Annotated in this window: 44 protein-coding genes and 1 pseudogene (1 of these 45 cut by a window edge); 23 read left to right on the plus strand and 22 right to left on the minus strand. The window is 43.0% G+C overall.

Annotated features, from left to right (window positions below; translation table 11 throughout):
* Window positions 1–48: 48 nt before the first annotated feature.
* From SYJ56_RS04900 to SYJ56_RS04975, 16 genes are all read right to left on the minus strand, one after another.
* Window positions 49–327 carry a hypothetical protein gene (locus SYJ56_RS04900; protein ID WP_323832518.1) on the minus strand — a complete coding sequence of 93 codons (279 nt, stop codon included), beginning with the start codon at window positions 325–327 and terminating at the stop codon, window positions 49–51.
* Between the two features lie 13 nt (window positions 328–340).
* Window positions 341–598: a DNA-binding protein gene (locus tag SYJ56_RS04905; RefSeq protein WP_323832519.1), complete on the minus strand. Its 258-nt coding sequence runs from the start codon at window positions 596–598 to the stop codon at window positions 341–343.
* Window positions 599–625: 27 nt separating this feature from the next.
* Window positions 626–934: a hypothetical protein gene (locus SYJ56_RS04910; protein ID WP_323832520.1), complete on the minus strand. Its 309-nt coding sequence runs from the start codon at window positions 932–934 to the stop codon at window positions 626–628.
* Between the two features lie 10 nt (window positions 935–944).
* Window positions 945–1,724 carry a hypothetical protein gene (locus SYJ56_RS04915; protein WP_323832521.1) on the minus strand — a complete coding sequence of 260 codons (780 nt, stop codon included), beginning with the start codon at window positions 1,722–1,724 and terminating at the stop codon, window positions 945–947.
* 62 nt (window positions 1,725–1,786) lie between these two features.
* Complete coding sequence (traN, locus tag SYJ56_RS04920; RefSeq protein ID WP_323832522.1) at window positions 1,787–2,638, minus strand: conjugative transposon protein TraN; 852 nt, start codon at window positions 2,636–2,638, stop codon at window positions 1,787–1,789.
* A 19-nt stretch (window positions 2,639–2,657) separates the two neighbouring features.
* Window positions 2,658–3,950: a conjugative transposon protein TraM gene (gene traM / locus SYJ56_RS04925; protein ID WP_323832523.1), complete on the minus strand. Its 1,293-nt coding sequence runs from the start codon at window positions 3,948–3,950 to the stop codon at window positions 2,658–2,660.
* Window positions 3,943–4,278 (minus strand): hypothetical protein, encoded by a 336-nt coding sequence (locus SYJ56_RS04930; RefSeq protein WP_323832524.1) that lies wholly within the window; start codon window positions 4,276–4,278, stop codon window positions 3,943–3,945. Before SYJ56_RS04930 ends, traM begins: the two co-directional genes overlap by 8 nt.
* Window positions 4,279–4,280: 2 nt before the next feature.
* Complete coding sequence (gene traK / locus SYJ56_RS04935; protein WP_323832525.1) at window positions 4,281–4,898, minus strand: conjugative transposon protein TraK; 618 nt, start codon at window positions 4,896–4,898, stop codon at window positions 4,281–4,283.
* Between the two features lie 11 nt (window positions 4,899–4,909).
* Window positions 4,910–6,130 (minus strand): conjugative transposon protein TraJ, encoded by a 1,221-nt coding sequence (gene traJ, locus SYJ56_RS04940; protein ID WP_323832526.1) that lies wholly within the window; start codon window positions 6,128–6,130, stop codon window positions 4,910–4,912.
* A 14-nt stretch (window positions 6,131–6,144) separates the two neighbouring features.
* The gene (locus SYJ56_RS04945) at window positions 6,145–6,783 is read right to left on the minus strand and encodes a TerB family tellurite resistance protein (protein ID WP_323832527.1); all 639 of its coding nucleotides are present in this window, start codon (window positions 6,781–6,783) and stop codon (window positions 6,145–6,147) included.
* A 7-nt stretch (window positions 6,784–6,790) separates the two neighbouring features.
* On the minus strand, window positions 6,791–7,438 hold the full coding sequence (locus SYJ56_RS04950) for a hypothetical protein (protein ID WP_323832528.1): 648 nt from the start codon (window positions 7,436–7,438) through the stop codon (window positions 6,791–6,793).
* A gap of 12 nt (window positions 7,439–7,450) precedes the next feature.
* Entirely contained in the window at window positions 7,451–8,155 is a 705-nt protein-coding gene (locus tag SYJ56_RS04955) for a conjugal transfer protein TraI (protein ID WP_323832529.1), read from the minus strand.
* An 11-nt stretch (window positions 8,156–8,166) separates the two neighbouring features.
* Entirely contained in the window at window positions 8,167–10,623 is a 2,457-nt protein-coding gene (locus SYJ56_RS04960) for a TraG family conjugative transposon ATPase (protein ID WP_323832530.1), read from the minus strand.
* 51 nt (window positions 10,624–10,674) lie between these two features.
* On the minus strand, window positions 10,675–11,001 hold the full coding sequence (locus SYJ56_RS04965; RefSeq protein ID WP_323832531.1) for a DUF4133 domain-containing protein: 327 nt from the start codon (window positions 10,999–11,001) through the stop codon (window positions 10,675–10,677).
* 30 nt (window positions 11,002–11,031) lie between these two features.
* The gene (locus SYJ56_RS04970; RefSeq protein WP_323832532.1) at window positions 11,032–11,358 is read right to left on the minus strand and encodes a DUF4134 domain-containing protein; all 327 of its coding nucleotides are present in this window, start codon (window positions 11,356–11,358) and stop codon (window positions 11,032–11,034) included.
* 38 nt (window positions 11,359–11,396) lie between these two features.
* Window positions 11,397–11,855 (minus strand): hypothetical protein, encoded by a 459-nt coding sequence (locus SYJ56_RS04975; RefSeq protein ID WP_323832533.1) that lies wholly within the window; start codon window positions 11,853–11,855, stop codon window positions 11,397–11,399.
* 324 nt (window positions 11,856–12,179) lie between these two features.
* On the opposite strand from SYJ56_RS04975, the gene SYJ56_RS26050 reads away from it, so the two are divergent.
* The 16 genes and pseudogenes from SYJ56_RS26050 to SYJ56_RS05055 all read left to right on the plus strand — a co-directional run bounded on the left by SYJ56_RS26050 (window position 12,180) and on the right by SYJ56_RS05055 (window position 28,088).
* Window positions 12,180–12,284: a hypothetical protein gene (locus SYJ56_RS26050; RefSeq protein WP_323832534.1), complete on the plus strand. Its 105-nt coding sequence runs from the start codon at window positions 12,180–12,182 to the stop codon at window positions 12,282–12,284.
* Between the two features lie 228 nt (window positions 12,285–12,512).
* Window positions 12,513–13,367, plus strand: coding sequence for a hypothetical protein (locus tag SYJ56_RS04985; protein ID WP_323832535.1), 855 nt, complete (start codon window positions 12,513–12,515; stop codon window positions 13,365–13,367).
* A 13-nt stretch (window positions 13,368–13,380) separates the two neighbouring features.
* A complete protein-coding gene (locus tag SYJ56_RS04990; RefSeq protein ID WP_323832536.1) occupies window positions 13,381–13,965 on the plus strand; it encodes a hypothetical protein in 585 nt (194 codons plus the stop codon).
* A gap of 2 nt (window positions 13,966–13,967) precedes the next feature.
* Window positions 13,968–14,135, plus strand: a complete 168-nt coding sequence (locus SYJ56_RS04995) for a hypothetical protein (RefSeq protein WP_323832537.1) — start codon at window positions 13,968–13,970, stop codon at window positions 14,133–14,135.
* Window positions 14,132–17,686, plus strand: a complete 3,555-nt coding sequence (locus tag SYJ56_RS05000; RefSeq protein ID WP_323832538.1) for a BACON domain-containing protein — start codon at window positions 14,132–14,134, stop codon at window positions 17,684–17,686. Before SYJ56_RS04995 ends, SYJ56_RS05000 begins: the two co-directional genes overlap by 4 nt.
* Before the next feature lie 13 nt (window positions 17,687–17,699).
* Complete coding sequence (locus SYJ56_RS05005; RefSeq protein ID WP_323832539.1) at window positions 17,700–18,164, plus strand: hypothetical protein; 465 nt, start codon at window positions 17,700–17,702, stop codon at window positions 18,162–18,164.
* A 172-nt stretch (window positions 18,165–18,336) separates the two neighbouring features.
* Window positions 18,337–22,491 (plus strand): DUF6443 domain-containing protein, encoded by a 4,155-nt coding sequence (locus SYJ56_RS05010; RefSeq protein ID WP_323832540.1) that lies wholly within the window; start codon window positions 18,337–18,339, stop codon window positions 22,489–22,491.
* Window positions 22,479–23,081, plus strand: coding sequence for a hypothetical protein (locus SYJ56_RS05015; protein ID WP_323832541.1), 603 nt, complete (start codon window positions 22,479–22,481; stop codon window positions 23,079–23,081). The genes SYJ56_RS05010 and SYJ56_RS05015 overlap by 13 nt, the downstream gene beginning before the upstream one ends.
* 11 nt (window positions 23,082–23,092) lie before the next feature.
* Window positions 23,093–23,578: pseudogene (locus SYJ56_RS05020) on the plus strand (RHS repeat-associated core domain-containing protein); the annotation flags it as partial.
* Entirely contained in the window at window positions 23,547–23,933 is a 387-nt protein-coding gene (locus SYJ56_RS05025; RefSeq protein WP_323832542.1) for a hypothetical protein, read from the plus strand. The pseudogene SYJ56_RS05020 and the gene SYJ56_RS05025, both read left to right, overlap by 32 nt.
* Before the next feature lies 1 nt (window position 23,934).
* Window positions 23,935–24,291, plus strand: coding sequence for a hypothetical protein (locus SYJ56_RS05030; RefSeq protein ID WP_323832543.1), 357 nt, complete (start codon window positions 23,935–23,937; stop codon window positions 24,289–24,291).
* 239 nt (window positions 24,292–24,530) lie between these two features.
* Entirely contained in the window at window positions 24,531–25,493 is a 963-nt protein-coding gene (locus SYJ56_RS05035) for a hypothetical protein (RefSeq protein ID WP_323832544.1), read from the plus strand.
* Window positions 25,483–25,941 carry a hypothetical protein gene (locus SYJ56_RS05040; protein WP_323832545.1) on the plus strand — a complete coding sequence of 153 codons (459 nt, stop codon included), beginning with the start codon at window positions 25,483–25,485 and terminating at the stop codon, window positions 25,939–25,941. The genes SYJ56_RS05035 and SYJ56_RS05040 overlap by 11 nt, the downstream gene beginning before the upstream one ends.
* Window positions 25,938–27,317 (plus strand): kinetochore Spc7 family protein, encoded by a 1,380-nt coding sequence (locus SYJ56_RS05045; RefSeq protein ID WP_323832546.1) that lies wholly within the window; start codon window positions 25,938–25,940, stop codon window positions 27,315–27,317. The genes SYJ56_RS05040 and SYJ56_RS05045 overlap by 4 nt, the downstream gene beginning before the upstream one ends.
* A gap of 142 nt (window positions 27,318–27,459) precedes the next feature.
* On the plus strand, window positions 27,460–27,741 hold the full coding sequence (locus SYJ56_RS05050) for a nucleotidyltransferase family protein (RefSeq protein WP_323832547.1): 282 nt from the start codon (window positions 27,460–27,462) through the stop codon (window positions 27,739–27,741).
* Window positions 27,738–28,088: a HepT-like ribonuclease domain-containing protein gene (locus SYJ56_RS05055; RefSeq protein WP_323832548.1), complete on the plus strand. Its 351-nt coding sequence runs from the start codon at window positions 27,738–27,740 to the stop codon at window positions 28,086–28,088. The genes SYJ56_RS05050 and SYJ56_RS05055 overlap by 4 nt, the downstream gene beginning before the upstream one ends.
* Before the next feature lie 296 nt (window positions 28,089–28,384).
* Here the strand turns inward: SYJ56_RS05055 and SYJ56_RS05060 are convergent, their stop codons facing one another.
* The 3 genes from SYJ56_RS05060 to SYJ56_RS05070 form a co-directional block, all read right to left on the minus strand.
* Window positions 28,385–28,897: a S41 family peptidase gene (locus tag SYJ56_RS05060; RefSeq protein ID WP_323832549.1), complete on the minus strand. Its 513-nt coding sequence runs from the start codon at window positions 28,895–28,897 to the stop codon at window positions 28,385–28,387.
* A 136-nt stretch (window positions 28,898–29,033) separates the two neighbouring features.
* The gene (locus SYJ56_RS05065) at window positions 29,034–29,972 is read right to left on the minus strand and encodes a hypothetical protein (protein ID WP_323832550.1); all 939 of its coding nucleotides are present in this window, start codon (window positions 29,970–29,972) and stop codon (window positions 29,034–29,036) included.
* A gap of 871 nt (window positions 29,973–30,843) precedes the next feature.
* Window positions 30,844–34,896, minus strand: coding sequence for a hybrid sensor histidine kinase/response regulator transcription factor (locus SYJ56_RS05070; protein ID WP_323832551.1), 4,053 nt, complete (start codon window positions 34,894–34,896; stop codon window positions 30,844–30,846).
* Window positions 34,897–35,160: 264 nt separating this feature from the next.
* Between SYJ56_RS05070 and SYJ56_RS05075 the strand changes: the two genes are divergently transcribed.
* The 7 genes from SYJ56_RS05075 to SYJ56_RS05105 all read left to right on the plus strand — a co-directional run bounded on the left by SYJ56_RS05075 (window position 35,161) and on the right by SYJ56_RS05105 (window position 47,947).
* Window positions 35,161–38,172 carry a SusC/RagA family TonB-linked outer membrane protein gene (locus SYJ56_RS05075; RefSeq protein ID WP_323832552.1) on the plus strand — a complete coding sequence of 1,004 codons (3,012 nt, stop codon included), beginning with the start codon at window positions 35,161–35,163 and terminating at the stop codon, window positions 38,170–38,172.
* An 18-nt stretch (window positions 38,173–38,190) separates the two neighbouring features.
* Window positions 38,191–39,744 carry a RagB/SusD family nutrient uptake outer membrane protein gene (locus SYJ56_RS05080; protein ID WP_323832553.1) on the plus strand — a complete coding sequence of 518 codons (1,554 nt, stop codon included), beginning with the start codon at window positions 38,191–38,193 and terminating at the stop codon, window positions 39,742–39,744.
* Between the two features lie 155 nt (window positions 39,745–39,899).
* Window positions 39,900–42,452, plus strand: coding sequence for a cellulase family glycosylhydrolase (locus SYJ56_RS05085; protein WP_323832554.1), 2,553 nt, complete (start codon window positions 39,900–39,902; stop codon window positions 42,450–42,452).
* Between the two features lie 49 nt (window positions 42,453–42,501).
* On the plus strand, window positions 42,502–43,827 hold the full coding sequence (locus SYJ56_RS05090) for a serine hydrolase domain-containing protein (protein ID WP_323832555.1): 1,326 nt from the start codon (window positions 42,502–42,504) through the stop codon (window positions 43,825–43,827).
* Between the two features lie 116 nt (window positions 43,828–43,943).
* The gene (locus tag SYJ56_RS05095) at window positions 43,944–44,882 is read left to right on the plus strand and encodes a poly(ethylene terephthalate) hydrolase family protein (protein ID WP_323832556.1); all 939 of its coding nucleotides are present in this window, start codon (window positions 43,944–43,946) and stop codon (window positions 44,880–44,882) included.
* Entirely contained in the window at window positions 44,852–46,891 is a 2,040-nt protein-coding gene (locus tag SYJ56_RS05100) for a glycoside hydrolase family 53 protein (RefSeq protein WP_323832557.1), read from the plus strand. Before SYJ56_RS05095 ends, SYJ56_RS05100 begins: the two co-directional genes overlap by 31 nt.
* A 54-nt stretch (window positions 46,892–46,945) precedes the next feature.
* Window positions 46,946–47,947 (plus strand): alpha/beta fold hydrolase, encoded by a 1,002-nt coding sequence (locus tag SYJ56_RS05105; protein WP_323832558.1) that lies wholly within the window; start codon window positions 46,946–46,948, stop codon window positions 47,945–47,947.
* Window positions 47,948–48,740: 793 nt separating this feature from the next.
* Here the strand turns inward: SYJ56_RS05105 and SYJ56_RS05110 are convergent.
* From SYJ56_RS05110 to SYJ56_RS05120, 3 genes are all read right to left on the minus strand, one after another.
* Window positions 48,741–51,647: a glycosyl hydrolase 115 family protein gene (locus SYJ56_RS05110; RefSeq protein WP_323832559.1), complete on the minus strand. Its 2,907-nt coding sequence runs from the start codon at window positions 51,645–51,647 to the stop codon at window positions 48,741–48,743.
* Between the two features lies 1 nt (window position 51,648).
* Window positions 51,649–52,389, minus strand: a complete 741-nt coding sequence (locus SYJ56_RS05115; protein ID WP_323832560.1) for a rhamnogalacturonan acetylesterase — start codon at window positions 52,387–52,389, stop codon at window positions 51,649–51,651.
* Between the two features lie 363 nt (window positions 52,390–52,752).
* A protein-coding gene (locus SYJ56_RS05120) for a LamG-like jellyroll fold domain-containing protein (RefSeq protein WP_323832561.1) crosses the window boundary here: on the minus strand, window positions 52,753–57,671 show its 3' portion. 1,528 nt of this gene lie beyond the right edge of the window; the window shows 4,919 of its 6,447 coding nt (coding positions 1,529–6,447); its start codon lies off the right edge, out of view; its stop codon occupies window positions 52,753–52,755.

Genomic DNA, 57,671 nt, shown 5'->3' on the forward strand with positions numbered 1-57,671 from the left:
ACGTTCAGCGATAAATCTGAAATAAAAAGTTTTTTGGGAGAAGTAAACTTAGATAAGCTTCGCCTCACTCCCCAACTTCGGATGATAGGATGGCCGATACTCTACAATCCCCCTGTCTTTTAATTCAGAAATACATTTATGGTAAGTGACAATACTTTTTACCCCTGAGAGTTTCATGATCTTTCTACGCGATATTTGAAAGGGATTACAGCGTTTCTGCTCTTTCCAAAGTTGGAGCATCGCTAAATAAACTGAAACACGGCTTGGTTGAAGATCTGGTTCTTTTACGATCCTTTCCACTAAGCATTCCATTCTGAGATCTGTCATAATCCTTGATTTTTTACTGCTTAAAAAGTGATTTCAGCTCTTCAGTTTTGTAGTAGTAAAGTCCAGAGATTTTCACAGGATGCACTACTCCGCGGATGCGTAAGTTCTGCAAGGCTGCATCGGAGATGCTCAGCATTTTTTTGACATCCCTACTCCTTAGCCATTCTTTACTTTCTGCCTTGGGTTCATCCTGCTTTTCCAGCAGTTCCTTTAGGTCGGCAAACAGCTGAATGCGTAGTGTATCCAGGTCTTCTTTGGTGATGGTTTCCATGGTTTTCTATTTTCAGGTTCTCTAGATTTAGTTTTTGTCATTGTCCTCTTTGGAGGATAAGCTGACCTTGCTTTGGCTCATCCGGTTGAAAGTAGGCAGGTAGTGGATGTAGCCGTATTCATGGAGCTGGCGGATGATCTTAAAATAAGTGGCAGTGCTGGATATTTTGGCTGATTTCATAAGCTCTTCCCGCCTGATGGGAAAGGGTTCTTTTCCATCAAATTCTTCCCTTACATGGAGCAACACGGAGAACATCCCGATATGGGACAGACTGATCCTTGGATCTTTATCAATCCTGGACATAAAGTTCTCCAGTGCTTTTTTTATCTGCTCCATTCTGGGGGAATCAACCGGCTATTCCTGCACTTTTCCTTTTTCTAGTTTTCTTCGAGGGTAAATTTTCCGACTCCTCAGTGACATCCTTTTTCTGGGATTTAGACTGGGATGTTGAGGCTTTTTCTTTCTGTGATTCTGAAGTCCTCATCTGGTTGGAGTCATACACATTGAGGTTCTTGAATTGGGGACTTGCTTCTATATAGCGTTTTTGGTCACCGCCATCCAGTTGGAATGTGACCGATTGGCGGTTTCCTTTTTTAAGTGAATCCTGCAGCCTGGATAGATCATCCGGATTATTCAGCTCTTTGATCGGATGTTTTTCCAGCGCTTTATTAAGGTCAAAGCCGTAATTCTCATGGAACTGCTTGAGTTTAAAGTTGCCCTGATTGTCGGTTTCCTTAAAGTCCAACTGCACCCAGGCATTGTACTTTTCCTGCTCTTTGTTGACCAGGTCTTTGTTGACAGCACGTCCGTCCAGAAGATTATAGCCTTCTTTCAGGGTGATGTTATTGTCCTTTCCGATGTAAAAGGTATGGTTGATGGCCGGTTCATCCTGCCCTGATTTGGTCAGACTCAGATCGTATTTATTGAAGAAGTACATATCTGTCATGGATGACTTTTTGAAATGCAGATCGGCATTGACCGTATCCCCTCCGAAATCTGCCTGATGTTTTAAGGTAAAATCCGTTTCTCCTTTTTGAATGTGCTCCTTTATCGGGGCTTCCAATACTTCTCCGAATCCGGTGTACTTGACCTTGTTTTTGAGGTAATCAAAATTTTGCTCGTTCATGATGTTCAGTGTTTATGGTTAAAATGAATATGGTTTTAACTTTGTGATCAGGAACCCATGGATTATTCCACAAGGAATGCCTGTATAATGTGTCGGTTCTTTACTTTGATTTTCAGATGTCTGCCTCCCTGCTGTTCCATCAGTTGAATTCCGAGATGTTTTTGATCGGGAATGGTGAATTTTGAAAGTGCGACGACCAGAGTCTGGGTAGATTGTGCGGGTATTTGACCGGTCTTGCCCAAGATCATGACTGGTATCTGTTCCAGTTCCTGTGAGGCGGTCCGCTTTCCCTGTTTATTGTCGCGGATAAAAAAGCGGAATTGATCAACATCATAGTTGATATTGGTCTGGTTCTCCAGTTTGATCTGAAAATACAGCAAGTCATCTTCGATGTAAATTCCCGTCAATGAAAGTCCTGTCATATATTTCCGTTGTCGGATCGGCTTTATCTTTCGGTTTTTGATGGCTACCTTTTTAGCAGTTTCCAGGATTGCTACCTCACTGGGAATGTCTTTTTCAAATTCAGCCAATCCACGATCAGACTCAGGTAAGATTTTTAAATTGAGCTGTCGGGGATCTTTCAAATACTTCACCGTAAAGGAGTAGAACTTTCCGTCTGCGGTTATTACTGTCAGGTTGCTGTCCGCCAGCTTGTTATTTTCTGCCTTTACCTGAAGGATGTTTTCAACGGTTCTGGCTTTCTGGACTAAAATATTTCTAGAACCCCTGTCCACACTTATGATGGCCTGTGGAAAAATCAGGTTGGTGGTCAGCTGATCGCTGATACTGATCGGGGAGGCAGAGATGCCTTCAGTTGTGAAGGAGGAGTTGGATTGGGCCACTCCGGTGATCGGATGCTGGAATGATAGCATCAAGATCAGAGCTGTTACTCCTGTCCATTTTATATGGCTCATGTTCATGGGATTGTGTGGTTTAATGGTTGAGGTTGTTGTTTTGATCGTTGAGCCATACCTGATAGCCTGCCTTGAGTGTGAACTGGACCTGCTTGATCTTTTTCCCTATGAGGCTTTTTGCTGTTTCGATTCCGGCACTTGCGGCCTGGGCTTCCAGAGAAGTGTCAAATGCATTGATCCCAAATCCCTGTATTGCCCGGTTTCCTGATTGTGCACCGACCTCCCTGTTGAGTGAACCCGGAATGTGAATCCCTTCCATTCCATCCGAATTGTGTACGGTTAAGTCCACAGGAATAAGCTGATCAATTACTCGGATATGCTGGATGGAAATACCCAACCTATCCCCGTTTAGCGAAGCAATTCCATACACCAACTGGTCTTTTGGGATAGATAATCCTTTGATCGTAGTTTCTTCGGTAAGGCGGAGTTTGATAGTGGCTCCTGAAGACAGGGTCTGGGTTTCATGGATCACCGCCCGGATGGATTGAGACCGGGAATTTTTTCTGGTTGGTGTATCCAAACCATAAAAGCCATTTGATGGTGAGTTATTGCTGACTTCAGTGGGACTTTCATTTGCTGACTCCAGACTTGAAATTGACTGCGAGCCATCACTTGGAACTACAGAAAAGGTTTGGGATTTCACTTCGTAGTTTTCTGACCGTAATCTTGCCTGCACCCGCTCTGGATGCTGTATGTCCAGGATCTTTTCAAGCAGCTCACCCATCTGTTGCATTTCAGGATCGGGTTGTGCATTGCCGGCCTGCATCTGTTGCATCATCTGATCCAATCTGTCTAGATCTGAGCTTAGTCCAGGATCTGCTGTATCTTGTTGTTCAGGAATCTTTTTTGCCAATGATTGATCAGGCTCCTCAGCAAGCGTACGGTTGAGTGCTTCCAGTTTATCAAGAAGCTTTTTTTCATTGGGATCCTGGAATTCCTGCAAGGATGTACCAGTGACAGGACCAATAACTGATTCCTCTATTTCAGATTGCTTTTCTTTTGTAGGGGTACTTTCAGGATTAAAAGCCATTCTGTAATAGGGATCATTTTTGACCTCCTGCAGGAATTTTGCGGAGTCTGACCGGGACTTTTGGTAATGCCCCAGTTTATCCAATTCTCTGGATTTGTTGTCTGCAATACCGGGTAGTTCCAGATTGATTCCGGTTTGCCGGGTTTGTGTTGGATTGTTTCCGGTGGTGCTCCCTCCGCCCATCGCCCAGAAAGTAAGGGTCAGAAATGGTAGGGTCAATAGCGGCAGTATCAACAGAAATTTCCTCTTTTGTTGTGTTTTCAGGCTGATTTCATTAGTCATGGCTGTTATTGATTTGTGGTGTTGAATAGTAATGGAAAAGACTATCGGTTGCGGTGCTTTCATTTTTCAAGTCAGGAAAGTAAGGAAGTTGGGAATCCGGGATTTCTGTGGGCAATGCGGTTACTACACCAGGTTCCCCAGATCTCAGCAAAGAGATACTTGGTACCGAGGAAATAATCAGAAACAGCCCAAGGATCAGGTATTTGGAGAATTTGCTTAGCTTCTCTGATTTTTGTTGGAGCAGTGACGCGAATTTGTGGGCTTTGGATTGCCCAAATTCACAGACAGACTGAAACGGATTTCGATAGCTTAGTTGTGTAGGTTTCATGATCAGCGGTTTTGGATGTTTATATCAGTGTTTTCCAAGGTTTTCCAACCCTCGATCAGGAAGCCATGGGGATTGTTTTCACTTCGGGAGACAGCCCGCAGAAAACCTTCCGTAATGAGTTTTCGGGTCACAATGGAACCTGTACGGATCAATCGCTGGGTACCGTAATAGCGGAAATAGATAGGGGATTGGTCTATGGCAACCTGTATGCTGTCCATGCTGATTTCCTGGCTGATATTGCCTGCAATGATGTTGGAGTAGTAATTGCTTTCAGTTAAGTTATCGTATTGCCGTTTTGCGGATGCATCTGCCAGATAAAGGGCTTTGCCGGTATTGGCTATTATTACTTTTTCATCAGGATCAAGGGTAAAGAAATACAGGTGAAAAACGGCAATATGATCCTTGGCCTCAACTTCCAAATTATCCCTGCGGTCTGTGGCGAAGGCTTCCAGTGCTTTTCCGTTGGCCAGGATATAGACTTTTTGCTGCAATGCGGCAGTCATTTGCTGGCTTTTGTAGAGGGTAAATCCTGAAAAGAATAGGCAGCCGATAATCACCACAAGGGTAAAGAGGCGGATTTGTCGGAAGGCAGTATCGATATTTTTTGGTTTTGTGAACATGGCTTTTAGAGTTATGAGTTGCCTTTGAGCTTATTGGATTGATAATCATCTCCGTCCTTAAAATAGCCGGAGGAAGTACCGAATGAAGCCATGGATTGTCTGATACCTGCTGCTTTATCGCCAAATGAATCAGCGGCCATATTGATTCCTTTTCCTGTTGCAATTGCTGCGGTTCTGCTCATTGAAACTGTGGTTAGTGCACCTTGGGTAAAAAAGCTCGTTGCTTTATGGGGAAGCGACCCACCTGAAGCGGCATGGACAATGTAGTTGGCCACTGATGGGACGGAGAAATAGCCGATGATACCGATGATTAAAAAGATCAGGTATCCTGTATCTGTGGCTGAAAAGAAGGTGTCTCCGGTGCTTTCGATCTGGCCGATATCCAGGACAAGCATTTTTTGCTGGATAGTGCTGATGATGGCCCCGAAGATATTGGCCACCGGAAGCCAGAGGTAGATGTTGATATAGCGGGCCAGCCAGACAGTAAGTGTATGCTGGAATCCATCATAGACGGATAGACTGAAAACCAAAGGGCCAAGAATGGATAAGACAATCAGCTGAAAGGTTCTCAGTGTATTGATGCAGAGAGCGGCTGCTTCAAAGAGCAGTTGTAAAACTTCAGCAAGGGCCTGCTTGATCCAGTGCTTGAAGTTGAAACTCCATTTTGCATTTGAAAAGAGTTCGTTATTCCATAAAGATTCTAAAAAACCTTCATCTGGTGCATGACTGTCTTCTGGCAAACCTTGAGTGTATTTCAACCATTTTTCATAATCCCCTTCGCGGTGGTTGCTTCGGTAAATTTGACCTTTAATCGTGCCTTTTATGACTTCTTCTTTATGCTTCATCAGATTTTCAATGGCTTGATTGGAATTGTTCATCATGGAAGCTGTCGCGCTGACAGTCGGGTTCATCACCCCATTGATCAGGGAAAGGACGGATGGGAATATCATGATACAAAAGCCGATTACGAATGGACGGAATAAGGGATAGAAATCTATGGGTTCAGCATTGGCAATGGACCTCCAGACTCTGGAGGCGATATACCATAGTGCACCAAAGGCAGCAATCCCCTGTGCCACACTGATTAATTGGCTGCATAGCGGCATCATCTCGGAATAAAGTTCTTCCAAAACTCCATGGAGTCCTCTATCATAACCCACTTGGGCATGGGTCGGCAACGGAAGGAGGAACGGGAGTAGAAGGATAGCGATGGATTTAAGAAGTGCTTTCATGGTGCTTGGTAGGCTTAGTTGTCCCTTTTTCGATAGAGGTTTCTGATCCCGTTCAATTCCTGGCTTGCCTTGGATCGGCTGATTGCCAGAACTTGGGTTTCCTGATTGAATGCGGAGAGGAAAATCAGCTTGTCCTGGATGTCCAGGTGGATGCGGTCTATGGCTTCCAGCCGTTCTTGATCGGACATTCTCAGTTTTCCAGCAGTCAATACCATAGTCAGTTCATCGAGTTGTTGTAGGCTCATTTCAAAGAGATTTCCATAGACCTGGGACAGGTAGGAGATTTCATTGACGGTAAAGTGTCCGGAGGATTTAAAGCCTGCAAATGCCCGTTTGTAATCCTTGACCAGCTTGATTTGGTAGCTGATGATTTCCGCAACTTTATGGTAATTTCTGACAGCAGGGCTTACCTGAAGCAGTTGATTGAGGAAGGATTCATGCAGGCTGAAGTTCCCCGAGGCAAGATTTTCTATTTGGGAATAGCCTGTTCTCAGTGTAGTGTACCCTTTTTCCAGATCAGTCAGGATCTGCTTGAGCTGGCTCAGCTTGATGACATTGAGCAAGAGTTGGGCAGCCTCGTCGGTCTGGGATTTCGCAGGATGGAATCCAAGAGACAGATAAAAAGGGAGAAGAAGAATGATGAATTGTTTCATGACAACTTTAATCTTGGTTTGAAAAAAAGATGTTTTTTCGCTTTTCGATTGCACGGGATTCCTTTTGCCTGAAAAGGCTTAGATCTTGGAAGGTCTGATAAAACCGGATGGTGTAGCTATAGACTTCTTGCATCCGATCATGGATTTGGGCGAGTTGAGAAATCCGTTCAGAATCATTCAGATTCAATTGATCCTTTTCAAGAAGGGTTTGCAGATCAAGCAGCATCTGGTCGAAGTCCTTATTTATGGATAGAATCACATGCCGTATGACTTTTTCTTCTGAAGCTGTAAACCGGTTTTCCATAAATAGTCTGCTTGGAATCCGTAGGGTTAGTTGCCTGGTTTGGGAATAAAGAGCGATGGTTTTTTCTGCTTCTGGATGGTTTTTGATCCAGTCATTAATTGAGGAAAATGAGCTGAAATAACTTTCGTGCTGGACGTAATCACCGTTTTGAATGGAATGTACCAGCCCCAATCCCTTGGATGCCACTTTATAGCCTTCTTTGAGCACTGTCGCATAGGCTTTAAAGGCGACAATCTGTTCTGCCAGATATTTTTTTTGGGTATCTTTTTGCTTCCACCATTCTTCAAATGTTTGGGAATGAGTTGGCAGGGACATACTGGCCAGATAGAAAATGAGAATCAATTTTTTCATGGAATTTCTGAGTTAGCGGTTTAGTCCGTAAAGGTTTTGGATGATGGAAATCTCATTGCTGCTTTTTGCCCGTTGCAGGCTCAACTGTCCGTTGCTTCGGTTGAAGGATTGCAGATCCCGGTAGTTTTGATCCACACGGTTTGCGGTTTCATTTAAGAGAGTCAACCGCTCTCCATCACTCATCTGCAGGGTAAAGGACTTAACCAACAGTGTGAGTTGGTCCAGGTTATCCACGGTAGTGGCCAGCAATCCGGAGTAAACTTTGGCCATATACTCTTTTTCTGCTGCTGTGAAATGGGTGTCTTGCTTTATGGCTGCCCAGACTTTTTTGTATTCGGAGACAATCAGAGTTTGCTTCTGGGTAATGTCACGTACCCGTTGAAAGCTGGAAATTGCCGACTTTACCTGTTGCAATTCATCGAAATACTGCTCATATAGTGCACGTTGCTTTTCGTTCCAGTTTGAGATCTCATCGAGTTTGAGCTTGGACATGGTATTTTCCAATACTTTTTGGGCATTTTGAAGCCAGATGACTTTGTTCTGTTGACGCTGGATTTTGAGATCCATGGCGACAATGACCTTTTTGACCCCGGCTTTGATGATTTCCAGAATGGCAAGTGGAACAGCTGCTTCAGTCCGTTGGGCAGGAAGTGTGAATGCCATACAAAGCAGGGTAAGCACGATAGTTCGGTTAATTTTTTTGAGTGGGTTTTTCATGACATCAGTAGTTAGGTTTGATCTGCGGTGAGGGCTGCAATTCCTTTCTGGATAGAGCCGAAGCGTTCCGCATATTCCATTACCTTGATTTTCTCCGTTTCTTCCGTGGTATAGGCTAGGTATTCTTCTTTGGACACCTCGGTCCGATAAACTTTGGATAGCGTGCCTCCCAGGCTGATAAATACTTCCTTGTATTTGCGCTTGGGATCATTGGCCTTATTCACTGAAAGCACCATGGCACGTTCTTTATCGGTCAGACCCAGAAGTTCCTGGATCTGGTCAAATTTGTTCTGGTATTTGGATTGGTCCAGCAGGATCTTACAGTCACTGTTGTTGATGATGGCCTGCTTGACGACAGGAGAACTGATGATGTCCTCTACTTCTTGAGTAACCACAATGGCTTCCCCGAAGAATTTGCGGACTGTCTTAAACAGGTACTTGATGTATTCTGCCATGCCTTCCTTGGCGATGGCTTTCCAGGCTTCCTCGATCAGAATCAGTTTGCGGATGCCTTTCAGCTTGCGCATTTTATTGATAAAGACTTCCATGATGATAATGGTCACCACGGGAAAGAGAATTGGATGGTCTTTGATGTTATCCAGTTCAAAGACGATGAAGCGTTCCTGAAGTAGATCCAGATTTTCGGTGGCATTCAGGAGGTAATCAAATTCACCACCTCTATAATAAGGACGGAGCACATAGAGGAAATTGCCGATGTCAAAATCCTTTTCTTTGACCCTGTCGCTCTCAAGCAATGGCAGAAAGTCGGTTTGCAGGTACTCATAAAAGCTGCTGAAGCTCGGAAACAGGGATTTATCACAATCCAGTTTTTCGTAGTATCCTTTTAAAGCATTGGAAAGCGCCACATACTCACTTCGCTTGAACGTCTCATTGTCTTTTTTCCAAAGGGCTAGCAGCAGTGTTTTAATGCTCTCCTTTTTTTCAGTGTCCAGCTGATCCCCTTCGGCAATGAAAAAGGGGTTGAATCGGATGGGGTTTTTCTCATCGTAGGTGAAATAATATCCATCAACCAAATCGCAGAGTCCTTTATAGGAATGGCCCACATCTACAAGCACCACATGAGTCCCTTGCTCGTAATAGCTGCGGATCATATGGTTGGTAAAAAAGGATTTTCCGCTCCCGCTGGGACCGAGAATGAATTTGTTCCGGTTGGTGCAGATGCCCCGTTTCACCGGTTCATCTGAAAGATCTACGTGAACTGGTTTTCCGGTGAGCCGGTCTCCAAGCCGGATTCCAAAAGGACTGAGTGAACTCCGGTAACCTGTTTCCAGATTGAGAAAACACGACGCCTGCTCCACAAAGGTGTCAAAGCTGTCGTTCATGGGAAAGTCGGCGCTGTTGCCGGGGATTCCTGCCCAGAATATCTGTGGGGCTCCGACGGTTTCCTCTTTACCGGTAGCTTCGAGTTGGGCGAACGCAGCTCCAACCTGCTTTTTGATTTCGGGGACTTGGGTAGAATCTTCTGTCCAAGTCAGGATATTGAAATGTGATTTTACAGGGAGGCGCTGCTCGCTGATGGCTTCATTTAAGAAGTCGTTGGTCGCATCTCTTGCTATTGCATTTTCCCTGCTGTAATTGGCAAGGGACTGGAGACGGAGACGTTTGGACTCCAGTTTTTTTAGGGTTTGCTGCGCGTCCTCGATAAAGATGTACTGATTATAAATGTGGTTGCAGGGTAAGAGTTGTCCCAGGGCAGAGGCAAAACCCACACTGAATTTGGTGGTATCGGTGCTGTATTTGTCATAGTTGATCCGGCTTCCGCATAACGCAGGGAGCTCATCTGCATTTGATAGGGTAAACAGACGGCATTGCTTATTGCCCACCGAAAGGCTGGGTTTAAAACTGATGTCTAGTAACCAGGTCGGTTCATTACTATCAGACAGGCTGCAATATTTTTCAATGATTCCTTTATGTGTTGGAGTGCTGAATAGTGATTCTTCTTTTAGCCTGTTTAGCTGCACAAATCCGCTGTCAGTTAGGATGCGTTCAAACTGTCCGCATGCATCCAGAAAGTTGGGTAGGGTATCAGCCAGGATAAGTTCTTCGGGAATAATATGGGAACGGTGCAGGGTGGAGGAAAGGCTGCTGGATGCCTTCCTGTTTTTGGGGGTTAAAGTCAGGAACAGGTAACAACTGTGGTCCAGAAAGGGACGCTCATGGAAGAATCGCTCGCTGCTTCTGCGCAGGAAAGTTTGATCCGATTGCATAAAGTCAGCTTGATGTTGGCTTTCAATGAACCAGTCTTGCTTATGCAGAATGCTCTGTTGGGGAAGAGTTTTAATTGCTTTGATCCACACCTGGTGGAAGGCTTCGTATTCTCTGTCACTCAGGGTGAAGATCTCCGGAAGTTCCGCCTGAAAGGCTACCGTGATATCCCCTTGCTTGGAAAGGATACAATCCTGCTCAATGCTTAGGATCGGGAAACATGTTTCAAGGGATCTTTCCATGGTATAGTTTAATTGTTGTTTGCTTTTGGTAATAGATTAGGTTACTAGAGTTTATTTTTTGGACTTGAGTTTTCGATAGACTCCCCGTGATTTGATTCGGATGTTAAGGGGTATCCGTCGGTGGGCCAGCTTTTTCATCATGCCATGCTCACCGTAGGTATGGCTGAGTTGATAGATTTTGACGACTAGGAATGTCCCAGAAATAGCGATGATAAAAAGACAGATAATTGGATTGATTCCCAGAATGTAAAGGATGGCAAAGGCTACAAGTAGTGCCAGCACACCGGCACCGAGGTACCAGATGTACTGGGCTTTTAATCCCTTGAATTCAATGGGTTTGTTGATGCCTTTGTTGATCCGATAGATGCTGATGGACATATGCTAATGAGCTTTGGGAAGGTTGGTTGACTAAACCCCGAAGAAGGATTGGATGACTGTGGCTACTACCACCAAGAATACACAGCTGCCAAACCATGCGGCTGCCACTTTTCCGGTATCGGGATCTCCGGCATTCCATTTTTGATAGACTTTGACAGCTCCAATCAATCCGAGAATGGCACCGATAGCATACATCAGACTGGTGCCGGCGGCAAAGTAACTTCTAACCTGTCGGTCTGCTTCGGCTATTCCTGCCAGTCCATCCTGGGCATTTGCTTTAAGAGTGGAGAGTCCAAGTAGGAGTGTAGAGAGGAGTGTTGTACGGCTGGCTGGATACTGATTTTGTTTGTTGTTCATGGTATAATCATTTAGTGGTTGTTTGAAAAATTTGATAGTTAAGAAGGATTGGGGTAAGGGGAATTTGCCGTCCAGGCTTCTTCGATTTCGGATTCACTGAAGTTGATCCTACAGCGTTTGGCTGCGTTTTCTACAATGAAATTGATAACGGCAACCCGGTAGGCGGGAGCCCGAAGCCCGGGGTGGCTGGACAGTAGTTGGATCAGCTGAATGAGCAGTGTTTCCTTACTTGTCATGTGTGCCGCCTTCCCAAGGATGCCGTTTAATTCCGCAACAGTTGCTTCCAGCTCTTCAAAATGATCAGTGGGATATCCGTCAGTCCTCTTTCTATCTTGCTCCCCTGCATGCTGACTGTTTTGACTGATCTGCTTTATCTTTCCGGAAAGCAGGCTGCGGAATTCTTGTGGATAGTATAATCCGATGATGGTTAAGTAATAGGCTGTCAAGCCTATTGCTAAAGTGCTGAAGTATGTGTTCCAGGTAATTGCTTCCAACATAGTGTGTCTGTTTTGGGTCTCGGCGGTTATTTTGTCCCGCTGACAGAAGCAAATTTGTAATGTGTAAATCCCTGTTTTTTACACCGTTGTGGTAGCTACCAAAAAAAGTTTTCGAAAAATATGTATGTAGGATCAGGTAGGGAAATAGGCTGAAATAATAAGGATCACGTCCATGTTTTAATGGAACATTTACATAAATAAACACTTTGCATAATGCGAATTATGTAAAGTTTTACATAAAGCCCACAACCATCCATCCGGTAATTTACCTCCTCCAGAACAGGGTATGCGATTGACCAACCGGATCAAGGATCAGGAAAGATTTTGGATATTCCGGTTCTCGATCACCTTATTATGACAGCTGAAGGATATTATTCCATTGCAGATGAAGTGGAGCTTTTGGCTTCCAAAATCCTTATCATATTATAATATGGTTAAGTTATATAGTGTGAAATGAATTAAAATTTAACACTGAAAAAAAATATTTTACTATGCAAAAAATATTTCGTCCTATATAAAATGAACTTCTTATACAGGTAATTTATAAAATAGTTCACAAGTATAAAATAGATCAGTATCAATACCCTGCATAGGGTATTTTTTATTTGAAAACTTTTGAGTTGTATTGGAGGAAACTCATAGATACTAACCATTTACATGATAAGAAATTCACTTTTGGCTATTGTCCTTTTCTTGGGGTCAATCAGCCTCTTTGGTCAAACAAATACCTTTCCAGCTTCGGGAAATGTTGGCATAGGTACTTTGAGCCCCGTACTTCCCTTGCATGTTAAAACTACCGGAGCTAACCGGGTGAGGTTTGAATTTGGGGGTAAAACAATCGATTTAGTAAGTTACGGTACAACATCAGAACCATATGGTAGTGCAGCAGGGGTTTTCATGAGTGGTCAAGATGGACTTATCATGACAGGTGCCGGGAATAATTTGAGATTTATCACAAATAATGGAGGATATGCCGAACGGATGCGCATTCTGGCAAATGGAAATATTGGCATTGGAACAAGTTCCCCATCCCATAAACTCCATGTTGTCGGTTCAGGAAGGTTTAACGGTAGTGCATCAAGTTACACAGAGATCAACTCCAATGCTAGTGGAGCTTACATGTGGCAATACAATGCTGCCGGTAATTTAAGCTGGGTTATCCGTGGATATGCTGCTACATACCAGGCAGAATTTAGACATGGAGGGATAAGCGTTAATGGCACAATCAAAACAAATGAAGTCAACGTGACAGCTACAGGTTGGGCGGACTATGTTTTTGATGATTCCTATTCTTTAAAGCCGCTGGAAGAAGTACAGAAATTTTATCAGACCAATGGCCATCTGGAAAATATCCCTACCGAGAAAGAGGTGCTGGAAAATGGGGTGAACCTTTCTGAAATGACAGTTAAACTACTTGAAAAAGTTGAGGAGTTGACAATTTATTTGGTGAAGCAAAACTCTAGAATTATTGACCTTCAAGCGGAATTGGAATCTTTAAAGTCTATACAGTAACATATAAATGATGATGAAAAATTTACTATTGCTTTTAATCCTGGTCATTTTCTCTACTTCAGGCTTCGCCCAGGTATACACCAATCCAAGCACTGGTGATGTAGGCATAGGTACCAGTTCGCCGCTGTCAAAGTTACATGTAAATGGTTCTAGCAGATGGATTGGAAATAATCAGGATGTGATCGAAATAAATAAAACAGGAAGTGGTCATTTTATAAGGCAATCAACTAATAATCTTTCATCTAATGCCTGGATTTTGAGAGGTTATTTGTTAGATGGCTCTCAGGCTGATTTTAATCTTGGTGGAATCAAGGTAAACGGCACTATTAAAACCCAGGAAGTCAATATCGCCGCCTCTGGCTGGGCTGATTTTGTATTCAAGCCTGATTATAAGCTAATGCCTTTATCAGAACTGGAAGCTTTTATACAAAAGAACGGCCACCTTCCCAGTGTTCCCACTGAAGCGGAGGTAATGGAAAACGGGGTCAATCTGGCAGAGATGAATGTGAAGCTGCTGGAGAAAGTGGAGGAGTTGACGCTTTATGTGATTGAGCTGAAAAAAGAAGTTGAAGAATTAAAAGCCATGCAAAACAAGTGAAAATGAATAGTTTGAAAATATTCGGAGTATTGCTCTTGCTACTGACTGCTCCATTTAACCTATTTGGCCAATTGCCGGGAGATGTTTCTTCACAGATCGAGAAACTGACTCTGTATATTCTCCAGCAGGCCAAAGAAATCGAAGCAATAAAATCAAAGTTGGATTTATGACTAAAATCTATAATTATGCCTTTTTGATTTGGCTTGTATCTGCCCCTATCGCGCTTCAAGCCCAGATTAAAGAACCGGGATTTCCATCGGCCAATGCTGCTTCATTGGGAAAATACGGGGATTATCCCGTGAGTCATCATACCGGTGTACCGGATATTTCCATCCCAATATATACAGTCCAGGAAGGTGATTTAAGCCTTCCGATCTCTATGAATTACCATGCTTCAGGAATTAAAGTAGATGAGGTAGCAAGCTGGGTCGGTTTGGGATGGAGTCTTAACGCGGGAGGGGTAATCACAAGGAGTGTCGTAGGTGCTCCCGATGAAGGCGGGTATCCACTCAATGGCAATGTGAGGTCTGATCGTGGGGGATGGGGTTGGTACAAGAATGGAGGTTATCCTCCTGAAATGTTTGATTGTGGAAGTCCAAATCCTGGATGCTTTTCTACCCAAGTGGGTTCAGAATGTGATTGCTTAAATTACTATCAAGATGCTGCCAATGGTTATTTGGATACAGAACCTGACATTTTTACATTCAATGTCATGGGGCATTCCGGGAAATTTTATTTTGATGAAAATAAACAACCCCACTTTATTCCCAAAAAAGATTATATAGTAAAACCAATTGATGCACAGTTTAGTGCATGGACCATTACTGCTCCCGACGGAATGGTGTTTTATTTTGGTGGAGCGGGAGCAACAGAAAACAGCTTTTCAGGATTGTCAACATTGGATATGCCGAAAGTATCCACAAGCTGGTACCTTACCAGAATTGAATCCCCTAATAAAAAGCATAATATTTACCTAACCTACGTTGCAGAAAACTATAGTTATGGTACAAGAGGCGGACATTCCATGACATACCAAGAAGGTAATAGTTGCCCTTTGATAGGCTCTTTTAATGCCGAAACACTGCCAACAATAAATAATATCAATGGTATTAGGTTAAGTAAAATAACTACCGGTTCCCTTTATACAGAAATCAATTTTATTGCCTCAGCAAGTCTTCGAACAGATTTAACCTCATTGAATTCAATTTTGCAGAACAACACTCAGGCAAAATCCCTGGAAACTATTGAAATTAAGAACGGCTCAATTTGTAAAAAATTCACATTAAAACATTCGTACTTTCAAAGCCTGACTTCCAGCTCATATCCGGCTTATGGCCACACATATGATGCCAGGAGGTTGAAACTAAACTCGATTCAAGAGTCTTCCTGTACGGGATCCATTCTCTTCCCAGCACATCAATTTTCCTATATCGAGGGGCCGGCCTTTACCATGGCAAGAAGATATTCACTTGGTAAAGATGCCTGGGGTTATTATAATGGTGCGGATTCAAATCAGGGTCTGCTTCCTACCATGACTGTTTTTGTAAATCCCTGCGGCTACGTTAATTTTAATGGCGGTGCAAACAGGACCTCAAATGAAACCAAGATGAAATCCTGGACACTTAATGAAATTACTTTCCCTACGGGGGGGGCCTCATTATTTGAATATGAAGCCCACCGGTATATAGTTGGTAGTGTGACAAATATTGTTGGAGGATTAAGAATAAAAAAAATAACCAGCAATGATGGAAAGGGAAGTACAATTGTAAAAAACTATACCTACGACAGCGGGATATTGTATGCGGGCTTACCTAAATATGATCAATATCCCAAGGGTCAAAGTAATGAGGCAACCGTATACTATAGTGCGTTAAATATTGGTACCATTATTAGTTCGTCACCGAATCCTCCCTTAAAAACCACATTGGGATACCATATTGGCTATACAAATGTCACAGAAACGAGATCAGATAACAGCCAGATTGTTTTTTTCTATGTAAATGGACATCCTACAAATTTTAACCTGAAGTATCCGGCAGCACCACCATCCTATGATTTTGGTTCGGGAGAACTAAAAAGCAGCACCCATAGAGATAATGTAGGGGTCAATAAATATTTTTCAGACAATATCAGTTCCCAAAAAGGCACCCTTAATTCAACTTATACCATTAAAGTTGCACTACTTCCTTGCTATAATAATGTGACACCTGGGGATTGTTCCGAATTACTACCCTTTTATACAGAATATTATCTAAAAAGTGCCTATCATCTCCTGGATAAAACAATCGAAATAAAGGATGGAGTAACTAAGGAGATCAATTATACTTATACATCTGATTTAAAGCATTCCAACCCGAAAACAATTACCGAAACCAATAGCGATGGAAAAGTAGTGAAAAAAGAATTCACCTACCCCTCCGATGCCGGATCAGGTGCCCCGGCTGTCATGTGGGACAATACCCTTTCAACCTACAGGAACATGACCGCGCCCGTTATCAGAGAAAGAACCTTGGTCAATAACGTTCTGAAACAGCAGCAGGTAAATAATTACCAGTTATTATTTACCAACAAAGTACTACTGACTTCAGTTGATGAATACCCTACAGGAACAAGTGAATTTATTAAAACCAACTATACTTATGATTCAAACGGCAACCTGACTGAAAGCAAAAGGGGGAACAACCCCTCGTCATCTTTTCTTTGGGGCTATAAGAATATGTTTCCCATAGCAAAAGTGGATAATGCCTCAAAGAATGAGTTTTTCTTTACGAGTTTTGAGGAAGAGACCGCCGGTGTAACTACATCAGATTTTAGATCAGGTACCAAAAGCAAAACAGGAGGCTACACTAAATCATTAACAGGATTGACTACCGGCAAAACCTATATTTTGAGCTATTGGCAAAAACCGTCCTCCACATGGGTATACAATTCCACTGAGGTGGTTTTGACAAGTCCCACTACCTCATACACTATTTCTTTGGCCGGACAGGTTGATGATGTCAGGTTTTACCCCAAAGATGCTTTGATAAACACTTATACCTACCAGCCCAATATTGGCATTACCTCCCAATCAAATCATTTTGATGATGCCTCCTTTATGGATTACGATGAATTTGGGCGGCTGATAAGCATCAAAGATTACAATAAGGATATTTTGAAATCCTATACCTACAATTACAAAAAATCCATCCTTGTCTCTCCCAATTCATTATCATTAACAGGCAGCAGTTCTTCGAATACTGTGAATGTCACATCCACCATTAATTGGACTGTTGAAATCCCTCCTGCCTCAAACTGGATTTCTGTCACACCAACTTCAGGTTTTGGGGATCAGACCTTAACAGTCAATGTCGGACAAAACAATACGACTCCCAGAACAGGTTCTTTCAAAGTTAAAGGAGATGGGTTAGAAAGCACCGTAAATATTACCCAATCAGATGGAAGTCCATTTTTGACAGTTTCACCATCAAGTTTAACGTTTGGATCCAGTACATCAGCATTACCGGTCTCAATTCAATCAAATGTTGCATGGACTACACAGATTACTTATTGGTCCGGAAGTAATTGGCTTAGTCTACAACCAAGTTCAGGCACTGGCAACGCCACAATGAATGTTGTTAAATTACAATCTCCACCATCCGGTCAGCAATATAATGCAGAAATAAGGATTACAGGTGGTGGATTCACTAGGTATGTATCGGTCACTTCCAATGGTAATTAATCAATCCAATCCTATGAAAAAACAAGATTTTCTTCCCAAAGTTGGTTTTACCATTCTGATTCTAATCAATCTGGTATTAAAATCAAATAGCGTGATGTCACAATCAAATTCTGAAGTCATTGATTTTAAAATCAATTATAAGCAGGAATCACTGGATAAATCAAATAAGTCAAAAAATACGGTAGAGGTAAATATTGATACAGAGCATGTGAAGGATGCCAGTAAATACTTTATAAAACTCGCCCGTATTTCAGATTTGGGAGCCGAAGACATATATCAAAAGGTAATTGATATAAAAGAAGTTAAAAGCAAGGAAGCTAATTCCACTAAGGATGAAGGGTTTATTTTAACTGACCGCGAATTGATTTTTATTATAAATAATATTCCAGGCGATAAATACGAGGTCTTTGTAAGAATAGATAATACCAAAGGAGAGAGTTTCACCCATTGGAAAGAAATAGTTCTGGAAGGTAATTGATCTGGCAAATTAAAACCAGATCAAAGAATAATAAAGGAGACTTGAAATTTATCGCTCCCAATAAGGAGGAGAATAGGAAAGTAAATCCTTTGCCGTTGTCAGTCGAAACGAAATTTGAAATAACACATAACATGAAGTATATGATATCAAGGACATTATCCGATTCTTGCTTATGAAATATATATACTATTTCTTTAGCGGATGCCTGCTTTTACTTTTCTTCCAGGCAAGGGGGCAACAGTTATCAAATGACCAGAATTACATTCTGGAGCAAACTATCCGCACACCGGGGCTAAAAACTACAGGCAGTCTCACAGGAAGACCTGTGAATGAAGTAAGCCAGTTAATATCCTATTTCGATGGGTTGGGAAGGCCTATGCAGTCCATTTCTTTTAAGATGAACCAGAACAATGATAAGGACATTGTCTCTTTCAGTACTTACGACGCAATGGGCAGAGAAGATAAACAATACTTGCCCTATGCCATAAACACCAATGGTGTGTACCAGGCAGAGGCAACTGCCATTACCCAGCAAAGGAATTTTTATCAGCCCGGTTTTCCATCTGATTACCTCAACGCCTATTCCCAGACCCAGTTCGAAATCTCTTCACTCAACAGGCCCGCCAAACATGCTGCTCCGGGCAATGCCTGGAAGATAGGAAGCACCAAGGAAATCAAATTCTCAAGCAGGCCCAGTACAGTAGCAGATGAGGTGCGTATTTTCACCGTGAACGCCGGTGGAATGCCGTTATCGTCTGCAACATATCCCGCAAATGCCCTCCAGGTGGAGATCACCGATGACGAAGACAACAAGCGCACTGTGCAGTACACCGACAGGCTGGGCAGGGTGGTTATGAAAAAAGTCCAGAACACGGCTGCTCCTGAAGGAGCGGGTCATTCCGGCTGGCTTGTCACCTACTATATTTATGATGATTTCGGCCAGCTTCGTGTGGTAATTCCGCCCAAGGCTGTAGAGGCGCTGGTTGCCGCCAACTGGGCGAGTGCGACCAGTACAAACGTGCTCTTTTCTGATGAGCTTTATTTTAGATACACTTATGATGGCAGAAGCCGGATGAGTGAAAAAAGGGTTCCCGGTAAAGGAGCCGAGTACCTGCTTTATGACAGTCAGGATCGCCTGGTGGGTTTTCAGGACGCCAATTTGAGAGCAGCCAATAAGTGGCTGTACACAAAATACGATGGATTGGGCCGGGTAATCATGACGGGGCTGACCACCACCACAACGGCTTTTTCTACTTTACAGACCACTTTGAATTCAGGTTCCAACAATGCAGTGGTGAATAGTAATACAGCCAATATAAAGACAGGGGCCACGATTACCTCTGCCAAGTATGACGGATACAAAGAATACGTGGCAACCAGCACAATTACCCTTCAACCAGGTTTCAGTATGAAGGCAACGGGCAACCAAACTTTCACGGCTAAAATAGGTTCGGCTACCTCAGGGGCTGCCGGAGCCTGGCCGACAGACGAGGGAGAGATCCTTACCGTGAATTATTATGACAGCTATCAGCTACTGCCGGGGTTTGCTTATACTGCTCCGACATCACCTTACTCCGGATTCACTGCTCAGGCCAGTCTAAGGATCCATGGTCTTCAGACCGGGAAAAAGGTCAAGAATCTGGAAACCGGGGAGTTTTATACATCGGCCATATACTACGACGACAAAGGAAGGGTGATCCAAACACTCACCCAGCAACAGTTGGGCGGAGCAGTAAGGTCATCCACGGCCTACAATTTTGAAAACAAACCCACCCAATCACTGACTGCCAACAGCAGCTCGTCGGGTCAGGAAGTCCTGAGAACTTATACCTACAATGCGACCGGGTTTTTGACAGGTGTCAGCCACAAAATTGGAGGCCATTCCCCCAAAACCATTGCTCAAAATACCTACAATGATCTAGGTCAATTGACCTCCAAATCTTTTCCCCAACTTCCTAGCGGAAACCAAACCTATACCTACAACATCCGAGGGTGGCTAAAGACCATGGGTAGCGCTTTGACGGAGGGATATAAGCAGGCCAACTTTTACGAAACTGGAGGTACGGTAAACAACTGGAATGGCAATATCTCCAGAATCGATTGGAGCGGAAAGTCAGTCACCACCGAGACTCCGAAAGTGAGAACCTACAACTATACCTATGACAAGGTAAACCGCCTTACAGCGGCCAACTATTCGGCGACAAGCGAGACCAGCTGGTATACGGTCAATGGAATGGGCTACGATGCCAATGGAAACCTCACAGCCTTGAACCGCAAAAACCAAAGAACTCCTACTACTTATGGTGATGTGGATTTACTAAGCTATACATATCAGTCAAACAGCAATAAATTGATTCAGGTAACTGACGGTATGGGAGCGGGTTCATATACAGCTAAAGATTTCAAGGGGACCAGTAATGAAAATTATCTCTATGATGCCAATGGTAACCTTCGAAAAAATTTAGACAAAAATATCACCAGCATCACTTACAACCACCTCAGCCTGCCCTCTGAAGTGGCATTCAGCACCGGAGCCAAGATACGCTTTGCCTACGATGCGGAAGGGGTCAAGCTGAGTCAGAAGGTATATAATACTTCCGGAGCACTGACCACCACCCAGGATTACATCGGGGAGTTTGTCTACCAAAACGGATCCTTGGACTACCTGATACACGAAGAAGGGCGGGTCGTGTCTGAGCCTGGCGGTCTGTTTTATGAATACTACCTAAAAGACCACTTGGGTAACGTGCGCCAAGTTCTACGAAACTCCACGGCCAATGCCCGTATCGCCACCATGGAGCAATCCAAAGCAGAGGAAGAAGAAAGTCAGTTTACCCAGATCAAGACGACTAGGAAGCGGGAACCCAAGCACAACATCACACAAGGCGGGCAGGAAGTGGCATGGCTTAATGCCCGACGCGGAGAGATGGTCGGTCCGGGAACCTCAGAGGAGGTCTTTGATGGGGACAGCGTGACGCTTTCAGTGCACGGGAAGTTCTTGGACAAAATGAAGACAAGAATTAACAAAGCCAGCTTTGCCACGATGGGTGGCAAGTCCGCCCTGCTGGATCAGCTGAACGAACTGGCTCTGAATACCAGTCGCGCAGGAGGTGCAAATCCGATTGCGGTACTGAATCTGGTGGATATCGTAGCCAAGGACCTGCAAAAGAAAGAGACCCCGGAAGCCTACCTGATCTATGCGCTGTATGACAAAGACAGCAACAGATATGAGGTGGGAAAGAAAGTCCTCACCAGAAACGCAGCCAATCAACATGAGGAACTGGAAGAGAAACTAGCGGTTAAAAAAAATGGCTATATTGAAACATTCGTGGTGAATGAGACAGGCCAGGATGTTTGGTTTGATAACTTTAAGATATTGAGTCAGGGGTCAATTCTTGTACAAGAAACCCATTATGATCCTTGGGGCTTAGAGCTGAGCGGGATTGGGTATGAGTATGCGGGTGTGAAGAAGAATAAGTACCTCTATCAGGGCAAAGAGATGTTGGATGATCATAATCTCAATATTTACGACTTCCATACCCGTGGATATGATCCGGTGATAGGCAGGACTTTGCAAGTAGATCCGATGGCAGATAGCTATTACTCATGGTCGCCATATGCTTGGGTTATGAATAATCCTGTAAAGTACATGGATCCTACAGGTATGTTCAGTACTCATACGGATAAGGATGGAAATGTGGTTGCGGTTTATGATGATGGGGATTTGGGTGTTTATAAGCATTCCAGTTCTGAAATTGAAAAAGCAAAGTCAACCAACACATTGTTAGATAGGGATTTGGATAAGCAACAAGGGTTTACATTGGATATTAATTCATTCAGACAAGGGGATAAAATAAATTATTCCTCGTTTGAAGCTAGAGATTGGATAGATGGTTTTGAAGGCAGGATGAATCAAGGGGTAGCAGCTTTCGGTAATCCAATTTCAAACTTAGCATGGTATGCAGTTAATGCTAGAAATGGTCAAGTTTATGATCCCAAATCATATATTAAAGAAGGATCTCAACTTAGCGATGGTATATATATTAGTCCGAGAGATATTGGGAATTTTGCGGCAGGAGCTGCAGCTAGAATTAATGGAATGAGTAAACTCAACATGATGCTATATTATGGAGCATTCCAAATATCAGGAAATGGAATTGCAGATTTCGTTAAAAATATTAATGAATATAAATCAAAGGCTCTTCAAATAGGACACCCCACTTATGGTGAAGGAGCTATCTCAAATGCTTTTCAACGTATTGGTTTTGAAGGGGTTAGAACGATAGGTGACTTCAATAAAAACTACAGAAAAATATGGCAAGATTAATAGTTGTATTATTAATACTTTTTTCCTGTTCTAATAAAACAGATTTGACCAACTTGAAAGCAAGCTATAAACAGATAGTGGTTGGTAATGAATTTTTAATCATCACAACAGAAAAAGAATGGTTTAATAACAACTTGTTTTTGTTAGATAAGAATAGGGCTATTGTTCAAAAATCTAATCTTCCGTTTGAAAATCAGGTGATTGTTAGATTTGAGGAAGATAAAAATCTTAATCTGTACTATTTTGTAAAAGATCGAAATGAAAGGGCTATCATTGAAAAAACAATAGATGTGTCCCCAGTCTACTTAAATGACCAAATTAATGTTAATCTATTCTTTATCGAAGACTACAAGGGATGGAGAGAACGTAATGTTTTATCCTATGAAGATTTTAATTTAGGGACAGCTGAAATAAGTTTATCTAATGAAAATGTAGTATTGAAAATTCCTTTGAGTGAAATCATACGGCAAAATTCAAAATTTTACAGAGTGATATTTGAAGAGGGATATTTAAATTATTTTCCTATTCAAAATTATGAAAACTTTCATAATGATTTGCAAGCTCTAATCAGAGGTGAGACTAATAATTAGCGAACAAGTACCTTTACAACGGGAAGGAACTGATTGAGGACAACGGGCTTCAGTACTATGACTATGGGGCGAGGATGTATGATGCCACGATTGGAAGATGGGGTGTTGTTGACCCGATGGCAGATCAGATGAGAAGACATTCTCCATACAATTATGCTTTTAATAATCCTATAAGGTTCATTGATCCGGATGGGATGTTTCCAATTGATCCGTTATTTGCAAGGGGGTTTGCTAAGGGAGCATGGGGAGCAGTTAAAGGAACTTATAATTTTGTATCCGAAACTATATCAACAAGAGGACAAAATGTAGTAAACGCTGCCACTGCAGTAAAAGATCTGGCAGTTGCTGGTTATAACGATCCAGGCGGGACAGCTGATGCTCTTATAAATGCGGGTAAGCAAGGGATTGCTAACAGTATAGTTGAAAATGGAAGTGTCCAAGGCGCCTTAGGTGAATTTTCGGGAAATGTTGCAACTAGGGGGGGCTGCTGGAGATAAGGGGCTTTCAAAGTTAAAGTCATTAGGTAGAGTTTCTGATGGGATTGCGGATGTAGGAAAATCTGTTGGCAAGATTCCGGAAGATAGATTATACCATATTTTCGGACAAGAGAAACACGATTTAGGCGATTTTGTAAGTCAATATGGTAATCAGGAAAATGCCTACAATGCAGTTCAAGTCGCAGCTAATCAGGCTTTAACTGACGGTGTGCTAACTCCAAATGCAAAAGGCATATTACCCTCTGGAGATAAAGGAAATATTATAAATGTAGGGGGTACTAATGTTAGGCTAATTGGGGGGAAAGTTACAGATGGAGAGGTGATATTGTCATCATTTAGTCGTAAAGGATTATAATATGGAAAATGAGTTAAATGCCCTAGAAAAGTCTATTATTAGTGAAATAGCTGACATTAATGAAAAGCAGTGTTCATTTCTTAAAAATCACCTTCCTCATTTAAAAGTTAAATCCCGTGAATACACGGGTGTAGGAATGTACGTTAACTTTGTATATGATTCAAACCATAACCCTAATATGTTCAATGATGAATGTGATCTGATTTTATCATCAGATACAAGTCTTGAGTTGGACGTTTTAAAGCATGGTTTAAACTATGAACTTACTGTTACAAAGGGAAGGATTATTTTTTTGGAGCTTGTGACAAATGGAGAATCTTGGAATGGAGCCTTTCAAAAATTTAAATTTTTGAAATGAAATTTCTTGATTCTTAGGTCTAATACGTAAAATTCGGCTTAGTCAATAGGTGTAGATTGTATCTACACCTTCCTATAAAATAGAATGTGTAATTCGAATGGCTTTTGGTGTCAAGATTTATTGTCTAGCAAAGTGTGAGAATAGAATGGTAAGATTATCGGGAAAAAGCCTTCATTTCAAGCCCAATTTCCTATAACTAAGTAAAATGGTTCTTATAGATTATTTAATAATTATTCAGCATGAAAAAACTTATTTTCTTTTTGTTCTTAATTTCCGGAGGTGCCTATGCCCAGGAGACCCTTCAATCGGTGACCAATAATGGAAGCATTACCACCAATAGACTGGGGTTTGAGGATGGCGCCTATGTGGAAAACTGGGATTTTTCCATTTATGGAGAGTCTATGGGCTACCGTGATCCTTTGCGTGTGTATGGTAATTTGGATGGTGCTGCGGCAGTGCTTAAGGATGGAGCCATCCGTTTTGACCGCTCCTATGATATCTTCGAAGAGAACGGTTCTTCCCTAATTATGGTTTATCCTCCCTCTGGAATCCCCTATATCAGGAGATATGGATCCGACTTTACCATTTTTAAGATCTGGAGCCCGACGGCTTCCAGACAGGCCTACGAATCCACTCTTGCCCTGGTCAATGGGGACAATGAGGAGGAGTTTCTCGATCTCTACAATATGAACTATCCCAGCAACAGTAGCTTTGGTATCCGTCTGCAAAAAAGAGGAACAGGAAATTACAAGAAGTTCCACTTTGAGTACAGCGACGGGACTGAACTTTATAAAGTGATGTCACTGGCCCCGGATACTACAGCCGTCTTCCATGGTAAGGTAGGCATCGGAACAGAGGCTACCGGGCATCAGCTTGCAGTAGCCGGAGGGGTATTGGCAGAATCCGTGGAAGTAAAACTGCAGACAGAATGGCCTGATTATGTTTTTGAAGAAGGATATGAAAGACTTTCCCTACAGGAATTGGATCAGTATATACAGGAGAACGGTTCTTTGCCTGAAGTTCCGTCAGCTGAAAAAGTTGCTGATGATGGGATCAATCTCGGCCAGATGGATGCTACATTGCTGAAGAAAGTTGAAGAAATCACGCTGTATCTGATTGAACACCAGAAAAAACTGGAAATCCTTGAAAAGGAAAACCAGCAGCTGAGACAGGAACTTAAAAGTCTGAAGGATGGGAAATAGCCTAAAGATTCTCTTATTGATGCTGTTTATAGTAGTTGGATTTGCTACTACGGCACAGGTGGGTAACAGGCCATCCATGGATCATGAACATAAATCTGACAGTATTCGTCGGTTTAAAATCGAAGACGGGTTGTATGTTGGTGTACATTTGGACAAAAACAGAAAACAACCTTCTGTGCACAGGGAAATCCGGACAGTGAAAACTGATAATCAAGCCTTGGATTCGGCAAAAACAAAGCGGTTTGTCTTGGAAGATGGGTCGGATATTGGAGTGGGGGCAGGCTATAGGTCTGAAAGGGCAAAGAGTTTTGAACAGCGAAAAACCCAAGCTACAGTAGCCAAGAAAAAAACCACTCCCAGCCCTGAGGCAGATACTGTTCAGCAAAAAAGAATTGTTATCCAGGATGGAAAATATGTAGGCACAGCACCTAAAAAAGGCACCCCATGAAAGGTAAAGGTTTTGGTTTTTTATTGTTGATATGCCTATTCTGGGGTGAAGTTCATGCACAAAAAATGCCTGCAACTATTCCCTTCCGGCTTCCCAAAAGTGGACTGAGTACCGGTATCCCCAAACTTCCCACCAAACCCGAAATCCCCTACCTGGAAGAACTCAAACAGATCCAGTCGCTGAAGAAGTCATACGATTCCCTGCAAAATGAACTCAGAGAATTAAAAGAAATCACCGCTGACAGTACCCAAAGGGACAGCCTTTTTACGCTGGCCAAGGAAAGGAGCAGAGAAGTGCTGGAACAGGAAAGCAAAACACTGGAAAGCCTGATCCAAAGTGGGGAGATCCCAGGGGAGGAAATCAAGAATGCAGCTAAAAACACACTGGAACGGGTGAATGAATCCAAAGTAAGGATAGAAGATATCCAGGAAGTTACTGAGCTGGAATCGCTGGTGGACCAGAACAACGAAAACCTCAAGGCACTGACCAATGAATGGCTTATGCCCAAGGTGGAAGAACAACTCACAGGAGTGGTGAAAGAAGGATTTGATCCCAGAGATGCCAAACTTCCTGACTTTTATGGAAAGGATGCGCTGGCAGAACTGATCAAAAAAGGCCTGCCCTCGGAAATTCCCTTTGACAAAGCAAAGGGCCTTGCAACCGAGAAGGCAGGACACATTTCCAATGAATACATCCAAAAGGCGGGAAAGGATTTTTCCAGACTGAAAATCGATTCACTTGGGAATATAAAGACCATTCCATCTGAGTTGAAAAACAAAAAGAAAGAATTTTTTGAGCCAAACCAATTAAAAGAAGAGCCGGTTTTCCAGCGGATAGGAATGATGCTTTGGTATGATCCGTTGACCTCCTTCGGGGATGGACTGCTGCTGGACTATGGACTATCGTACTCCTTTACCCAGCAGTTTGCCTTGATGGGAGGGGTTACATGGAAAAAGCAGTTTGACGACAAGGAGAAATTGAGCAGAGAAGGTCTGGGAATGTTTACGGGATTACGTTTTAGTAAGGATAACTGGTTTGCCCAAGGCACAGTAAACCGCAATCAGGTTACCATCACCAACCCGGCTGGCTATGAGTCCAGGGATTTTGAGGGAAAAGCCTGGGCTTCCAACTTCGCGGTGGGAAGAACCATCCCGATGGGCAACACAATCCGGTCAGTGGTGATGGGTTCCGTAGATCCCTTTTTTGACAAGAAATCCAGTTTATACAAAAGCAGGATCCAGCTGAAGATCGGCTTTGAGATCGGTTCCTTCAGGAAGATCAAGAAAGAAGTGAAGGAGTTGGTTCCGCTGGATGGATTGAAAGAAAAAGGAAATGAGCAGATTGAATATTATTTGAAAGATATTGGGGAGTTGTGATTTTAGTACGTAGTGTGGTTTAAGCGACCCGTAGGGAGAATACTATCTGAGTATAATTTTCGCTGAAATAGGCATTCTCAGAGCCAAGTGTACTGCAGAAATGCTCTTATACCGATAAAAAGAAAAAGTCTAACTTTATACCATGATTACTCCACAACAAGAAAATATTATTAGGCAGATAACCCACAGAGTTCGTCCGACCTTAGTTGGCATTTTCGGTTCCTATGCACGTGGGGAAGAAAATGAAAGCAGTGACCTTGACATTCTCATTGACTTTGATTTGAAAGTGGATCTTTTGGAGCTGATCGGTATCGAACAAGAGCTATCCGAACTTTTAGGGATTAAGGTGGATTTGATTTCATTAAGATCTGTTAATAAGTCCTTAAAGCCATACATAGAATCAGATTTAATTAGAATTATATGATCAAAGATCCTGTAATCTACCTTGAACATATTAGTGCCTGTATTCAAAAGATTGAAGAATATACAAAAGAACTCAATGAAGAAAGCTTTCTACAAAACAGTCTGATCCAAGACGCTGTAATCAGAAACTTTGAAATAATCGGAGAAGCTACCAAAAAACTAGACAATGATTTCCGGGTTAAATATCCGGAAATCGAATGGAAAAAGATCGCAGGAATGAGAGATAAGCTGATCCATGATTATATTGGAGTGGATTTGTGGGCAGTCTGGGCTGTTGTAGAAAGCATCGTTCCACACCTGAAGAGACAAATAGGGGATATTTTGGCAAAGGAAACCAAGGACCGGTAACAATGCGCATTAGCTATGTGCGCGCCACAGCTTGCCTGACGGACCACTCTAACACAAAAAAGGGAGTGGGGTTAGTATCCAGGAAAAGGTGAGGTGCCCCCCCGATTCGAACCGTGCCTGAGGTGGTATTGATTTTCAGCTGTTTAGCAGGCTCTTTTTAGGCAGACTACACGATTCGCGCTTTGAATTATTAACCACTTCATTTACAGGGTACATGACAAAATGGATAACTATTCAATCTTATAAGAATGCATTGGTACAAGACTACTTTGCCCTATGCAATTGCCAAACCCATGTTACTTTTTAGCTAACTCAATCGCCTTCTCCAAAAACTCATCCCTTCTGGCTTTTACTCCGGTAATGGTTCGTTCCACATACACTTCAGGCAGAAAACCTATTCCGTGAAGCTGGGATCCGTCATGCTTCAATACTCTCATTCCTGTAAAGGAGATGGTGTAGTCCCCCGGCAGTGTAAAGCTGTTGACATTTCCGTTGGTACCGGAACTGGGCTGCCCTATAATAGTAGCCAGTTTGTATCCTTCTATAAATCCCAGATAGCTCTCCGCATAGCTTACAGCTCTGCCATCGGTTATGAAAATGATTTTTTTATCTCCCAGAAAAGGTTCTTTCGGCTCCATTGACCATCCAAAATCTGAATATCCCGGTATCTTCTGTTGATCAGGGTAGATGTAATGATCCACCTGCATCCACTTGTGATCATCCTTTTTAAAGATTAGATGTCTGATCAGCTCATGGTTGTTATTGGGATATCCTCTGAGATCAGCAATGATTGCCTTGCTTTTTTCCATCTGGGGCATGATTTTGTTCAGTGTATCCATCGGTACTGCGTCCAGATTGAGATAGACAATTCCATCCTCAAAGAATCTATATCCCGTCTCAGAAGATTTAATTGAATCTTTCTGGGCATAATAGTTCAGTTTCCGTTTAACGTCTACAGTCTTTCGTAATGTCCAGACGGGTATTTAGCTTTCCGGTTATCATCAGAATTGGGGCGGTATAGTCAAACCATCCCTGAGTAGCAGCAGATATCTGGGGTTTTAAGTTTTCGTATAGCTGTTGTGGTGATGTTCCGTTTACCTGCTCAATTGTCTCTCCCGGTTTAAAATCCAGTGTAGGGTCAAATACCTCTGTGATGACCAGTTGTCCTTCAATCCATGCCACATCGATGGGCGGTGCGAAATAGGGGCTCTCAGTGCCTCTGACGCTGACGTGGTTGTCTTTAAGTGCAGAAGTGAGACGCATCAGTTCATCCATATGCCCGTCTAAATCCCCTGCATATGTTCCTCTTAGGCTTACATCCAGTTCTTTTTCCCAGTTTATTCCCATCACATCGAAATAAGGGTAGAAGTGTTGGAATACATTCCAGGCATTGATCAGGTTGCCACAGCGGAAGGATAGGGCAGAAGCATCGGTAGCAGTTGTTTTCTCCCCCGTGGTCATGAAATCTTCGATGTCTGTACTGCTTTTAGGATGGGTTTGCCCGTCTTTACTATAGAGTACCAAGGGTATACTGATCCACAGGTCTTTCCCGATCTGTCTCTTCCAGGTATTGTTGTCCATTGGTGAACCCTCGAAGAGAGGAGGGGCGGGGATCAATTTACCTTCGGCTACCTTGCGATTGTCAGTGGACTTGGGATTTTCGCCTGTGGGATTTTGATTTCCTTCTGTCATCTGAAGAGAATTCACTTTGACACTCCGGTAAAGTGGATTGCCTTTATTCATGTCCTTGGATACGCCAAAATGCTGCCAATATACGGGAAGATACCCCTGCTCAATGGCTGGTATTACCTGAGTTGGCTGATCAGAAGGTTCTCCCATGGTGAAGGTAACGGTAGGGGCAAGAGTTTCAAAGATCCGCTGCATGGTTTGTAACAGCTCTTCCTTGTTTTGGCATTCCGTTACTTGCCCGCTTCCATATACAGAAAACCAACCCCAATCTACCTGATCATCAGACTTCGGAGTGGTTGAGGGGTATCCAGGTGAAGAGTTTCCCGCTTTTTTTCATTGACCAGAGGATTTTCAGGGTCATGGGTGACTTTAGTAATCAACCCCCGGCTATCCTCTTAAAAGGTTTGACCTGAGAGTTCTGTACCTGAAAGGTGGTAGGTTTTGGCAGCTTTTCGTTTTTCCAAAACCCAGTCTAAGTCCTCATCTTCCTAATTCACCATTTCGGATCTCAAGGATTCCTTGTTTCGGGATTCTGATCTGTTCTGAAGATGTTTAATAAGGGCTGAAAGGCGTGAACCGATGATGAGAATGGCGACAAAAGACACCAAGGCAATAAGTAGGGCCGTGCCGATAATACCTGGACTGGACCACCATTGCCCAATGTCAGGATTGGGGACGGTTTGGGTCTGTACTTTGAAAACCAATAGACCGAAAAAGCTTATTACCCTGAAAACAACAGGTCACGAATTGCATTTGTATGACTGGAATAACATAATTGAGGGGATAGGCAATCATATAAGGGATGAATGAAGATCCGCACAGAGTGACATTGTATGTGGAAATTTTAGTGAATAGGCAGACTGAATACTACTTCAAAATTCCATTCTTCATGTATGCTAGCCCCATGACAACAGTTAAAAAAGTAGAATAACAACAGTATGAAACCAACCAGAATTTGGGCAAATCTGGGAGTAGATGATATTGAAAGAACCCAAGAGTTTTATCTAAAATTGTGGTTTAAATAGATTCTGTAATTCATTGACTCATGAATTTTTTATTTCTAATACTATTTCTTCCTGTTGAACTTATCCTGATACTGCTTTGGACTAATGCCATATTCAGACTTGAAGGCTCTTGAAAAATAGGATGGACTGTTGAAACCGACCTGATAAACGATTTCACTTACGTTTCCTTCTTTGTTTTGTAGTAGAAGAGAGGCTTTTTTCAACCTGTACTTCTGAATCAGTTCCTTAGCCGAATGATCTGTATTGGCTTTGAGTTTTCTATAGAGATGTGTACTGCTCATGGCAATTTGCTGACTGATCATCTCTACGCTCAGTGCAGGATTGCTGATATTGGCCTCAATGATTTCCATCACCCGTTTTACGAAGGCATTATCTTCATTGTCAATTCCTCTGGGGTGATCTGATATACCCATCAGTTCCTTATTGAAATATAGGCTCAATTCGGTGCGTCGTGCCAGTAGCTGATCTATGTAAGCTTCCAAAAGGGAGATTTCAAAAGGTTTGGTAAGATACGCATCCGCTCCGACCTGAATTCCTTCCAACTGGTTTGTCGGGAGGCTTTTGGCGGTCAGCAGGATAATGGAAATAGGGCTGGTCTTTGGACTTTCTTTGATTTTTTTGCAAAAGGAAATACCATCCATTACAGGCATTGTAATATCAGAAATAATAACATTTGGCAGGAAGCGATTGGCTTTGAAAAGACCTTCTTCTCCATTTTCGGCGGTAATGAAATGATATTTGTCTCCAAGACTGGTCGTGATAAAGTCGAGTATATCATCATTATCATCAATCAGCAGAATGGTGGTTTTGTCTGACGCTGTTTCTATCTCGGGCAGATTGCTGTGAATACTGTGGGAAGGAAGTTTTTCCTGAGAATTTTGCTGCTCCTCCGCTAGTAATTCCGGAGATAAATGCGCCTTGCCCAAGGGCAATATTACCAAAAAAGATGAGCCCTGTTGCAACTGACTCTTTACAGAGATATTTCCTTGATGGAGGGAGACATATTCCTGGACAAGTGTAAGGCCTATACCGCTGCCCGAAGCATGCTGTTTACCTGCCGAGGCTTGAAAAAACCTGTCAAAGATATGTTTTTGAGCTGCCTCTTCTATGCCGGCTCCGGAGTCAGTGACCTCTATTTGACATTCATTAATCTGGGATTTCTCACTTGTGATTTCTGATATACGAACCGAGATTTTCCCATAATCGGGAGTGAATTTAAATGCGTTTGAAAGTAGGTTGAAAAGAACGGTTTCAAGTTTGTCGGGATCTGCCCAAAGTTTGGTGTCGTTGCAACTAAGTTCAAAATCGTATTTGATATGGTGACGCCGGGCAGTATCCTCAAAAAGAATGAAAACCTGATGGCAAAAGGGTATAAGATCCACTTCTTGGAGATGCAACTGAACTCCATTATTGGCCATTCTATTGAAGTCCAATACCTGATTAACCAATTTAAGCAGCCGTGAGGCATTTTTTTCAGCCAGTTGGATCAACTTACTGCTTTTTTCATCCATTTTTTGCTGCACTTGAAGTTGGTGCAGGGGTGGAAGTATCAAGCTTATCGGTGTTCTAAGCTCATGGCTTATGTTTGTGAAGAAATTCTCTTTTGTTTTTTCCAATTCCTGGGCATGTTCCACTTTTAGTTTGGAGATGTTCAGTTCGTTGGTCAGTTTGACCCTTCCCGAATAGGTCTTAATGGCAAAATATAGTAACACCAATATGATAAATGCATAGCATAGGATAAAATACCAACGTAAAAGAAAAGGGGGTAAAATAGTTATGTTGAGTCTTCTAATTGCTGGTTCATTTTGTCCATTGAGATTGATGGATTTGACTAAAAAAGTATAGTCCCCTGCGGGAACATTGGAGTAGACGGCTGTGTTTTTGGTCCCTGAGACTTGATGCCAGACATCTTCAAATCCCTGTAGCTGATAAGTATGCCTGTTGTGCTCCGGCTGAAGGAAATCCAATGTAGAAAACTGAAGCGCAAATGAGCGTTCGTTAAAGTTTAGCGCCAGCTCGTCGATAAATGAAATATCTTGATCCAGAAGAACTCTTCCGTTAATTGTGTCATTGACTTTTATTGGCCTGTTATTAATATCTAAATGGGTAATGTAAACAGGCGGTTGATTTTCCAAAACTTCTACCTGAAAAGGGGAGAAACTGATAAAACCATTGTCTCCGCCGAAAAGCAGCTGACCATCCTCTCTTCGTGCTGCGCAATTGTAGTAAAAGCTTTTGATGGGAAGATGGCTATCTAGGGGGTAGCTGTGAAGTTGACCTGTAGTGGGCTCATATTTCTGGATGGAACTGTTGCTGACAGACCAAATATTTCCCCCTGTATCTTCAATTATACTGCTTATAATTTCATCGGTCACTGATAAGACATCATGAATTGCCAGACTATCTGTTTTTGGGTTGTATTGAATGAGTCCATTTAAGGTGCCTGCCCATATTTCACCATTATCGGAGAAATAAAGTGTATTGATCATCCGTCCTTCTACTGTTTTGTTGAAGGTGGGAATGGGTTGTGCCTGAAGCGTTTCCGGATCAATTCGATAGAGCTCATCGTATTCTATGGTCCAGATGTACCTGTCTCCATAAACAAATTTTTCAGAGCTGGATTCCAAGTCTAATACTTCCTCAAAATACACCTTATCAAACGAACCGGTGGTTCCCCCTATCCGATAAAGCCCACCTTGCCAAGCGCTCACCCAAATCGTTCCGTCAGGTTCTTGGCAGAAATGTCCGATATAATTGGACTGTAGCCCATTGATGCTGTCTGCACGGATTTCTTCCATTTGCTTACTTGCAGGATTCCAAATATTAATTCCTCCGGCAGTCCCTATCCAGATCCTTCCTTTTTGATCCTCGAGTAGATCAGAGATATTATTCATAATAAGGCGTTTGTCCGGGGTGTCCTGATTGGTGAAAATGGTTTTTGAAGAGGTTTTAGGGTCCATTTTGATCACTCCATGTTGAGTGGCAAGCCAATAGTCACCACTGCGTGATACTATTAAGGATTTGATCTGGTTACCTATACTTTGGCCTTTTGTAGTGTATGATATATCATGGACGGAGTAGAAATCACCTTTTTTATTGACTTTGCTGAGCCCATTGGAAGTGGCTAGCCAAATGACCCCGTTCTGGTCTTCGTGGATCTTCCAGATTACATTGTTGGCAATGGAATACGGAAGTATGGGGTGGTGGAAGTGTTGGGTGTTTTCCTTAGAAATGGGGTCATAAATATTTAAGCCAAAATCTGTTCCCAGCCATAATTTTCCCTGATCATCGGGAAATATGGTCTTGATCACATTATTGCTGAAAATGTCATTTTCCAATTCGATGGGTAAGACTTCCATTCGTTGGGTATGGACACGGAACAGCCCCTGCTCGGTACCTATCCACAAATTGGGGTCTTCGTTTATAGAAGGTTTGATATCCAGTACCAAAAGATTGGGTAAAGCCCCGTTTTCCTTCGTGGGTAGAGAGATTCGGGTGAATTTCGTCTGTCCTTCCCTCATGTAATTGAGCCCGTCAAAGGTTCCAACCCAAACTGTGCCCACTCGATCCTGATAAATGCTGCGGATCATATTATGGGAAAGGTTGCTGTTTTCGGTAGAATAAACCTGATAGTTGCCCGTATTCAAATCATAACGGATAATCCCACTTCCACTTCCTATCCACAGGTTATTGTCTTTACCCAGATGCAATGTTCTGATTATGGTAATATTTCCCAGATCCACCCTAGTAATCTCTAGCGTTCTGATATTGATCTTACAGAGTCCATTCCAGGTACCCACCCATAACTCATTTCCATGGGAGAGTAGGTCAGTAAGCAGATTGGAAGGAAGAGATCCCTCTAGGGGGCTTTTTCTGAAAATAGAGAATTTATTGCCGTCATACCTAGCAAGTCCGCTATTGGTACTAACCCACAAAAAGCCATAGCGATCCTGAGTTATACCGGAGATGATATTGGTGGGCAGTCCTTCCTTTATTGATAAAGTACTAAAGTGAAGATCCTGTGCTTCACTGTGGTGATTGATGGTTAATAATCCGAAGATCAGTAATGTTGTCAATAGCAGTTTTTCTCCCATTTTTTTGAACTGGTAAGTTGACCTGAAGATCAGCCTAGAGGATTTTTATGTAAGGAACATCAGTAAAATTGACCACCTACCAATGTAGGAAAAATTGTAGTCCCGCCCACAGGAAAACCTTCTCAAGCGATGTCAAAAAGGCCATAATGGGCTAAAAATAAAAGTTTATGTAAGGAAAGTTAAATTTTTCCGACTGGACAAAATTTACATTTAAACCTGCACAAGCTGCAGTTTTATATTCAATTACCAAAAACCCAAAAGCATATGAAGAAGCAATTACTAGCTTTTTATTGGATGATGCTTTTATCCGTATCGGCATTTGCGCAGATAGAAATCACCGGGCAGGTGAAATCATCGGATGGAAGCGAAGCATTTCCAGGAGTCTCTATTTTAGAAAAAGGCACCACAAATGGTACAGTTACCGATTTGGAAGGTCGCTATTCCATTTCTCTAAGTGCGGAAGATGCCATTCTGGTATTTTCATTTGTAGGATATGAGTCACAGGAAATTTCTGTCGCAGGAAAAAATATAGTGGACGTTGTTATGGATCCTGATATCCAATCACTCAGTGAGGTAGTTGTTATTGGTTATGGAGAGGTGGATAGAAATGATGTGACCGGTGCGGTAGCTACCTTGGGTACCAGGGATTTCAACCCGGGAGTTACGACTTCTCCCCAGGATTTATTGACCGGTAAAATGGCGGGTGTCAACGTCACAAGCAATAACGGTGCTCCCGGTGCCGGTTCGCAAATACGGATCAGGGGAGGTTCATCGCTGGGAGGAGCTGTAAATGATCCCTTGATTGTGATCGATGGATTCCCAGTTGATGATGGTGATATCAGCGGACTTTCCAATCCACTTAATACCTTAAACCCTGATGACATTGAGTCTTTTACTGTTTTGAAGGATGCTTCAGCAGCTGCTATCTATGGATCAAGAGCTTCTAATGGCGTAATTATCATCACGACTAAGAAGGGAACATCTGATCGGTTAATGGTCAATTTCAACTCGCAGATTTCATTAAGTACCCCTACCAATTATGTTGATGTGCTTAACGGAGATGAGTATCGTGAGTTGGTAAACGGCTTGAATGAGTCAGGTTTCAGTGGGATCAATGATACTGCCATCGCAAAGCTTGGAAACGAAAACACAGATTGGCAAAAGGAGATTTTTCGTTCGGTCGTATCTCAGAATTATAACCTCAGTGTCAATGGCTTGGCCGCCGGAATGCCATTTCGGGCCTCTTACGGATTTACCGACCAAAAAGGGATACTAAAAACTACCGAAACATCAAGACATACCCTTTCGCTGAATTTGACTCCTTCTTTTTTCAGCGACCATCTGAAGGTTAATGTCAGCGCGAAGGGCACACTGGCCAATACGAACTTTGGAGATCAGACAGCGGTGGGTGCTGCGGTGAATTTTGATCCTACACAGCCTGTGTACAATGGCAATGAAAGGTATGGAGGGTATTTTGCTTATACTACTACCACACTTGCTGATGGAAGCGTTGATCCTGAGGGGCCAGCCAATACGTTCATCAGTAATCCGGTATCCTTGCTTGAGTTAAGAGAAAATGTTGCGGATGTAAATCGGTTCATCGGTAATGTACAGTTGGATTATAAACTTCATTTCTTTCCTGATTTGAAGGCAAATCTTAACGTTGGAATAGATAAAACAAGTACTGACGGGGTGGATAATGCACTTCCGGGATCCACTTGGACTTATCGTAACTATACTGGGGGGAATGGGAGATTGGTGGATTATACCAGTGCTTCGGATTCAGAGCTTCTGGAATTTTACCTGAATTATAATAAGGCCTTTGACCTCCACAACGTGGATTTTGTAGCGGGTTATTCCTGGCAGCATTGGCAGCGGGAATCAACGCGGTTTGATCGAAACACGGACGGTGATCAAATAGTTGAAAATTCTCGCTATATCGATGAAAACTATCTGATCTCATTTTATGGCAGGTTGATTTATTCCTTTGATGAGCGATATGTGTTTACAGCTACCTTGCGTAATGATGGGTCTTCGAGGTTTTTAGGTGATAATCAATGGGGCTTATTCCCTTCTTTGGCTTTCGCATGGAATCTTCACAATGAGGAATTTTTCAGTGCAATGCCAAGTATTTCCAATTTGAAGCTTCGACTAGGATACGGCGTGACCGGTCAACAAGGGCTTTCACCCACATTAGGTGATCCTTACTATCCTGCTTTGGCAAAATATCGACGAAGTATTGAAGGAGCCTACGTGCAGTTAGGTGATCAATTTTTCAATACACTGAGACCTTCAGCCTATGATGCCAATTTAAAGTGGGAAGAAACCACTACGTATAACTTGGGTTTGGACTTTGGTTTGTGGAATGACAAGCTTTCAGGAAGTGTGGAAATTTACCAAAGGGAAACCAAGGATCTGTTAAACAGAATTCCAATTGCAGATGGTAGTAATTTCAGTAACTACCTGATTACCAATGTAGGGTCTATGGAGATTAAAGGTGTGGAGTTTTCTCTAACAGGAAGACTGATCAGTACTTCTGATTTCACTTGGTCGGCGGGTGCCAATTTCACTTATAACAATAGAAAAATCACGAGGCTAAACAAGACTGAAGACCCATCTGATCCGGGTGTGCTTACTGGTGCAATCGGAGGAGGAGTAGGGAATACCATACAAATCCATACCGTAGGTTATGCACCTAATTCATTTTACACATTTGAACAGATTTATGACAATGATGGTAACCCTATTGAAGGGGAGTATGTAGATCGTGTTGGTGATGGTGGGCAGGTGATCAGCAACCAGTTCAATAAATACCACAACCAAAATCCCAATGCAGATTACCTTATTGGCATCAATTCCAGACTGAATTACCATTCTTGGGATTTTTCCTTCTCAGGGAGGTTGAGTTTAGGGAATTATGTTTACAACAATGGGCTTGCTGCCAATACGCTAGGGGGGCTTTATGCCACTTCATCTAATGGCTACTTTACAAATATCCGTAAAGAGGCAGCCGATATCGGTTTTGTTGTTCCTCAATACTGGTCGGACCTATATGTCCAAAACGCGTCATTTTTCAAGATGGATAATATTAGTCTGGGTTACAATCTAGAAAGCATCTTAAATGGTAAGGTGAAAGCACGGCTTAGCTTTACTGTGCAAAATGCTTTTATTATTACTGATTATCAGGGGATTGATCCCGAAGTTAATAACGGTATTGATAACAATCTGTATCCACGGCCGAGAACCTATCTGTTAGGCATCAATTTTAATTTCTAAACCCAAAATTTCTGAATAATGAAAATTATAAAAATAGTATCAACGATTGTGACCTTTGGGAGTTTGATTTTGGCTTCCTGTGTAGGGGATCTGGATGTAACTCCATTGGATCCCAATGTCGCGGTTTCGGAAAATGTCTACAAGTCTACAGCTGATTACAAGGAAGGCTTGGCCAAGCTGTACGCGACCCTAGCAATCAGTGGACAAAGGGGACCCGATGGACTTCCAGACATTGAAGGGATTGACGAAGGGTTTGGTAACTACCTCAGACAATATTGGAATCATCAGGAACTGACCACCGATGAGGCTGTACTTTCCTGGAATGATGCAACCATCAAAGATTTTCACTCGCAAACCTGGACTGCTACCGATGGTTTTATTGCAGCCATGCATTCCCGAATAATGTACACAGTGGCGCTATGCAATGAATATATCCGCGTTACTACTGACACTGAGGAGGAGGAAGTTATGCGTTTTCGTGCAGAGGCCAGATTCTTAAGGGCTTTGGCCTACAGTCATGGAATCGATCTTTTTGGATCTATGCCATTCGTGACTGAGGAAGATTTGCCTGGTGCTTTTTTTCCGCAGAGGATCACCAGAGTAGACTTGTTTGCCTATCTGGAATCCGAATTGAATGAAATTATGAACCAGCTTGGTCCAGCCCAATTTGAATACGGAAGAGCTGATCAGGGTGCTGCGGGAATGTTACTGGCCAAGCTTTATCTAAATGCTGAAGTATATGCAGGAGAAGCACGCTATGCAGACTGCATTGCTGCACTGGAACCTGTACTCAATGGGCCTTATCGTATTGCTGATCAATACCTTCACAGTTTTGTAGCCGACAACCATACCAGCCCGGAAATGATATTTCCACTCACCTATGATGGAGTCCAAACTCAAACATGGGGTGGAATGGTCTATATTCTGCACGCCCAAATAGGGGGATCCATGAACGCAATAGAGATGTTTGGTACCAGTGATGCATGGTCCGGACTCCGGACTACATCTGCCTTGGTCAATAAGTTTGATCTGGCTAAAGACGCCAGAGCTTTGTTTTGGACGGATGGACAGAGTTTGGAGATTAGGGATATCGGCGTGTTTTCAGATGGATATGCGATTACCAAATTCAGGAACCGGAAGCTTAATGGCGATCTCTCCAACTCTAATCACAATGTACAGGTAGATACTGACTTCCCGCTTTTCAGACTTGCGGATGCTTACCTGATGTATGCTGAGGCCGTGCTGCGTGGTGGAGGCGGGGACAAGTCACAAGCCTTGACTTATGTGAATTCGCTCAGAGAGCGTGCATATGGAAATGCTGCAGATAATATCAGCGATTCCCAGTTGACGCTGGATTTCATTTTAGACGAAAGAGGCAGAGAGCTTTATTGGGAAGGTCATAGAAGAACGGATTTGATCCGGTTTGGCCAGTTTACTGATGGGAATTATGTGTGGCCGTGGAAAGGGAATGTAGTTGAAGGAATTGCCACGCCTTCATACAGAAATGTTTTCCCCGTTCCGGCAAACCAGTTGACAGCCAATCCTAACCTTATTCAAAACGATGGTTATTAATTCTAAAAGTATAGGAATCTTCCTTTTGGAGCTGCCAGTTTCTGCTCCCGTAAGGAAAATGTTTACAAAGTTCTTTTGATTTAATCTAATGGGTTTCCGGATTTCCGGAAACCCTTCCTTTCCAAATTCCCGGAATACATGGGTATATATACATCATGAAGCATTTTACAATTCGTTCTATAGTATTTTCTCTGTTTATCTTTTTTCTGCCCAACAATGCTTTCTCTCAAAACAAAGACGTGTATGTAGACCAAGAAGGCATTATGCGGTGGCCTGACGGAAAAGAGGTTTATGGCTTTGGCGTAAACTACACTGTTCCCTTTGCCCATGCTTTCCGCACCGCCAAAAAACTGGGCGTTGATCCCAGAGAAGCGATGGAGAATGATGTCTATCATTTTGCACGTCTTGGATTTGATGCTTACAGAGTTCATGTCTGGGATACAGAGATCAGTGATGAAAAAGGGAATTTGTTGGAAAATGAACAACTGGATCATTTCGATTACCTGATCCAACTGATGAAGGAGCGGGACATGAAGTTTTTACTGACACCTATCGCCTTCTGGGGAAATGGCTGGCCTGAGCCGAACGAAAATACACCCGGATTTTCCCATAAATATGGTAAAGAAGGGTGCTTAATTAATCCGGATGCAATAGAAGCGCAGGCAAACTATCTCCACCAATTTTTGAATCATGTGAACCGATACACTGGCCTTGCCTATAAGGATGATCCGGATGTGATAGCCTTTGAAGTCAGTAATGAGCCTCATCATGATGAATCAGCGGAGAAGGTTACAACTTATGTAACCAGAATGGTTGATTCCATGAAAAGTACAGGTAGCGAAAAACCGATTTTCTACAATGTAAGCCACAGCATTCATCTGGTAGATGCGTATTACGAAGCCGAAATAGATGGCGGGACATTTCAATGGTATCCTACAGGATTGGGAGCGGGAGAAGAAATTGGAGGAAACTTGCTTCCCAATGTAGATCGGTACACCATACCTTTTAAGAATCATGAAGGTTTTAGAAAGGGGGCCAAGGTGGTCTATGAATTTGATGCAGCTGATGTAGGAAGGTCTTATATCTATCCCGCCATGGCCAGAAGCTTTCGTACGGCAGGGATTCAGTGGGCTACGCATTTTTCTTACGATCCTACCTACATGGCCTACGCCAATACAGAATACGATACGCACTATATGAATTTGGTATTTGCACCTCAAAAAGCCCTTAGTCTCAAAATAGCAAGCGAGGTTTTTCATGAAATGCCCCTGTATAAAAACTATGGGAATTATCCTGACAATCCTCAATTTGACGATTTTAGGATCAGTTATCAGGATGATCTTGCTGAATACGTAGGCATCGATAAGTTCTTTTATACCAACGATACCAAATCTGTTCCGCAAGACATTGACCAATTGAAAGAACTGGCAGGTTATGGGAATTCCCCGGTGGTGAACTATGATGGCTTGGGAGCTTATTTTTTGGATCAATTGGAAGAGGGGGTATGGAGACTGGAAGTGATGCCGGATGCCTTCTGGATTGATAATTTGTTCGGGAATAATAGTCTGGATAAGAAAGTTGCCGATGTGCAATGGAATCAACGGACAATGAGCGTCAATATATCTGATCTCGGGAAGTCATTTACTGTTCATGGGCTTAATGAAGGAAATGAAACCAGCCTCAAAACCGGTGATGGAAAGTTTCTTATTCATCCCGGATCTTATCTCTTATATAAAGATGAACAATCGGGTAATTGGACAGCAGAAAGTTCTTATAAAAACATAAAAATAGGAGAGTATTATGCTCCTATTTCTACAATCAAGGGAACCAATCTGCTACACCGGCCAAGCACTGAATGGGCGGAGGGTAAAGCGTTGAAAATATCGGCAACGGTAATCAGTGAGCAGGAGATAGCAGAGGTGAGTCTTTATGCTTTCGTTGATAATAGACCTAGAAAGTTTCCATTGTTGGATCAGGGAAGAAGTCAGTATGAAGTGGGGGTGCCGGGAGAATTGCTTAAGAATGGATTTTTTAAGTATCACCTAGTGGTCACCACTCAAGAGGAAGAACTTACTTTCCCATCAGGAATCGAAAGCAATCCGACTAACTGGGATTTTTATGCAGATCAGGCCTTTGAAGTCCGGGTCTTACCTGACCCCTCCGCTATCTATTTATTTGATGCAACACGGGATTTTGAGCTGTTGAATATGCTCTGGTCCGAAGGTGTCAACTTGCTTCCCTCTGCTGATCCATCCAAAGCTTCTCTGGATATCAATTTGGATGAGCTGCCCACAGACGATGGTCATATCCAGCCTAATTATGCTTTTCGCTTATATTTTGGAGATAAAGTTAACGGTAGAAAGGAATCTCTGACCAATGCAACTAAGTTGGTGGTGACAGGTCTCTCCAAAGAAGACAGTCCTAGGGGAATAGAAGTATCCCTGCTTACGAAAGAAGGTGTTTCGTATGGGGGAACAGTAGTTTTAGGAACGGTGTCAGGAGAATATATCCTAGATTTAAAAAGCTTGAAACCTACTGATTTGATTACATTACCACGTCCATACCCAGGGTTTTTGTCTTATTATTTTGAACCTGGGACGACTTCTATGCAATTCGATAATTCTGAAATAGAAGTTTTACAGGTTTCTATCTCACCGGGGAATAAGCCAGGGGCAAAATTGTCCATAAAAAGTATTCACATTGAATGATACAACCTCTTCAACAGATAATATTCAACTAACCTAACCCAAAGCATCCATGAAGTTAAACTCTAAATTTTTATTGCTAATCCTGCTACTAATAAATGCTCAATTTTCCTGGGGGCAACAGGGGAAAGGGGTTGATCATTTTAATCATAATCCAAGCCTGTCATCGATAGGAGTGGACTCTGAAAAAATCAAGAACATAGATTCCTTGTTGCAGGCTTTTGTAGACCAGAAAAAACTTAACTGTGTTACCGCATTTGTGGCAAAGGGCGGAGATGTACTTTACCATAAGGCTTTTGGGATGAAAGACATTGAGAAACAACAACCTGCTGGCATAGACGATTATTATGTTTTGTTTTCCCAGACCAAAGCAATTACCACTGTCGCTTTTATGACCTTGGTAGAGAAGGGCTTGGTTGCTGTAGATGACCCTGTTTCAAAGTATTTCCCTGAAATCCCCAACGAAGTCGTGACGAAGGTTAATGAAGATGGTACTTATGAGACCCGTCCAGTGGAAAATCCTATGACATTCGCCCATCTTATGTCTCATTCATCGGGATTAAATGCCGGCTTAGTACGTGAAATACGCCGTGCTGAGGGGAGTAAAGACGGGGCTCCGGCAGGCTTTGGAGGTGCAATGCCTGATGTTATCCCTGCCGGGCAACATAGTTTTGGGGGTGATTACAACTCAAAATTTCTGGAAGATGAAATGCTTGCACTGGTAAAATATCCGCTGGGTTTTGACCCGGGATCGGAGTGGAATTACCACGTCAGTTCCAACATGCTGGCTTATATGGTAGAGAGAATTTCCGGTCAATCTTTGCAAGCCTATGTGAAAAAAGAAATTTTGAAACCTCTAGGAATGCGGGATACCGATTGGTATTATCCTGCTGAGGCATTGGATCGCTTTGTCAAGCCGTACACTGCGGAAGGCGGTAAGTTAGAGCCCGGCTCAACTCTTTATGCAAAAGGTGCTGTAAGTGAATCAAAAACTTATGCTGAGGGAGCAATTGGGCTAAATGGTCCGATTGAGGATTATGCCAAATTTTGTCAGATGCTATTGAACAAAGGTAAATTCAATGGTCACTGCATACTAAAGCCTGAAACTATCGATCTGATGACCACAATTAATCAACTTCCGGAGGAGAATTCAGGAGGTAAGGGTTTTCAATTTGGGTTGGGATTTGAGCTACACAATGATCTGAAGAAGCCTGTTCCGACTGTTTCAAATTCAGCGTTTGCATGGGGTGGTATGTTGGGTACAGCCTATATTATAGATCCAGAAAATGAGCTGATTGCTTTATTTTATATGAATATGTACAAGACAGATCCTTTATACATTTTGTTTTTGGAACAAGTATATAGCTCGTTTGAATAGTGGTTTTATACTAAGCAGGAAGGCTGTAAACGTGCAGTTCTTGCTTAAATCTTATTTTAATTTCAACTCAATACCGCTACCAAGGCGGATATACTAACATGCAAAATATACTAATGATGAATAAGATAATTACAGAATCTGATCGGTTACTAACCTTCAGAAAACCGGTGAATCACATCATGATGGTGATAATGCTGTTGTCTTACGTACTTACAAATCCTTTAATGGCTCAGGAAGGAGAATCCAGAGTTGTGGAAGATGGAGGGACCGGAGAGTACAGCGCGATCATGGAATTGGATCTTTCACTGCCTACGCATACTGTTTTCAGACCACAGGATTTGGGTCCGTTCGGTGAAAATGAGAAATTGCCCATAATAGCCTGGGGGAACGGTGCCTGTGCAAATTCTCCATGGGAACATGTGAACTTTTTGAGCGAGGTGGCGTCACATGGTTTTTTGGTTGTGGCTATAGGACCTATGCCCGAGGAAGGGGAAAGAACCAATGAAAAATCCCTTTCTTCTCAGTTGATTGATGCCATTGACTGGGCAATAGCAGCGAATGAAGATAAAAATAGCCCGTATTATGGGAAATTGGATATCGCAAATATAGCCATGAGCGGAATGTCATGCGGAGGATTACAGACACTGGAGGCAGCTCCAGATCCCAGAGTCACTACTGTAGTGGTGTGCAATAGTGGTATTCTGGCTAACCCTGGACAAGGAATGTCGGGTATGCCTAGTCTAAATAAAGACCATTTGAAGAAACTGCATTCTCCCACCTTGTATTTATTGGGTGGCGAGTCTGATATAGCTTATAACAACGGGATGGATGATTTCAATAGAATCGACCACGTCCCTGTCTTTGTGGGAAATATGGATGTGGGCCATGCCGGCACTTATGCTCAAGAGCATGGAGGGGAATTTGGACGGGTCGCTACTGCATGGTACTTATGGCAGCTGAAAGGAGATGAGAAGGCAGGGGGATTATTTAAGGGAAATCCCAGTGGACTATCCCAATCTCCCGAATGGAGGGTGCAAAAGAAAATGTTGCCTTAATCAAATCTGAATCAAAAGAACTAAACATGATGACCCGAAATTACTTGTTACAACTCAAGAGTTTAGCCTTGTTAGCTCTTGCTGTATTTTGCTTTAGCTGCAAGGAAGACATAGGACATAGGATTGGAGCGGATATATCATTTGTCCCCCAGCTGGAAGCGGATGGAATGTCATTCTATGACGTGAATGATAAGGAAAAAGATATTGTAGAATTATTGTCAGATCATCATTTCAACACTATCCGGCTGAGGATTTTTGTAGATCCAAGAGCGGCGAACGGATATTCGGAGAAGGGCTTTTGCGACCTTGAGCATACTATAGCCATGGCCAAACGCATTAAGAGAGCCGGAATGGAATTTACACTGGATTTTCACTATAGCGATACTTGGGCAGATCCTGACAAACAATTCAAACCGTCTGCTTGGGAAGGTGTTTCTGGAAAAGCCCTCGAAGACAGTGTATATCGATATACCAAAGATGTGCTTCTTGCTCTTGATGAGCAGAACGTAGCTCCTGATCTGGTCCAGATTGGCAATGAAATCAACCATGGGATGATTTGGCCTGAAGGCAAAGTGATGGACTATGCCACTGAATCCGATTGGGGGCAATTGATGGGACTGTATAAGTCAGGCCAAAAAGCAGTGAGGGAAGTGCTTCCTGATTCGAAAATTATGGTGCATTTGGCCTTGGGTGGCCAAAATCGATTGTCCCGTGAGTTTCTGGACAAGATGGCAGAGCATGGTGCCGAATATGATATAATAGGCTTGTCATACTATGAGAAATGGCATGGAACCTATGATGATTTAAAAACCAATCTTTATGATCTGGCTGCTACCTATAAAAAACCGATTGCCATATGTGAATACGGAGCAGATCAGAAAAACATTAAAATCATCAATGATATTGTCCACTCTATTCCAGATGGATTGGGCTATGGGACGATGGCCTGGGAGCCCACCCGTGCGTTTTTTGATAAAGAAGGAAAAGCTTCAAATGAATTGTTGACAATGTACAATCAACTCTACGACGACTATTCTGATCCTGATTTCACACCTGAAGTAGAGGCCCCCTTCATTAGAACCGTAGCATTAGATAAACCGATAATCGGTGCGGATATTTCCTTTGTACCTCAAATGGAAGCTAGGGGAACTACCTATTCAGACAAGGGTATTGAAAAAAATGTCGTGGAAATATTGAAAGACAATCGCTTTAATTGGATCAGGCTCCGCTTGTTTGTGGATCCTACGGCAGAGAATGGATATTCCAAGGAAGGCTATGGGGGATTGGAAAAGACCTTGGAAATGGCAAAACGAGTAAAAGCTGCAGGGATGAACTTTTTGTTGGATTTTCATTACAGCGATACTTGGGCTGATCCTGCAAAGCAGTTCAAGCCTGAATCCTGGGCTAATCTTGAAGGCTCTGCACTGGAAGGGGAGGTCTATTCCTATACCAATGAGGTAATTAACCGATTCATTGAGGAAGGAGTTGCCCCCGAAATGGTACAGGTAGGAAATGAAATCCACAATGGTATGATATGGCCTGATGGAAAGATAGAAGGGGACTCTGCAGAGTCATTCTCAGTGCTACTAAGATGTGCCAGTGCGGCAGTTCGTGCAGCTGATCCCAATATTAAAATTATGATTCATATCGCTAAGGCGCATGATTTGAAAAATTCCATCAAGTTCTTTGACAAGATCATAGCAAGAGACGTGGTGTTCGATGTCATTGGTCAGTCCTATTATCCAGAATGGCATGGGGAGCTTGATCCTATGGAAGCCAATATGATCGAACTGGCGAAGCGCTATGAAAAACCCATTGTAATCGCAGAGTACAAAGAACATAAAAAGGAGGTGAATGAAATCATCAAAAACCTCCCCAATGGTCTAGGAGTCGGTACCTTTATTTGGGAAGCGACCTCTCCGCAATGGGGGGATCTTTTTGACAGAAATGGAGCTACCAACGAGAATATGGAGATTTACCACGAATTCTATGATACCTATAGTAAGTGAAGTATTATCGAATAAATTGAATGATTCAATATAACCTTATAACTTATACAACTTATGAAAACTACGATTTCTTCCTTTAATTTTAGAAGCCTGACTAGCGTAGGAATACTTGCTTTAGTCTTGCTTTTGTCTTTTCCCTTGAGAGTTTTTGCAGCCGATCCTCCTGGTATTCCTGAGGGCTGGTCAGAAAATTACATCTATGTGAATGGCATTCGGGTGCATTATTATCAAGCTGTTCCCGCTCCAGACAAACCTGTCATTGTAATGGTCCATGGAGTCACGGACAACGGACTTTGCTGGACCACCCTAAGCTTGGAATTGCAGAAGGATTACAACATCTATATGCTGGACACCAGAGGACATGGCCTGTCTGATCCATTTACTTCTTCTGATGATGGAGAGACTTTGGTAAAAGATGTGGTGGGCTTTGTGAAAGCCATGAACTTGGAGAATCCTATTCTGGTGGGGCATTCTATGGGAGCAGCCACAGTGATGCGGGTGGGGGCCGAATATACTGACTTGGCCAAAGCAATAGTCATGCTTGACCCATTTGTTTCCCGTCCTCCTGGGAGTGGTGCTCGCCCTACAAATTCACCGGCCCGAAGCAATCAAGAATCAAACAAGCAGAAAGAAACTGAATCAAAAAAAATCTCGATAAATATGTTTGGGGATCCTGAAACTTTAGTGAAACAGAACAACTATTCATTCGATGAATTGGTGGAGTTGGGCAAAAAACAAAGCCCAAAATGGGATCTTATGGATATACAATATTGGGCTCTATCCAAAAAACAATACCACGGTGCCTATACGGCTGAACAGCAGCAGGCGATGAGCGGTACGATGAGAACTGAAGATGCTTTGCAAAAGATTCAGGTTCCGTCAATTATTCTTAAGGCTGACACCAATGCTGAGGGTAAAAAGGCAAATGAAGATGCGGTAGCCGGTTTGGATAATGTAAAACTTATGCATCTGGAGGGGACAGGCCACAACCTGCATCATGATGATCTGGATGCTACGGTAAAGGAGATCAATGGCTTTTTATCCAACCTTAATTAAGTATTGCTTTAGAAGCTGATAAGTCACGGGTGGATTTGGCAATTGAGCAGCTGTCATAGGCTTCTTATTCGAATTTCCGTGATTGAGGACAGTCTTGGGATTTAGCAGCAGGGCGTTTTTGTTCAAAGTTAAATTTATTATAACGGACGTAACGTAGGACAGGAAAAACCATAATTTTAGACAACCATAAACAGCAATTCCCCCACTACTGTCCCTAAGCCCTGATAATTTCCTCACTATTTAGCCTAAAAAATATGGATAACTTTCGGGTTTTCATGCAATAAAAAAATACCTACATAGGGTATTTTTTTATTGTTTAAAATCCCTTTCCTGCAATAACCATTTAGTAGAGAACTACGCCAACTTTTATAGCACCCTTCTGGACATTCCCCCAGAACCCATCATATTTGAACTTGATAGACTAATGATACCGCTACAGGTCGCCCTCTTCTTGTGGAGAAAGCCAGTCCCGATACGGAAGCGCGTCGGCAGAGGGGTGAGGTAGGGAAGCCAATTGAAAATTGGTCAGGATAGTCGGGTAGGACATACATAGCCTATGGGAAAGGTTTCTTCCCAAGCTTCTGCTGGATATGTGTACTAGAGTTTTAGATCCTGGGTATCGTCTTCCGTGCATGGTGCACAAGAGCAGACTACAGACTGGATGCAATCCAAATATTGCGGCTATGAAAATTGATATTGTATCTATTCGTCAGATTCAAAAATAGGCATTAGTTGGGTGTTAACAATTAGAGTCTATGGATTATTGGTTACAAGCTGTATTTTAAAACCAAACTCATTCTACGCCGGGGATTTCTTTTGACCCGAAATACGAATCTACTTTTTCACCTTCTTTATTCATCACCATTTCTATTTTATCAAATACCACCCCCGGGTCAATCATGGTGATTTTTAGGCGGTGTCTCCCAGTTTGCGGAATGATTACTTTGGTTTCTGCAATGTTGGCGGCTTTAAGTACGTTCATACTCCATTCCTCGTTGTGTTCATCCATGACTTCTTTCAGAGATGCATCTACCACGATCGGTTTTCCATCATCAATACTGACAGCAAATCGGAGTTTGTAATCACTATTTATCGGTTGGGACGGTAAACAATAGAATCGTAGGTTTACCTCCCCGGATGACATAGTAAAGAACTCATATGACAGAGACGGTGCTCGTTCATTGAATACCTCGAAGGGGCTGGCTGTTATCGGAAAGGTGCCCACCGCATCATTTTGTCTTCCCAATCCCTGTATGAGCTTCCATTGATTGTCTTCGTCATTTTGAGCTTTATTGAAATGCTCTGCTTCAATTGAGATAACGCCATTGTCTTCTACGAATAGTTGCTGTCCGTCCTGTAAATCTGGTTTTTGTGCCTCCACCTGTACATTGTAAACCGCCTTTCCCACCTTCAACTTGATGGATGACGTTTCCCTGCGACCGACTGGTATAAGTGACCAGTCCATTGAGACCCATATGCGCTCGTCAGTAGAAGTTTTTCCGCTTGTTGACGAGATTTGAACCCATGGATCTTTGGCTTGAGCCATCCACTTTAATGGTTCGTGTCCAGCATTAAACACATCAATGAAATATTGCCGATCAGTGGATGAAAGAAAGGTGGGTAAAGATACTTTAGTGTCTTCCGGTTCAATAGGTTGGGAAATTCCTTCAGGAATAATTCCTCCTGCTGTTTTTTGAGTGGGCTTAAAACGCCCAACCTCTGGCATGTCAAAAACAGGAAGTTCTCTCGGGTTATAATCCATCATGTGCATCCACTTCCCATTATTTTGCCGGTTGTACCGGGTGGTGATTTCCTGTATCTGCCCATATGCTTCCTTAGCTTTTTCTGCATATAAGTTGGCGCTGACTCTGCCTTGTTGGGTATAAACACGACTCTTGTAGGCATAAAGTAGCTTTTTGTTCATATTGGAAGCTCCTAATACCTTATAGGCTACCAGCTGGTAAAAAGCATCTTTTAAATATTCAGGTAATTCCTTCTGCAGGACTTCAACCTGTTCCTCCAGTTTGTTATAAGCATCTATTCTCTGCTGCACCTCATCACCATTATTAAGTAGGGAAAATTCCGGGTCTTGTATCGGAGTGTTAGGGTATACCCCAGTCCATCCCATATGCTCCGGTTTGCGGGAAAAGCCCAACTGAAAATAGTCAGTGAGAATCTCACCGATTTCCTCAGCGTAGGCATCACCAAACTGCCTTGCAGCAAACCGGGTATAATATGAACTCAAATTTTCCGGTGAGAACTGATCCGGGTTCCAGGCCATCTCCAGGAAAAAGTCCATGCCGATTTCATTAGGTTTGATATCTCCCACGTTTACGATCCAGATGTCTTTGGCATCACTCTGATAGGCCTTGTTCATCTCTTCCCAGATAAGCGACACCGGAACGGACTCCAGCCACAGGTAATCATGGGGTCTCCCCCAATAAGATATGTGATAATAAACACCTGCTCCTCCGGATCGTTTACGTTCGTCAGCATTGGACAGCTGGCGGATATAGCCATGGTTGTCATCTGGCCAGACAAGGGTTACATCATCGGGAACTTTGGCGCCGTCGCTGTAAACTTCCAGAACTTCCTTGTAGGGAACGAATGCCTGTGGAATGTCCATTACGTCTTTTTTCAGCGTATTTTTCAGCATTTCTCTTTGATCGCTGATAATTGTTTCCAACATTTCAACTCTTTCCTCTTTGCTGAAATTGCCCTGCATTCCTGAGTCATGGATTCCCCGCATTCCAAGCGTGACGATATAGCGGTCCTCTTCGTCCAGTTCATCTATCCGCTCCTTCCAATATTGCTTAACCGCATCCCGGTTGGTGGCATAGTTATATTCACCATATCGATTTTTATTCCATTCCCCTACATTGTTTCTAAGCATTGGCTCGGCATGGGAAGTGCCTACAAAAACCTGATATTTTGCTGCCATTTCCTTATTACCTGGAATGGTATAGAATGCTTTGGTCGAAGGATGCATGGCCGGCCAGATGGCATTGGCTCTCAGCCGCAATAGCAACTGAAAGATTTTTTCATAGGTTTTGGGACCAATGTCCCTTATATCCGGTTCGAAGGTCTTGGCAGCCCAGGGCTGTAGGCCCCAGTCCTCATCATTGAGAAAAATGCCTCTGTACTTCACCTTAGGGGCTCCCTCCACAAAAAAATCCTCGGGGAGTTCTAAGATTTCCTTTTTTTCAGGAGAAACATCTGCCCACCATACCCAAGGTGAAACGCCTATCATGCGGGATATTTCGAGCAAACCATAAGCAGTGCCTCTTGGATTACTTCCCACCACGTACAGTGTCTTATTACCATTCCCAGCATCCACATTCCCTTTGATACAATAACCTTCCCATTTTGATTTCAGCACGTCCACATCTATTCCTGATTCCCTGCTTTCCAAGTCAAATGAACTGTTTACCCCAAAAGTTCCTGCCTTTATCTGATACTTAGCCACACTGTTATGGACTATTTCAGGCAATTGGCCAGAAACACTGAAAACATCTTGGGCAAATATAGCCGCAGCTGTATGGACGACAGGTGCTTCTTCATTGTCCAAGACGATTTGTGACGTAATTTGCGGTGAAGTGATGATAAAGGGTTCCTTATTTTGTGCAAATGACATATTTGATGTCAAAAACATAGAAACCCATATGATAAGCAGGTATTTGGAGATTGTAGCAAGTTTCATGTTATCTATTGATCTGTTTATTTTTTTTCAAAGCTAAATCCGTATCGGCGATCGCCTTTGCGAGTGCTTCTGCCATTACTGTGGCTCCCAAATCACTGAAATGAGTATCATCAACAATGCCCTTGGAATAATTTGGACATTCATTGGGAGCACAGTGCAAAAAGAGTTTTTCGGATTCTTTTTGACCGTACTGAACCAGAATTGCCATACTTATGGTATGCATATCGATGAGCGTCACACCGGTCTCCCGAGCAACCAGCCTTACAAGGGAAGCGTATTGTCCGTGCGTATCGAAAAAATTGCCCTCATCATCAAACCGGCGGCGACAGACAGGCGTCAACAATACCGGATGGGCTTCTTTCGACAGTGTTTCTGAAATGAAACGTTTCAGGTTGGTTTTATAATCCTCTGGCGTGGAGTAACTGGCCTTTGTTAGTATTTCATCATTATGCCCGAACTGTATGAATACATAATCACCTTTTCCAAGTTTTGAATAGACCGAATCCCAACGGTTTTCTTCGATAAAGGTACGTGTGCTACGACCGTTGACCGCATGATTCCGCACAATGACATTCTGGTCAAAAAACTGCTCAAATTTCTCGCCCCAACCTGTTTCCGGACGTTTGTTCTCTTCTTTAGGTGCACAGGTACTGTCACCGATAAGGTTTAGTGTAATCTTGTCCCGGGGTTGGCAACATGTCAGCACGATTGATAATAATACGATTAAATTGTATTTATCCATTATTTCATTTTATCATGTAAATAGATTTTCTCCAAACTTCTCCTCTCAACGTTTGGTGAGCCTATCCAAACTTCGCATGGATAGGTTCACCAAACAAATTAAGTTTTATTCTGTTATTATTCGAAAGGTTGTCTCTGGAAGATCTTCAGATCTTACAATTACTATTATTATAGGTTGAAATAGAGTTTCCGGCAAAAGAAATCCCTCCGGTCTCCATAGTCCAGCCCCAATAATTTCCCATTACCAATTACTTCCATAAAAACTGCTTTCCGGCCTGCTTTGTAACCTCTCGTCACACTACTGTCTTTTTTTATAGAACATGCCATAGGACAGTCTTATTGTCTGGAATAGGGGATGGACAAGCTATTCGATCAACAAGGATTTGACAATGACACTATCATTGAAAAATACCTTGACTACATACACTCCTTTGTTAGCCGGATATAGGGAGAACTCCTTCTCATATACCTCAGAGGTTTTGATTTCTGAGGAGTTTGTTGTCAGATTTCCCAAATTGTCGTAAACATAGATTTCTACAGTACCGATCTCACCAGAGCTGAGGCGGACATTGAATTTTCCATCACTGGGGTTAGGGTATGCCAATACTACCACCTCTTCACCCGAGTTCGTACTCCCGTTATCCTGCAGACCATCATCCAAAGGCTCAGTTCCATAAATCAGTACTCCTTGATAATACACTGTGATATGATCGTTTTCAGCCAACGGAGCTTTTGGCTTGTAAGAATGGTCATCCGACTCGTCAAAATGGGACCAATCTGATTTTGCAATCCTAAACTGAATTTCACCGGAAGTACTCAACGGATGCAATAATCCCATAGCCGGATCAATGCTCATTTCAAAATATGTATTCACTCCATCGAGAGAAGGATCCAATTTCGCAAATGATCCCGAAATATTCGAGATGCCCAACCTGGCGTAGTCGATCCAGTAGTTCAATTCCGCCTCGCTATCTTTAGTAAACCAATATCGGATGAGCAAATCCCCATATTCCACTGGGATATTCCCTACATTGCGCACTTCCAGGGTGGAGTGGATAGTACTGGTGCCGGTATTCGCATTTTTGTTTTGTGAATACACCTTCAAATTCAGTTCCTGCGATACAGTTTCAGGTTCTGATCCCCAAACCAAATAGCCATTTCTGTACAGGGTGATATAGTCATTTAAAGTATAAGATGAATTAGGTCGATAAGAATAGTCATCCGACTCATCAAAATTTGACCAGTTAGAATTGGTCAATCTGGACTGGATAGGCCCTGAACCTGAACCGGGGATTAAATTGCCCAACGAAGGATCAAATCCATATTCAATGTATCCATAGGCACGATTATGTGGTTCTGATAAGGACTCATATTTCATTGAAATCTTATTGCCACCGAGCTCGGCATAGTCGATCCAGGTATTGGTACCTGCATAATTTTCCGCTGTGAACCAGTAGCGGATTGTTAATTCACTATAGGCGACATCTATGCTGTCGTTGTTAACAAGCTGTAAGTATGGCTTAATGCTATTGTTTGAAACGTTTCCAGCGTCGCCATCTTTGTGCAAGACTTCGAGATCCAGCGGCAATACTGTGAAGTTTTGAGCGACCGGTTCAGCAGCACGATACAGGCTATCACCGTCCTGTTGAGCGATGATTGCAGCAACACCGACTCCAGTAATATAGACCGTATCACCAACAACTTTAGCCACAGAGGAATCTGAACTGGTAAAGTGTACTGGCAAACCAGACGAAGTATGAGCTTCTATTGCAAAACCGGCATCACCTATTGTTTTCTTTACCAAAGGATCAAAGCTGATGACCTGCTTTATCTTCATGGCTTCTGCTACCTCTTCAGCACTCAACGCCCGGTTATAGATCTTGAACTCATCGATGGAACCGTTCAGGTACGGATCAACAGCATTCTGCCCCTTGCCCAGGTAGTTATTGGTGGTAAAGCCCAGGTTTGAAGGACGGAAGGTAAAGTTGGTATTGGAAGCTACAAGATTCCCGTTAACGTACATTCTGGCCGTATTGCCATTCAGCGTCACTGCTATGTGCGTCCAGGTATCCAGTGGCCATGCATAGTCATAAGTTACAATCTGCTGAGCGGTCTTGCTGGTTTTAATACCAAACCGGATAGTAGATTTTTCATTTTTCACACCTGTCTGTGGGGTCAGGTACATTGAATTGGCGTTCTCTGTGCCAAAATCAAATATGCGTATCCAGGTAGAGATGTCATCCAGTTTTACCCAGGTGGCTATCGTGAAATCATTAGTAGTTTTCATAAGACCGCCAGGAAGTGTGACATAATCTCCACTACCGTCCAGGAGCAAGCTGTTGTCCTCTATGCCATCAGACCAGCCGGCGTCCCCATGAAGTGTTCCATCACCATTGGCCCACGAATCAGCAGCTGTTGTGCCGGCTGTTTCATCCATCTTCCAGTAGCCTAACTTACCCGACAAAGCGCTTTTTACTTCGTCAGAGTTGTCCGATTCTATATTATTTTCTTTCACTGCTGAAACCACATAGTAATAAACCTCATCGTCTGTAAGCGTGGTATCGCCAAATGATGTAGCAATAGCACTCCCGATAGTCGTATAGGGTCCACCGCTTTCTGTCGCACGTTTTATATTATAGCTGCTTGCACCTGGAGATTCGGTCCAGGTCAAGGATACCTGCTGCGTATCGCCGGAAACAGAGAGAACAGTCGGTGGAGCTGGGGGCAATAGATCTCCGACCATATCTGAAATCTCTGCTTCGCTCAAGGCTCTGTTAAGGATCCTGAAGTCATCGATAGCACCTTTCAGATAAGGATCCTGTGCATTCTGCCCTTTACCGAGGTAGTTATTAGTAGTATTGCCCAGGTCTGAAGGCCGTTTGGTAAATTGAGTGCTGGAAGCTACCGGCTCCCCATTAAGGTACATTGTTGCCGTATTGCCGCTTAGGGTCACAGCTATATGTGTCCAGGTATCCAGTGGCCAGGTATAGTTATAGGATAAGGTTGGGTATCCACTCGTGGTCTTAATGGCAAACCGGATGCCTTCGCCGGAAGTAGAGGTCTTCGGGGCCAGAAACATGGAGTTGTTGTTCTCGGTACCAAAGTCAAAAATACGAGACCATGTTGCTACTTCGTCTAATCGCACCCAGGTTGCTATGGTGAAATCCTCGGTGGTTTTCATCAGACCTTCAGGAAGGGTGACATAGTCGCCACTGCCATCCAGGAGCACGCTGTTATCCGCTATGCCTTCAGACCAGGTGGCATCTCCATGGAGTGATCCGTCACCATTGGCCCAGGAATCAGCAGCGGTGGTGCCGCTTGTTTCATCCATCTTCCAATAACCAATTTTACCCGACAATGTGCTTTTCACCTCGGCAGAATTGGCTGACTCTCCATTTCCGTTCACGGATGAAACTACATAGTAGTAAACCGCATCATCTGTAAGTGTGGTATCACTAAATGAGGTACCTGTGGTACTTCCGATGGTCGCATAGGGGCCGCCAGCTTCCGACGAACGTTTTACATTGTAGCTGGTCACTTTTAATGATTCGGCCCAGGTTAAGGATACCTTTTGGGTATCGCCGGTAACAGAGAGAATAGTTGTTGGAGTTGGAGGAACCAGGTCGCCAACCAAATCTGAAATCTCCGCGCCGCTCAACGCCGCGTTATAGATCCTGAAGTCATCGATAGCGCCTTTCAACATCGGATCATCGGACTTCTGTCCTTTGCCAAGGTAATTATTGCTGGTGTTGCCCAGATCTGAAGGCCGCTTGTTAAAACCGGTGCTGGAAGCTACCGGCTCCCCGTTGAGGTACATCGTTGCTGTATCGCCGCTCAGGGTCACAGCTATATGCGTCCAGGTATCCAGTGGCCAGGTATAGTTGTAGGATAAGGTTGGATATCCACTTGAGGTCTTAATGGCAAACCGGATCCCTTCGCCGGAAGTTGAGGTCTTTGGGACCAGAAACATGGAATTGTTGTTACTGGTACCAAAGTCAAGAATGCGGGCCCATACTGCTATTTCGTCTAACCGAACCCAGGTGGCTATGGTGAAATCACCATTTACCTCGCTCATAATTCCCGAAGGAAAGGAAACATATCCACTGCTGCTTCCATCAAGGCTGACTGCATTATTGACTACACCGGAAGTCCAGCTTGCACCGCTGTGGAGGGTACCGTCGTTCATGCCCCATGAATCTCCGGCAGAAGTACCACTGGTTTCATCAAAATTCCAATAGCCTAACCTTCCGGGAGTGGCGCTTACTTCTTCTGAATCCTCCGATTCCCCAAGTTCGTTTATAGCAGATACCACATAATAATAAGTAATAGAATGATTTACATCGGTATCACTAAATGAAGTGGTATCTAGACTGGAAATGGTCGTATAGGGTCCACCGCTTGCTGTTGCACGTTTCACATTATAGCTTGTCGCACTTAAGCTTGCATTCCAGGAAAGGTTAATTTGCTGTCCTGATACCGACTCAGCGGTTACTTTTTCAGGTGACAGTGCAATAGCTAATTCAGGTGTAGCACTTATCTCCAAAGAGTTGACACTCTCTCCGGAAAGGTTTCCAGCCGATACCACATAATAATAGGTCGTCCCATTTTCCAAACCATTATCTGTATACTGGGTGGCATTCAGGTTTGTAGCCACCACTTCATAGGGACCTCCGCTAGCTGTAGAGCGCTTTAAGGTATAGCTGGAAGCAGCGGGTACCTCATCCCAATTCAGCGTAATCTCGGTATTGCCGTGAGAGGCCGTAAAGTTGGCAGGCACCTCCGGTGCAATACCATCAAGTCCTGTAATAGCGACGTGATCAAACCGGGCAGTATTCAGAGAAGTGGTATTTCCGGAACTGTTAAAGAGGCCCACATAGACATCAGTACCCATTTCGATGGTGCGGCTACCTACTTCAAACCACACATCTTTATTGTTGGACTCATACACAGTGAAGGTATTTCCTGTCCGGGTAATCCTGAACCAGATATTCGGGCGCCATGTATAGCGGTTTCCGCCTATCCATTCCATGTTTGCTCCTGTCCCGGTACGTGCGCCCATTCCAGCAATACGCCAACCAGCATCACCTATTTTCATCAGCACAGTTTTAGCATCAGGATCCAGGGATTCACGGATCATGATCCCTGTTTTTTGCACTCCTCCAAAGTCTGCTATTCTCGCTGTGAGGGTTAGGTCACCTGAAGCGATTCCATAGGTGAATCCGATGGCATCGGAAGTTTCGCCAACGCTACCGGCTCCCTTGGTGATAAAGGTGTGTCCGGTAT

The organism is Algoriphagus aurantiacus (assembly GCF_035156405.1).
Classification (GTDB): Bacteria; Bacteroidota; Bacteroidia; order Cytophagales; family Cyclobacteriaceae; genus Algoriphagus; species Algoriphagus aurantiacus.

Excerpts from the sequence above, each read along its gene's own strand:
- SYJ56_RS05035 (WP_323832544.1), top strand. The coding sequence starts at position 24,531 with ATGAAAAAACTTATTTTCTTTTTGTTCTTAATTTCCGGAGGTGCCTAT.
- SYJ56_RS05095 (WP_323832556.1), top strand. The coding sequence starts at position 43,944 with ATGAATAAGATAATTACAGAATCTGATCGGTTACTAACCTTCAGAAAA.
- SYJ56_RS05115 (WP_323832560.1), bottom strand. The coding sequence starts at position 52,389 with ATGGATAAATACAATTTAATCGTATTATTATCAATCGTGCTGACATGT.
- traK (WP_323832525.1), bottom strand. The coding sequence starts at position 4,898 with ATGTTCACAAAACCAAAAAATATCGATACTGCCTTCCGACAAATCCGC.
- SYJ56_RS05075 (WP_323832552.1), top strand. The coding sequence starts at position 35,161 with ATGAAGAAGCAATTACTAGCTTTTTATTGGATGATGCTTTTATCCGTA.
- SYJ56_RS04905 (WP_323832519.1), bottom strand. The coding sequence starts at position 598 with ATGGAAACCATCACCAAAGAAGACCTGGATACACTACGCATTCAGCTG.
- SYJ56_RS04970 (WP_323832532.1), bottom strand. The coding sequence starts at position 11,358 with ATGAACAACAAACAAAATCAGTATCCAGCCAGCCGTACAACACTCCTC.
- traN (WP_323832522.1), bottom strand. The coding sequence starts at position 2,638 with ATGAGCCATATAAAATGGACAGGAGTAACAGCTCTGATCTTGATGCTA.
- SYJ56_RS05100 (WP_323832557.1), top strand. The coding sequence starts at position 44,852 with ATGGAGGGTGCAAAAGAAAATGTTGCCTTAATCAAATCTGAATCAAAA.
- SYJ56_RS04950 (WP_323832528.1), bottom strand. The coding sequence starts at position 7,438 with ATGAAAAAATTGATTCTCATTTTCTATCTGGCCAGTATGTCCCTGCCA.
- SYJ56_RS04990 (WP_323832536.1), top strand. The coding sequence starts at position 13,381 with ATGAAAAATTTACTATTGCTTTTAATCCTGGTCATTTTCTCTACTTCA.
- SYJ56_RS04915 (WP_323832521.1), bottom strand. The coding sequence starts at position 1,724 with ATGAACGAGCAAAATTTTGATTACCTCAAAAACAAGGTCAAGTACACC.
- SYJ56_RS05070 (WP_323832551.1), bottom strand. The coding sequence starts at position 34,896 with ATGGGAGAAAAACTGCTATTGACAACATTACTGATCTTCGGATTATTA.
- SYJ56_RS04965 (WP_323832531.1), bottom strand. The coding sequence starts at position 11,001 with ATGTCCATCAGCATCTATCGGATCAACAAAGGCATCAACAAACCCATT.
- SYJ56_RS04960 (WP_323832530.1), bottom strand. The coding sequence starts at position 10,623 with ATGGAAAGATCCCTTGAAACATGTTTCCCGATCCTAAGCATTGAGCAG.
- SYJ56_RS05050 (WP_323832547.1), top strand. The coding sequence starts at position 27,460 with ATGATTACTCCACAACAAGAAAATATTATTAGGCAGATAACCCACAGA.
- SYJ56_RS05065 (WP_323832550.1), bottom strand. The coding sequence starts at position 29,972 with ATGCAGCGGATCTTTGAAACTCTTGCCCCTACCGTTACCTTCACCATG.
- SYJ56_RS05085 (WP_323832554.1), top strand. The coding sequence starts at position 39,900 with ATGAAGCATTTTACAATTCGTTCTATAGTATTTTCTCTGTTTATCTTT.
- SYJ56_RS04955 (WP_323832529.1), bottom strand. The coding sequence starts at position 8,155 with ATGAAAAACCCACTCAAAAAAATTAACCGAACTATCGTGCTTACCCTG.
- SYJ56_RS04910 (WP_323832520.1), bottom strand. The coding sequence starts at position 934 with ATGGAGCAGATAAAAAAAGCACTGGAGAACTTTATGTCCAGGATTGAT.
- SYJ56_RS05025 (WP_323832542.1), top strand. The coding sequence starts at position 23,547 with ATGTTGCAACTAGGGGGGGCTGCTGGAGATAAGGGGCTTTCAAAGTTA.
- traJ (WP_323832526.1), bottom strand. The coding sequence starts at position 6,130 with ATGAAAGCACTTCTTAAATCCATCGCTATCCTTCTACTCCCGTTCCTC.
- SYJ56_RS05045 (WP_323832546.1), top strand. The coding sequence starts at position 25,938 with ATGAAAGGTAAAGGTTTTGGTTTTTTATTGTTGATATGCCTATTCTGG.
- SYJ56_RS05090 (WP_323832555.1), top strand. The coding sequence starts at position 42,502 with ATGAAGTTAAACTCTAAATTTTTATTGCTAATCCTGCTACTAATAAAT.
- SYJ56_RS05105 (WP_323832558.1), top strand. The coding sequence starts at position 46,946 with ATGAAAACTACGATTTCTTCCTTTAATTTTAGAAGCCTGACTAGCGTA.
- SYJ56_RS04995 (WP_323832537.1), top strand. The coding sequence starts at position 13,968 with ATGAATAGTTTGAAAATATTCGGAGTATTGCTCTTGCTACTGACTGCT.
- SYJ56_RS04975 (WP_323832533.1), bottom strand. The coding sequence starts at position 11,855 with ATGTTGGAAGCAATTACCTGGAACACATACTTCAGCACTTTAGCAATA.
- SYJ56_RS05005 (WP_323832539.1), top strand. The coding sequence starts at position 17,700 with ATGAAAAAACAAGATTTTCTTCCCAAAGTTGGTTTTACCATTCTGATT.
- traM (WP_323832523.1), bottom strand. The coding sequence starts at position 3,950 with ATGACTAATGAAATCAGCCTGAAAACACAACAAAAGAGGAAATTTCTG.
- SYJ56_RS05080 (WP_323832553.1), top strand. The coding sequence starts at position 38,191 with ATGAAAATTATAAAAATAGTATCAACGATTGTGACCTTTGGGAGTTTG.
- SYJ56_RS05110 (WP_323832559.1), bottom strand. The coding sequence starts at position 51,647 with ATGAAACTTGCTACAATCTCCAAATACCTGCTTATCATATGGGTTTCT.
- SYJ56_RS05010 (WP_323832540.1), top strand. The coding sequence starts at position 18,337 with ATGAAATATATATACTATTTCTTTAGCGGATGCCTGCTTTTACTTTTC.
- SYJ56_RS05060 (WP_323832549.1), bottom strand. The coding sequence starts at position 28,897 with ATGGAAAAAAGCAAGGCAATCATTGCTGATCTCAGAGGATATCCCAAT.
- SYJ56_RS04900 (WP_323832518.1), bottom strand. The coding sequence starts at position 327 with ATGACAGATCTCAGAATGGAATGCTTAGTGGAAAGGATCGTAAAAGAA.
- SYJ56_RS05055 (WP_323832548.1), top strand. The coding sequence starts at position 27,738 with ATGATCAAAGATCCTGTAATCTACCTTGAACATATTAGTGCCTGTATT.
- SYJ56_RS05040 (WP_323832545.1), top strand. The coding sequence starts at position 25,483 with ATGGGAAATAGCCTAAAGATTCTCTTATTGATGCTGTTTATAGTAGTT.
- SYJ56_RS04930 (WP_323832524.1), bottom strand. The coding sequence starts at position 4,278 with ATGAAACCTACACAACTAAGCTATCGAAATCCGTTTCAGTCTGTCTGT.
- SYJ56_RS04945 (WP_323832527.1), bottom strand. The coding sequence starts at position 6,783 with ATGAAACAATTCATCATTCTTCTTCTCCCTTTTTATCTGTCTCTTGGA.
- SYJ56_RS05030 (WP_323832543.1), top strand. The coding sequence starts at position 23,935 with ATGGAAAATGAGTTAAATGCCCTAGAAAAGTCTATTATTAGTGAAATA.
- SYJ56_RS05015 (WP_323832541.1), top strand. The coding sequence starts at position 22,479 with ATGGCAAGATTAATAGTTGTATTATTAATACTTTTTTCCTGTTCTAAT.
- SYJ56_RS05000 (WP_323832538.1), top strand. The coding sequence starts at position 14,132 with ATGACTAAAATCTATAATTATGCCTTTTTGATTTGGCTTGTATCTGCC.
- SYJ56_RS04985 (WP_323832535.1), top strand. The coding sequence starts at position 12,513 with ATGATAAGAAATTCACTTTTGGCTATTGTCCTTTTCTTGGGGTCAATC.